We start from the raw sequence: 44846 nt of genomic DNA, 5'->3' as shown, positions 1-44846 counted from the left end.
ATCGCTTTTCGTCCATATCCCCCACGCTCGGCGAACCGAAGTGAACTCTGATCGAGACGCGACCGGGTCGCTAAGGCCTCACGAAGATGTCTAGCGCTACCAGAACCAGGAATACGGCCAGCACGTAGCCCTCGAACAATGCCCGCAGGGCGCGCGGGGCGGCCCGCACGTCCATGAAGTGAAGCCCGATCAGCCGCACCTTGAACAGTGCGATCCCGATGATGATCGCAGCGCCGACCGAAGCGAAGCCCGCGCCCTGCTCTACCCCGACCAGAAACGACCCGAAGGTCAACGCGAGTAGCAGCGCCCACACCAGGGTCACCCGACGCGTCGCCGTCATCGTCACCTCACCAGATAGAACAGCGCGAACAGGACCACCCACAGCAAATCGACCATGTGCCAGAAGATTCCGCCGGTCTCACACAGCCGCGCCTGCTTATCGGCGAACTCCGGTTGCCGGACGACCACGATCAGCCGGCTCAAGACGGCGAGACCGATCAGCACGTGCAGCAGGTGGATCCCGGTGAACATGAAGTAGTACGAGAAGAACTCGCCACTGCCGACCCCTTTGCGGGCGCCGAACAGCTGGGACCATTCGACGGCCTTGACGGCGACGAAGCCGAGTCCACAGCACAACGCGGCCGTTATTAGCCGCGGGGCGCCCGCGCGCCACCCACCGAGGACCCGCTGCACGGCCAGCACCACCAACAGCGAACTGGTCAACAGCAGAACGGTATTGACCGTACCCAGTGCGGCGTGCAGCTCGGCGTGGTCGCGCGCGAACACCGCGTGGTTCTTGCCGCGGGAGTACATGAACGTCGCGAAGAACAACGCGAACACCGTCATGTCGCCGAGTACGAAGACCCAGATGCCCTCTTCGCCGGGGACTTTCCGGCCTCGGTCGGCGGCCGCGTCCCGCGCGTCCGACTGCCGCACCAGGGTCATCGTTGCAACTGGCTGTGCCGCGGTTCGTCCTCAGACAGCGCAGAGTTTCCTTCCGGCGCCGCAATGCTGACCCACAGCTGCCACGCCATGATCAGGAACCAGAGTCCGAAGAACACGGCCACCAGCCAGAAGGCCAGCAGCCCGTTCCACGCGAACACGCCGTCCTTGAACAACACCACCAACCCGCCGGCGGCGAAGATGAACCCGCACCAGACGTTGAAGTAGCCCAGCCACCGCGGCCAAATCTCGTGTGCGGCACCGAAGATGGCAAACCCAACGGCCAAACACTGGATCGTGGCGGCCGGCCAGTTCATGACGAACGGCAGCCACCCGAGGTCGTTGAGGGCCTGGGTGATCTGCGGATCGCGCTCGGGACGGTACGACGCGGCCGCGAAGGCGAAGGTCGGCATGATGATCGCGACCACCGCCAGCGCCGTCCCAACGAGTTGCGTGTAGGCGAGCGCGGAGTACCGTCCGCCCTCCATCTGCCTGATCCGCACGGCGATAAGCGCACCGAACGGCGCCTGCAAGCCCGAAGCGGTCAGCAACAGGACTAGTCCCAGCCGCTTCAAGCCGGTGTTCGTCGACCAGAAGTGAGCTATCTCGTTGGCGTTGCGCATCGGCGATATCGGCGGAAGCAGGCCGGTCATGATGATCGCCGGGAACAACAGCAGCACGAACGCCGCGCCGCTGAACGCCATCGTCTTCTGAATACCTGGTGTCATCACAGAGTCCCCTTCGCCTCGTGGGTCGCCCGAATATCCGCTGAACGACCCACGACTGCAACGGCTTTAAACCGAAGCTTCGCGTCGACGCGTCGTCGCGCTTGCCCCGTCGGCGAAGACAACGGTGGGGCCGACCATCAGCGCCTGCGTCGGATCCTCGGGGTTGATGGCGATCCCGTCGCCGGGTTTCACACCGCCTTCCTCGCACATCTTCTGCCACATCGCCATTCGCGTCGAGCGCTTCGGCGTCAGCTTCCCGTATGCGAAGATCCGCCATAGTGTCCAGTTCGGCGCCGGCAGCGACTGTGGCCGCCCGACGAGCTTGTGCAGGACGAACATCCAGCCGACCATCATCGCCATCATGATCGTCGTGGCCACCCAGCGCGCCACGACCGGCAGCGTCGAGTTGTGTGCGAGGAGGTGAATCCAGCCGATCCCGAAGTAGTTCATCATCATGCCGGTCGGCGCGACGAGCAACAACCACAGTTTGTGCGCCCCCTTCAGGCGCGGCACCGCGAACGCCAACATCGCGCCGATGGTGACGAACGAGCCGCCGTTGATGAAGCCCCACCAGTAGGGGAAGTTGAGGAACTTGTACGGCTGCACGCCGTAGTACTCGTAGGTCCGCAGGTTAATGCCGATCGTCTCCATCACCGCGTCGGTGACGATGCCCAGTCCCAGCAGCATGACGAAGTGCCGGGCATGCGCCCCGTTGCGGATGACGAAGTAGCAGAAGTACGACTCGAGGCCGAGGAACGCGACGTAGCACAGGGGGATCAGCGCGGGCACGGTGATGCCGAAGTTGGTGAAGGCCGGCACCAGGTTCTTGGCCCAATGCAAGTGGCCCAACAGGTCGAGCATGGGTTCGCACTGGCTACAAATGAATCCGCTGGCGATGACCAGCAAAGGAATGTAGTTCTTGCTCCGCACGGCCGCCCTGATCGCCCAGGGCAGCGCGAAGATGACGGCGGCGGCGCCCGCCACGAAGAAAAAGGTGATTTGGGCCGGGGCGCTGGCGATGAAATCGCCGGGGCTCGGCTTGATGTTCGGGGGCCAGCCCTCCTCACCCACCAGCGGCCACCAACTGCTGCTCAGCGTCAAACTCATCGATATCCGACCTTTCTCCCCCGCGCTGAAGTGCGGTTTTTGTCGTGCCGGTGGTTGCGGCAACCCGCTCGGCTGGTGTGGACCAGCTCACACTAACATGATGTTCAGACAGCGTGTATACCTGTTTTGAAATTTGCTTAGATTCTTCTGGCGGAACACGGAGAGATGCGCGGACCGCAGGTAAGGTGTCGCCGATGACCGAGATGACGCGGCGAGCTGTCGGTCGACGACGGGTGGCCGACACCGAGGCGTCGGCCGCTGAGAGCATCTTCGCGGCCACCGCGCGCCTTTTGACAGGGCAAGCGTTCAACGACGTCAGCGTTGCGCAGATTCTCACCGAGGCAAAGGTTTCCCGGGCGACCTTCTACTTCTATTTCGCCTCCAAGTTTTCCGTGCTCAGCGGTCTGCTCGAGCGCGCGATGGACGACATCTTCGAGACCGTCCAACCGTTTCTGGCCCGCTCCCCCGAGGACTCGCCGACGGCCGCCCTGCAGCGCAGCATTCGGGCTGTCACTCACGCGTGGCATCGCCACCGTCCGGTGTTACAGGCGGCGAATCATCACTGGCACTCCGAGCCGGAGTTGCGCGATCTGTGGTTGGCAATCGCCGAACGCTTCATCGCCGCCGGCGCCGTCGAGATCGAACGCGAGCGCGAGGCGGGGATAATCACCTCGCAAGTGCCGAGTAGGACGCTCGCGGCAACGCTGTTCTGGGGCACCGAACGCGTGCTGTACATCGCCGGGCTGGGGGTTGAACCGAATCTCGCCGACGAGGAAGCCGCTGTCGACGTGTTGGTAACGATGTGGCGGGGCACCCTGTACGGACCGTAATCGCGGCTCGCGCGCGCTCAGAACACTCGGTGCAGGATGCCCTGTTCGAAAAACCCACCACCCGTGCCGCTTTCGCTGTCCAACGTCATAAAGTCGTCGTAGGTGGCGAACGACGGCCCCTCGGAGTCGGCGCCCATCGGCACAAAAAACCCGGCCACCCGCGACGAAAGCGTGACGAGCCGGGTGCCGCCCTCGGCGTCGCGCAGCCGGGCCAGCCGGAACTGCCCGGCGGCGTTGCGCCCAAACGTCACATCGGCGACCGTGAGCGATCGGTCCGCGTCGATCAGAAATCCGTCGGATCGCAGCGTGCCGTCGGCACCCAGAAACTTCATCACCGTGATGAAGGTGTCGCCGATGACCGCCACCAGACCCGCGTACTCGATCCACATCGTGGATTCGTCGCGGAAACCCCAGGTGCGGTCGCGCATTCCGCTCGCGCGCACCGGTGACTCGGCGCCGTCCAGTACCAACGTGCCGGTGACCTGACACGCCTGTTGAAAATGTTGCAGCGGCTTGCCCGGAACCAGTTCGGGGACCACGCCGCCCGCCGCGTAATCGGCCGCGACGAACAACGGGGTGTTCACCAAATCGGCCCGCAACCGTGGATGCCGGACCCTTATCGCGCCGTCGAGCCCGAAATGAATCGACGCGCTCGCGAAGCTGCCCGGTGCCAGATCCTCGATGATCTCCAGGACGTTGCCCCGGACCGAGACACTGCACCGGGCCCGTCGCGCGCCCGTGCCGTTTGGCGATGTCGAGACGTGGAAGCTGCAGAACACCGCGCTGGAGGTGTCCCAAAAGGACAGGTAGGCGTTGTCTTTCCAGACCGGATCGGCCGGCCCGGCCGCGTCGGGGTGGATGGGCTCGGCCAGCGGCCCCCAGGCGTCGGCGAGGTCGGTGACGGTCATCGGCGTGTTACTCCCCTTCGTTGCAGGACCTCGACGATGTCCGCGTCGGCGGGCCGTCCCTCCGGCAGCGTGGCCGTCCGCGTCAGCCCGATACGGCATTTTTCTTACTCAGATTAAAATCTTGCCAGCATTTCAGTCAAGCGCCGTGGGTCGCCGGGCGAATGTGAGTGATCGTTTACAGGCTGGTCCGACTCGCTTAGGATCCAGCTGATGTACGACGGACAGCAGCTGATGTACGACGGACACCAGATGCTCGCCCAAATTGACAACCACAAGGTCGCGATCCTCGCGTTGTGCGCGCTGGCAATGGCCTGCAATTACACGTGGTTTTTCGCCGCCTATGTGATCGCTTGGCGCGAGAAGGTGTACTCGATCCCGATCTTTTGCACCTTGTTCTGGTTCGCAGGCGACGCGACGTTCGTCGCCCACTACGGCACGTGGTTTCACACCTACCACCACTGGTACGTCGAACTATTCTGGGGCGCACTGCTGTTCACCGTCACATTCGAGATCGCCTACATCGTGCAGGCCATCCGGTACGCCAGAAAGGAGCTGCTGCCGTCGTCGACCCCGGGCCAGTTCGCCGCCCTGATCGTCGCCGGCGCCGCCGCGGCGGTCATCGTGTGGAATGTGTTCAACCGCTCGATGGGTGACCCTCTTGCGATCGCCTATTTCTCGGTTGCAAACACCGCCCTGCCGTTGATGTACGTCGGCATCCTGATGCGGCGCCGCTGCAGTGCCGGAACCGCCCCCGTGGTGTGGTGGGGATACCTCGGGATGATCACTTGCTGGTTCGCGGCCATCGCGGCGTTCTTCGGACCGCAATTCCGCTCGTTCTGGTATCTCGGATTGTGGGCAATCTGCACCATCGGTGGAATCGGCGTGCTTGTCGCAGTCAAACGGCTGCCGAAGACGCCCCCGCAACCCGTCACCGTACCGCCGGCCCACAGCGTGCCCGTTACGCGTTAAGCCTCGCCGGGATACGGCCTCAAATGCCTCCGCGGGCGACGAGCTGGCCGGCGATCACATTGCGCTGGATTTCGTTGGTGCCTTCGCCGACAATCATCAGCGGTGCGTCGCGGAAGTAGCGTTCGACGTCGAACTCCGTGGAATAGCCGTAGCCGCCATGGATTCGCACGGCGTTGAGTGCGACCTCCATCGCCACCTCGGACGCGAAGAGCTTGGCCATCCCGGCCTCCATGTCGGCGCGGTCGCCACGGTCATAACGCTCGGCGGCGTAAAGCGTGAGCTGCCGGGCGGCGGTGAGTTTCGTTGCCATGTCTGCCAGATAGTTCCCGACCGACTGGTGTTTCCAGATCGGCTTTCCGAAACTCTCCCGCTGCTGTGCGTAGGCAAGCGCGTCCTCGAGGGCGGCCGTTGCCACGCCGAGCGCGCGAGAGGCGACCTGAATGCGGCCGGTCTCCAGACCCTTCATCATCTGCGCGAACCCCTTACCGGGAACGTCGCCCAGGATCGCCGAGGCGGGCGCGCGGTATCCGTCGAAGGACAGCTCGCAGCTCTCCACGCCCTTGTAGCCCAGCTTGGGCAGATCCCGCGACACCGTCAGTCCTGGCCCGTGCTCCACCAGCACGATGGAGATCCCGGTGTGCCGCGGCGTCGCCTTCGGATCGGTCTTGCACAACAACGCGATGAGGTCCGACCGGCGCGCGTTGGATATCCAGGTTTTCGCGCCGGTGATCACCAGATCCTGACCGTCGGGAACCGCCGTCGTCGCCATGTTCTGCAGATCTGAGCCGCCGCCGGGCTCGGTGAGCGCCATCGTCGCGCGAACCTCGCCGGAGGCCATCCTCGGCAGGTACGTCTGTTTCTGCTCCTCGGTGCCGAAAAGCGTCAGCAACTTGGCCACCACCGTGTGGCCGCCCATCGCTCCGGCCAGGCTCATCCAGCCGCGCGCGAGTTCCTGGGTCACCAGCACATAGCAGGACGTCGATACCGGCGAGCCGCCATACTGTTCGGGGACCGCCAACCCGTAGATCCCGATCTGCTTCATCTGCTCGATCCACTTCTCGGGATACTCGTTGGCGTGTTCGACATCGCGGACCGTCGGTTTGACGTCACGGTCGATGAACGCTCGGACCGTCTCGACCAGCAGGCGTTCTTCATCGGTCAGCGCAGGACTCACAACATCACCTCGCGAGCAGATTTTTATTCCATATTAAACCGTGACTCACCCGGCCCGGTGCCGGGCCGGTCGCTCACGTTCAGGTGCGCCGGAGGTATCCCCCGCGGCTCGCCCTACGCACCACACATGTTGGCGACGGCCAACATGTCGGCCAGATCGACAAACTTCACCCGAGGCCGGGAGGCTTCGGTACCGCGTTGGCGCTCGGCGGCGTCGATCGCGCGCCACCCCTGCCAGTCCACCGGCTCGACACCTCGCTTTGCGAGCAGGGCACCCACCGCGGCCCGATCGCCCACATCGCGCTTCAGCACGCCCGCGTCGAAGTCTTCCCAGAGTTTGGTCAGCGTCTCGGCGGCGCAACTGCGGTTCGTTCCAATCACTCCGCGCGGACCCCGCTTGATCCAACCGGTGACGTAGGCGCCCGGGACAGGCCGGCCATCCTCGCCCACGACGCGACCATTCCCGTTGGGCACCAACCCGGTGGACGCGTCGAAGGGAACCCCGTCGATCGGCGAGCCGCGGTATCCGATGGAGCGCAGGATCAGCGGAGCCTCGATCAACTCGGTCTCTCCGCCCGGATGCACCACCCGTAAACCCTCCGCACGGCCTTCGCCCACCACTTCGGCCGGGGAGGCGTGGAAGCGGAAGACAATTCGCTTGTTGTCCGGTTGCCGCGCCCGTTGCGTGAACTCCCGAGCGATCTCGAGTTTCATGATCGTCTCGACGTCGTCACCGGGGTGCGGCTCCAGCTCGTCACTGTCGACGATGACGTCCACGCCAGGCAGGTGGCCCAGGGCCAGGAACTCGCCGACCGAAAACGCCGCGTCCCTCGGCCCCCGGCGCGCCAAGATCACCACTTCACGAACCATGCCGCCCGTCAGGCTGCGCAGCGCATGCGGGGCGATGTCGGTCTTCGCCAGCTCTTCAGGGCCTATCAGCAAGACGCGGGCGATGTCCAACGCCACATTGCCGTTGCCGACGATGACGGCCCGCTCAGCGGACAGGTCGAACGCGTGCCGCGCGTGCTCCGGATGCCCGTTGTACCAGCCGACGAAGTCCCCCGCCGCGTGGCTTCCGGGAAGCCGTTCGCCCGCGATGCCTAACTCCCGGCCCTGCGACGCCCCCACCGCGTAGATCACCGCGTGATAGTGCCCGAGCAGCTCCTCGTGGGTGATGTCGCGGCCGACCTCGACGTTGAGGTGGCAACCGAACCCGGGGCTGGTAAACGCGGGATCGAAGACATCCACGACCGACTTGGTGTGCTGATGGTCCGGCGCCACCCCGGCGCGGACGAGACCGAACGGTGTCGGGAGACGGTCGAACAGGTCCACCTCGACCCCGGCGACCCGGGCCAGCCCGGTCGCCGCGTAGCAGCCCGCCGGGCCCGCGCCGACGATCGCCACTCGTAGCGATCCGGCCTGCACGGCTGTGTGATCGTGGTCGCCCGCGCGAACGGCGGCCTCCAGAGGCTGATGCGCGAAGAAGGTCGCGTTGATGTCCAGGAACCGCGCCAATGGAGGCGGCAATTCGTCCTCGTGATAGATGGCGCCGACCGGGCACTCCTCGGCGCAGGCGCCGCAGTCGATGCACGCCTCGGGGTCTATGTAGAGCATCTCGGTTCCGGTGAACTCACCCGCCCCGGCAACGGGCCCGATGCAGTCCACCGGGCACACGGGGACACAACTGGCGTCCTTGCAGCAATTTTGGGTGATCACGAAAGCCATTGCGTCTAGTCCTCGAGGGATAAGGCGCCGGTCGGGCAGCTGTTTACGGCCTCTTCGACCGCCGCGCGTTGGTCGTCCGGGGGTTCGGGGTTGATCGCACGCGACTGGCCGTCATCGCCGATCTCGAACACCTTCGGCGCGGTTGCCTCGCACAACCCGATTCCCGAACACCTGGTGGTGTCGACCCTCACCCTCATCAGAACAACCTCCGCATGAGGGCCAGGGCCCGTCTGCTGTACGGCGGATAGACCAGCCGTGGATCGGGTTTGGCCGGTTTGGACAGCACCGCGCGCCGGTGGCTGAGCGTCTCGAACCCCCACTTGCCGTGGTAGGCGCCCATGCCGCTGGCGCCCACACCGCCGAATGGCAGTGACGGCACCAGACAATGCATGGCAACGTGATTGATCACCGCGCCGCCCGACGGGATGCGGTCGATCAGATCGATGCCGAGCGCTCCGGAAGCAAAGACATACAGAGCCAAGGGCTTCGGACGGCTGTTGACGAAATCAACTGCGTGATCGAGCGATTCGACCGTCAGGACCGGCAGTATCGGTCCAAAGATCTCATCGGCCATCACCGGATCGCTGGGTGACGGGTCGACGATGACTGTCGGTTCGATCCGAAGCGTGGAGGTCTCCGACCGCCCGCCGGTGACCACCTCGCCGTCGGTGGTTGCGATCAACGAAACCAAGCGGTCGAACTGGCGTTGATTGACGATCCGCAGTGCCGGATCCGGTTCGGCGGAACGGAATTCGCGCACGTTGGCGACGATCTTGCCGACCAATTCTTGGGCGATCCGGTGATCGGCGAGCACATAGTCCGGCGCGATGCAGGTCTGACCGGAATTCAACAGCTTGACCCAGGCGATGCGCCGCGCGGCGACGTCGATGTCGGCGTCGGCCGTGACGATCACGGGGCTCTTGCCGCCCAGTTCCAGCGTGACCGGGGTCAGGGTCGGCGCCGCCGCGGCCATTATCTTCTTGCCGACCTCGGTGCCGCCGGTGAACAAGACGTGGTCGAATCCCACCGCCAGCAGCTCCTGGGTGATCGCGGCATCGCCCTCGACGACCCGCACGGCCTCCGGATCGACATAGCGCGGCAGCAGCCGCGCCAAGAGCGCCGACGTGGCGGGTGCCAGCTCGGAGGGTTTGATCACCACACAGTTGCCGGCCGCGACCGCGGCGACCAGCGGCGCCAGGCTCAGATACAGCGGGTAATTCCACGGCCCGATCACCAGCACGACACCCAGCGGGTCGTATTGCACCCACCCACGGCCGGGCAGCTGCGCCAAGGGCAATGTCTCGCGGCGCTTCTGCATCCACTTCTTCAGATGCTTGCGCGCGTAAACGGCTTCGCCCTTGGTCGAAGCGATGTCACCCAGCCACGCCTCCGCAGCAGACCGACCCAGGTCGTCGGCCAGCGCCGCGGCGATCTCAGGCTCCCGCTCCTCGACGAACCGCTCGATCCCGCGCAGTTGCGCCAATCGCCACTCCACGGGACGGGTGCGCCCGGTGGCGAAGACCCGGCGCAGGTCGGCGAGCACGCCGGCGCTATCGGTCGCCTGGACCGCATGAATAGTCACGGATACTCCTTGGGCAGCTCAGATTTCGGGGGCCGGCACGACGCCACTCGCAACCGCCCCACTGATCCCGCCGTCGACCGCGAGCGCCTGGCCGTTGACCCACCGGGCGTCGTCGGAGGCCAGGAACAGCACCACGCCGGCGATGTCGTCCGGGTCGGCGTGCCTGCCCAGCAGATTCTTCAGTCCGTCGAGGGTGTCCTTGCCCATCGACTCCTCGAAGTCGACCAGGATCGGCGTCTCCACCGGACCGGGCAGCACCGCGTTGATGCGAAATCCCATCTCCGCCAACGCCAAACCCATCGACATGGCGTAGACGGTGGTGACTTCCTTGGAAAAGTTGTAGGCGTTGCCCTGCTGCGGGTTGGCCTTGAACCAGGCCGCGCCCTCCTCGTAGGTGTCGGTGGCCAGCAGGTCACGAATCGTGTCGAGCCGCTGCGGCCAGCCGAACCCGGCGGTCGAGGACACGATGGTGACCGAACCGCCCGGCCGTAGGCGTTCGAAGAACGACTCGGTGATGTGGCGCACGGCGAGGCTGTTGACGGCCAACACCAACTCGGCGGGCGCGGTGCCCGGAATGCCGGCGATGTTCATCAGGCCGTCGAAATCGCCGTCGAGTTGCTCGAGGGCGGTGTCGATGCTGTGCGGGTTGGCCAGGTCGACCTCGATGTGTTGGGTCACTTTGGCTTTCGGTTGGTTGCGGTCCAGGCAGTAGACCTCGGCGCCTCCGGCCAGCAATCGCTCGGCCACCGCGTGGCCGATGCCTGATGCGGCGCCGGTGACGACGTAGCGCTTGCCCCTGAAGTCGGCCATGATTCTCCTAATCGAGGGTGTAGGGCAGGGATTTGACTGCGGTGATGAAGTTTCCGGTCAGATATTCGGGCTCCCCGACCCGCAGGGTGGGCGCCCGGAAGATCAGCTCGCGGAAGATCGATTCCAGCTGCATCTTCGCCATGAAGGCACCCATGCAGAAGTGCGGGCCGCCGCCGCCGAACGCGACGTGGGGGTTGGGCGACCGGGTGATGTCGAAGTCGTAGGGGTTGGTGAACACCCGCTCGTCGCGGTTGGCCGAGGAGTAGACCATCGTTACCCAGTCACCCTCGCGGATGTGCTGGCCGTGCAGCTCGGTGTCCTGGGTGGCGGTGCGCCGAAACGTCATTACGGGGGTTGTCCAGCGCACGAATTCTTCGATGGCGACCTTGATGCGGCCGTCGAAGTCCTGCTCCAGCAGCGCCTTTTGCTCGGGGAATTGCTGCAACGCCAAGGTGGTGAAGGTGGTGGTGGTGCGGGTGGTGTCGTTACCGGCCACGGACAGCAGCACGAAGTACGGGCCGAGGTCGTCGTCGGTAAGTCTCCGGCCGTCCACTTCGGCCTGCACCAGCGATGTCATCAGGTCGTTCTGCGGGTGTTCCCGCCGTTTCTCGGCCAGGCCGATCCCGATGTTGAGCAGTCCGACGAGCGAATCGGTCAGCACTTCGGCGGGTTCGCGACCGGCCGCGACGTCCGGGTCGGCCCAGGCCACCATGCCGTCGGCCAGGTGCGCCGCCTCGTCGCGTTCGTCCTCGGGCAGGCCGAGCATCTCGTAGATGGTCCACATCGGCAGGCGTTTGGCCACCTGCTCGACGAAGTCACCCTCCCTCGTCTTCAGCAGATCGTCGACGATGGACTTCGCCTGGTGATCGATCTGGTCCTTGATCTTGGCGACCTGCCGTGGGGTGAACACCGAGCTGACCAGCCTGCGCAGGCTCGAGTGCTTGGCGCCGTCCATGCCCAGGAACGACTGGGCGGCCTCGAGCATCTCTTCGGGAACGGCCTCGAACGTGATGCCGTACCCGGAGCAGAAGAGCTCCGGGTTTTTGCTGACGTAGCAGACATCCTCGTTGCGCGTGACCACCCAGACGCCGTCGATTTCGGGCTCCATCATCGAGCCCTCGATCGGGCGGTGCCAGCTGACCGGACGTTCGTCGCGCAGGATCTTGAACGCCTTCTCGCGCTCGTCGAAGCTCTGCGCCCAGAATTCCAGCGACGAGATGCTCACCGGATCGAAGGGCGGGCGGTCGATCTTCGGAGCCGTGTCAATTGTCATGCGCTTGCCTCCACATAGCGGGCCTTGAGAGCTCTCTTCACGAGCTTCCCGGTGGCTGTTCGCGGTAGCTCGTCGACGAAGTCGACGGTCCGGGGCGCCTTGTAATGCGCGATGCGGTCCCGGACATAGGTAATGATCTCGTCGGCCAGTTCGGCCGATGGTGTTGTGCCGGGCCGCAATTGAACGACGGCCTTGACCTGTTCGCCCATCTCCGGGTCAGGAACCCCGATCACGGCGACATCGAAGACCTTCGGGTGCAGTGCCAGGGCGTTCTCGACTTCCTGCGGGTAGATGTTCACCCCGCCGGAGATGATCATGAATGCCTTGCGGTCGGTCAGGAACAGGTAGCCATCCTCGTCGACATAGCCGATGTCTCCGACGGTGGCCCAATTCTGGTGTGCCGGATGCCTTGAGGAAGCGGTCTTTTCGGGATCGTTGTGATACTCGAAGGGCACGACGTCGCGTTCGAAGTAGACGGTGCCAACCGCGCCCAGGGGCAGCTCGGTGCCGTCGTCGTCGCAGATGTGCAGGACACCGAGGGCGGCCTTGCCCACCGACCCGCGCTTTTTCTTCCACTCGGCGGCGGTGATGACGGTGGTGCCGTGCTGCTCCGTCGCGCCGTAATATTCGACGAGGATCGGGCCCCACCAGTCGATCATCGCGTCCTTGACGTCGGGTGGGCAGGGCGCAGCCGCGTGCACCGCCATGCGCAGCGAAGAGACATCGAACGCGTTGCGCACGGCTTCCGGCAGTTGGAGCATCCGGACGAACATCGTCGGGACCATCTGAGTGACGGTCACCTTGTACTTCTGAATGGCGGCCAACGCCTTCTCGGCGTCGAAGCGCTCCATGAGAACTACGGTGCCGCCCAGCGCCTGGACGCCGGCGCACCACTTCAGCGGGGCGGTGTGGTAGATCGGCGCCGGCGACAGGTAAACGTCGTCGCTGGAGATCTGGAAGGCATGCGCCAGCAGCCCGATCAGTGGGTCGCCCGGCTCGTCGACCTGGATCGGCAACAGGTGCGGCTTGATGCCCTTGGGCCGTCCCGTGGTGCCCGAGGAGTACAACATCTCCGAACCGCGCGGCTGATCGCTCAGCCGGGTGTCCGTCGTGGCCAAGAGCGCACCGTACGGCAGGTAGCCGGTGATCGCGCCACCGAAGGAGTACCAATGCCGCACCTCGGGAACCATTTCGGGCAGCCGCTCGGCGAGTTCGGCCACTCCGGCGGAAGCGATGACCACTTGCGCCCCGCTGTCGCGCACGATGTAGGCCGCTTCCTCGGCCGCCAAATGCCAGTTCACCGCTGTGATGTATAGGCCCGAACGCAATGCGGCCCAGTAAATCTCGAAGGCTTCGACGGAGTTGTCCGAGAGCATGGCCACGACGTCGCCCCGGCGCAACCCCAGCGCATGCAGCGCCGACGCCAGTCGAGCCGAATTGTCGTCGAGTTCTCGGTAGGTAAGCGCACGACCGGACTCGGCCACGATCACGGCCGGCCGTTCTGGCGCAGACGCCGCATGGGTACCCGGAAACATGCGATCAGACGAGGAGATCGTCGCGACCGTCGTTCTTGAGTCGCTCGATGTAGCCGGGGTAGAGCTTCTTGCCGAGTGGAGCCAGCTTGAGCAGGCTCGCCACGTTACCTTCGACCTTGATCTTCTTCTTGGCCATGGCAAGCGGCAGATTGACCTTGCCCTGCCAGTAGCCGTTGCCGGTGTCGGCCGTCATGGACATCGTCGCAGTCGGCGCCGGTCCGCCCTCCAGCCCCTCGCGTACCGACTTGTTCGCCATGTCGATGACGACGAGTGCTTCGGGCTCGGTGAAGGCGAACGCCACCACGAGCCCGGTGTCGACCAGTTTGGGACCGATCTCTAGATCGTCGAAGGCGGTCTCGAAAATGCCGCCGATGTACTTCGCGACCTCCGCCGAGTTCTTGAACCCCATTGTTCTTGTTCTCCCAAATCTATTTTTGATTAGATTCCGACCAGAGCCGTGGGTGTCACATGATCAACCCTTGTTGGCCACCCTATGACCCCCGTCACAGAGACAGTACCATAAGCCGACTTATGGTCAAGGCCCCCCGAGTCCATAACTTTCCGCCGCGCGCGCATCACCTTAACCGGGATTAAACCCCCACCACGCAGGCATACCGCTGCGATACGGGCTGCCAAGGCGGAGTTTTCTAGAGCATATTAAATTCCTTTGGTAGGTTGGCCCGCATCGGTTTCTACCAGGCCAGCAGGGGTGACATGTGACGACGAGGCCCTGTGAGGTCGACGACCCCACATCGGTGGAGGTCAAATTCGGGCTGCAGAACTGTGTGGGCTCCGGCAGCCAGCGGCAGTGCGATGTCGTGCTGGGGCCGTGGTCACGAAACACCCTGGGGCAGACGCAATCCGGTGTGATCGTCACGGCGCTGGATCATGTGATGGGTGAGAGCATCTTCGCTCAACGTCCCGCGGGCTGGTGGTTGGTGACGTCGCAAATTGCGGTTGACTTCCTGGCGCCCGTCCCGGTGCTCACCAGGCTGCGGGCGGCCGCCGACGCCGCGATGGTCGATGCCGGCGGCGGCTACGCGCGGGGCCAGCTCGACGATGAGCAGGGCAATCTCCTCGCGACCTACTGCGCCTGGCTCCATCGTCGGCCCGTGTCGCCCGGGGCCGTTGCGCCGCGCGCGGCGTCGCCGCCTACGCGCCGTCCGGCCGCGAACATCGACGACTACCTGGGTGTCGACCACGGCGCAGGTGACGGCGCCGTGCTACTCACGTTGTCCGAGCCGTCGCCATGGACCAACTTCATGGGCTTCGTGCACGGCGGCGTGTGGACCTGCCTGGTGGAAATGGCGGCGTCTCGCGCTGTCGCGCAACACAATCCGGCGTTGGTTCCAGCAGGGCTGCACACGATATTTCTTCGACCTGGACGTGGCGACGCAGCGATCACGGTGCGAGCCGACATACAGCGCGTCGGGTCCACCTCCGCCGTGGTCGACGTGCTTGGCCGGGCCGCGGATGGCGGCGTGTGCACCCGATCGACCGTTACCTATCGTGTACGACGACCAGACGCCCGCGCATAACCGATACCATTCGTGAATGTACGACGCGCACACGATTCTCGAAGCCATCGACAACCACACGGTTCCGATCCTGGTGGGCTTCGGGCTTTCCATGGTGCTACAGAACATCGCGATGATCACCGCGGTCATCATGACGCGGCGCGAAGGCTGGATCTCGATCCCGTTGCCCTGTACCTTCTTGTGGTTCGCCCACGACCTCGGCGTCGTGGCCCGCTTCAATACCTGGTTCAACGTGTACGACCACTGGTTCCTCAAGCTGTTCTGGTTGGGCCTGCTCAGCGCGCTGATCCTCGAGTTGATCTTCTTCGCGCAGGCCATCAAAGTCGGTCGGGCGGAGTACCTTCCGAACGGCACGCAGGCGCAATGGACCGCTCTGCTTGTCGGCGGCGCCGCGGCATTCGTGATCATCTGGGAATACATGAAGGTCGTCTGGGACGATCCGCTCTACCAGGCCGTGCCCGCGATCACGCTGTTCCTGCTTCCGGTCGCCACCACGGCTCTGCTCCTGCGCCGGCGATCCGCCGTGGCGCAATCTCCGCTCATCTATGGTTGTTTCGCCGCGATGGTCGTGCTCTGGTGGGCCGTGACGGCCGGCTATTACGGTGGCGGTTTTGCGAGCTGGCAATACCTCCTCACCGGCGTCGCCGCGTTCGCGATGTTGGTCGGCGTCACCGTCGCGGTCGCGCGGATGCGTGTGCGGACCAAGACGAACGACGGGAATGCCGGCGTCGGCATGACAGCTGACCGCGTCATTGCCCCGTCGACGTGAGCTGCTGCACGAGCTTGAATTTTTGAACCTTGCCCGTCGCCGTGGTGGGCAAATCCTGGGCACGGTAGAACACCACCCGCTTGGGCACCTTGAAGCGTGCCAGCTTCGCCCGGCAGACATCGAGCACATCGCTTTCGGTTAGGGCCACACCCGGCGCCGGAACAACGACGACACAACCGATCTCGCCCCAGCGGTCATCGGGCAAACCGACGGCGAAGACCTGGCTGATCTCGTCCCGCGCCGCCAAGAGGTCCTCGATCTCCTTGGGCATCACCAGCTCCCCGCCGCTCTTGTACAGTTCCCTGCTGCGGCCGGTCACTTGAAGGTAGCCGTCGGCGCGCACGCGACCGAGGTCTCCGGACAAGAGCCACCCGTCCCGCAGGGTCGCCGCGGTCTCCTCGGGCCGGTTCCAGTACCCCAACATCGCGGTCGGCCCCGATGACACCAATTGGCCTTCCTCGCCGACGGGCAGATCCTCGCCCGTTTCGGGATCCGCCGCTTTGTAGACAACGAGGGCATCGGTGCCCGGAACCGAGGCGGCCCCGGCCATTTTCGGTTTCCCGACGGTTTCGGATGTCAGGCGCAGCGAGTCTTCGGGCCGGGTCAGCGTCATCGCGCCCCCGCACTCCGTCATCCCGTAGCCGGTGACGATCTCGCTGACGCCGAAATCCGCCTCAATTCGCCGCCACAGCCAGGCCGGTGCCGGCGCGGAGCCGCACAGGATCGCCTTCAGCGAGCCGAGGTCGTAGCGCTCGCGGGCCGGGCTTTCGATCATGGCGACGGCCATCGTGGGAACACACAAGATGTCGTTGGCGCGGTGGCGCTCGATACCGGCGAAATAACCCTCGGCGCTGAAGGTGGTCTGCGGGATGATCGCGCCGCCGGCGAACGTTACCGACAGCAACCCTTCGACATAGCCGAACATGTGATAGCACGGCAGCGAAAACAATATGCGCCTGCCGTCCTCGTAGGCGCGGGTCAGCGCCGATGCGTACGCCGTCCGCAGCACGGCGTCGTGAGTGACCAGCACACCCTTGGGTGAACCGGTGGTGCCGGAGGTGTACAACATGTCGCCCGCATCGTGCGGATCGACGACCAAACCGGCGCCGGCGCCGAGGTTCTCGTCTCCGAGCGCGGCAAGGCTGGCCACCGTCAGGCGTCCCGGTCGCGCCCGCCCATCGGTGTCGAGCAGCACCGCGGTCCACGGCGTGGCGGGCGTCGGTGAGTCCCAGCCCGGCGCGATCCCGTCGAGCATCGACTGATAGTCGAGACCGCGGAATTCCGTCATGATGACCACTACCCGGCATCCCGAATCGTCAAGGACATAGCGCAATTCATCCTGCCGGTAAAGGAAGTTGAGCGGCACCGCGATCGCCCCAATCCGAGCGATCGCAAACTTCACGGTGACGAATTGTGGGTAATTCGCCATGACCATCGCCACGCGATCGCCGGGGCGAACGCTGAGGGCGGCGAGACCGTCGGCCAGCCGTCGGGACTCGGCGGCCACGTCGGCATAGCTGAGCCGGGTGTCGTCGGCCAGCACGAGGGGCCGGTCCCCATACCGCTCGGCGCATAGGTCAAGCCATCCCGTGAGCGTGCGCGGTAGCCACACCGGGAAGCGCTCGCGAAGCGACTGCCGTCGCGCCTCGATGCTCGTGGTCAACGGACCGCTCCAACCACGTTGGCCCCGTTGTTATCCCACCGGATTGGTGCCGAGCTTCGCGTTCGACATGTCGCTGATCTCCGCCCAGCGACTGGTGATCTCCTCCAGCGTTGGCGGTTCGCCGAAGGTGACACCGTCGTTCTGAAACTGTGCCACCCGCTGTACCAGCCCGCCGCCGACGACGAACACCGAGCCGGATTCCTGATTCTCTTCGGACAGCAGGTATCCGACCGCGGGTGCGACGTGGTCGGGGTCCAGCCTGTCCAGGACCTCCTGGGGCGCGATGTCGGCGGTCATCCGGGTGGCCGCCATCGGAGCGACCGCATTCGCGGTGATGCCGTACTTCGCGCCCTCGATCGCCAGGGTGTTGATCAGGCCGACCAACCCCAGCTTGGCGGCGCCATAGTTGGCCTGCCCGAAATTGCCGTAGATCCCGCTGGTCGAGGTCGCCATCACGATGCGCCCGAACTGCTGCTCGCGCAGGTGCGGCCACGCCGCTCGCGTCACGTGGTAGCCGCCGTAGAGGTGCACCGTGATCACGGCATCCCAGTTCTCGTCGGTCATCTTGTGGAACGCCCCGTCACGCAGGATTCCGGCGTTGTTGACCACACCGTGCACGGCGCCGAAGTGCTCGAGCGCGGTGGCGACGATCGCCTGGGCGCCCTCGTGGGTGGCCACGCTGGAGTAGTCCGCGACCGCCCGGCCACCGTCACCCCGGATTTCCTCGACGACAGCGTCGGCCATGCTGGTGCCCGATCCCGACCCGTCCCGGGCCCCACCGAGGTCGTTGACGACGACAAGTGCGCCGTTGGCGGCGAGGAACTTTGCGTAGGCCCGTCCCAGCCCTCCCCCGGCCCCGGTGACGATGACGACCTTGTCCTGAACTCCGGGCACTTCTGCTTCCTCCGCTCGTGTGACGCGCTGACGGCTCAGTTTAACGTAGATTAAAATATGAGTGAGCGTCAACCACGACAGGCGGGGTTGGAAGCGTTCCCGTGTTCCGAACCCGGAGCAGGAATTCCCCGCTCGACCTACCAGCTAGAGTCCCAAGCATGGTGAGCGGCGTGTCGCGGGTGGCCTACCTGGAAACGGGCCTCGACGTGCTCTCCGACCTCGGCTACGGCGGCCTCAAGCTGGCCGAAGTGTGCAACCGGCTCGGCGTCACCACCGGCTCGTTCTATCACTTCTTCGAGAACTGGCCGACATACACGAAAGAGCTGGTCGACTACTGGCGGCAGGCCAACACCGTCCGGTTGGTGGAGTGGATTCGAACGGAACCCGATCCACGACGGCGCATCGACCGCATGATCGACATCGGTTTGAACCTGCCGCACCACGCCGAAGCCGCGATCCGCGCATGGAGCAGCGCGGATCCGGATGTGCATGCGGTCCAAGTCGACGTCGACGCCGAGCGCCACCAGATCCTGCGCGAGTCCGCCGTGGAGATCCTGCACGACGAACGCCAGGCACAGCTGTTCGCCGATTGGGCGGTCTACCTGCTCGTCGGCTACGAGCAGGCGACCCTGCCTCCCGACAAGGCCGCCCTCGAGTGGATCGTCGGCCAGCTACTCGACGCGCTCGACGCGGGCCGGTTCGCCTCGGTCCCCCGCGATTGAGCTTGCCGCTCGATCTTCCTCGACAGCGCTTCGGCGATGGGGCCGCCCAAACAGGTCAACGAGTGCTCGCTGAAAGCGACATTTCGGCGATCAGTAATCCGGCACGCGCAGTCCGCGGACGGTCAGCTGCGTCATGGCATCGATCATGCGCTTGTATGAGACCTTCTTGCCCAGGCCCATCCAGTCACCGTGCAGGGCAGCCGAAAGCACCATGGCGAACATCGCGCGCACGGTGGGACGAAGGTCGAAGTCGGAAAAGTGGCGTTCTTTGGCCTCGGTCGCGACCACCTCTTCGAATAGGGCCAGCAACCGATCGAAGGCGGCGTTGATCTGTGCGGAGGATTCGGGGCTGAGCTGGTCATGTTGGTGTGCCGACATCACGGCGAGCAAGAGCTCGCGTTCGCCGTGCAACACGTCGAATAGCCCGGTGTAAAGCGCCGTTCCTTCCTCCCGGGGGCTCAGTTTCCCGTGCTCCCGCGATCGGTAGTCGCTGATGTAGTCGTCCATGAACTCGGTAAAGGGAGTGATTACGGCCTCTTGGAACAGATTGGCCTTGGTGCCGAAGTGGCGAAAGATCATCACCTCGGTGAGCTGCGCACGGTTGGCGATGTCTCTGGTTGAGGTGCCCTTGAATCCCTTTGCGGCGAAGACTTCTCGCGCAGCACGCAAAATCAGCGTCCGTCCCTGCCCATGGACGCTGCTGCGTTCGGTGGTGCTCACCGGTTCACGGTAATCCTCACTGACGCCTTGCGGCGGCGCCGACACGGGAACCGGCCGCCGGTCAGGGCGTGTGGGAGATGGACTCATACTGCATCCGGCGGTGCAACAACCAGGCGTTCATGAACATCCCGCCGACGAAAACGACGGTAGGGATCCAGAATCCGATCAGGCCGTTCCACGAAAAGGGACCTGTCTTGAAGAACACCGCCAGCACTCCGCCGGCACCGGTCACGGCGACCCACAGGTTGACATAGGCCGCCCACCGCGGCCAGGCCGGTTGATGGCGGTCGTCGATGAACGCCGCGATTGCCATGCACACGAATTGCATCGAGTAGGTCGGAATGAGGATGGTCCAAACCAGCCAGCCGTAATCGTTGAGCGCGCGGACAATCTCGGGGCTGATCTCGGGTCGGAAGCTGGCCAGAAGCCAAAACAGACAGATGATTTGGAAGAACGCCGTCAGTATCACCGCGGCGCCGTACTGGATGGGCGCCAATAACGCGTTGGGTCCTTCGATCTTCTTCATCTCAGCGGACACGACGGCGAAAAACGGGAGCAGCAACGCCGAAGCGAACATCGCGCCGATCAATCCGACGCGAATCGCGGCACGGTTTTGCGCGTAGAACTCCGCGATGTGTGCGGCGGTCCACGACTCACCGGGGGGCGGGATGAACCCGGCGACGACCGCGAAGAACGCACCGAAGGTGAGCACGCACACCGGCCACGCCCAGATGCACGCCAGCCAGATGCCTCGCCGGTGCACGCCGCGCTCAGGCGCGGCGACGCTGATTGTCGTGCTCATAGGGGTATCTCCTTTCGACGAAACGCTTTACTAGGCATTCCTTTCGGGTGCCTCATCGGCGACGCCGGGCCCGCAGCACGGCGCGGGCGGCTTGCTGGCCGGGTATCCCGCAGATGCCGGCGCTGGGGTGCGTGCCGCCGCCGGAGATGAACAGCCCCTCGACCGGGGTGCGATACCCGGCGAATCCGGGCGCGGGCCGCAGCGGCCCGAATCGCGTCGCGACGGGGTCGACGTGGTAGACGTTGCCGTCAGGGGAGCGAAATCGGGCCGCGATGTCGTCCGGGCTCTGCTGGCGGCGGTCGATTTGGAATTCGGCCAACCCGTCGACGTAGTTGGCGGTGTGTTTGAGGACCTTGTCGGCGGTGGGCCCGACGAGCTCCGCCCACGGCCGGGTCGGGTTCACCGGGGTGATGCCCGACCAGAACCAGAAGGTGTCCTGCCCGTCGGGAGCCTGCGACGGGTCCATACCGGTGGGCAAGATGGCGAAACCGGGCACCGGTTCGGGCACCTCGCCGCGGGCGCAGGCCTCCCAGGCCCGGACGTGGTCGTCGAAGCTGGTCAGGCACAGCGCGGGCTTGCGCAGGTCGACGCTGTCGCGGCGGCTGGCCTGATGGGTGGACAGAGCGGCCCGCGCCCCCAGCGCCACGTCGATCTTGAACGACGACGCGCCGGTCGAGGCGGTGGGAATGTGGCGTACCCGTTGGGCAACTTCGTCGCGGAGCACGCCGTCGGGCAGCCATTGCGACAGGGCCACCTTGACGTTGTTGGTGGTGATCACCTGGCCGGCCGTGATCGGCTCACCACTCGCCAGTCGCACGCCCGCGACCCGGCCCCCTCGCATCAACAGCCCGTCGACCGCCGCGCCCAACCGCAGTTGCCCGCCGGCGGCGGCGAAGCATCGCGCCAGGGCGTCGGTGATGGCCCCGGTGCCGCCCTGAAACCGACCCACACCGGAACGATGAATCAACCCGAAATAGATCAACACCCAGGCGGTGCCGTCGGCGAAGATGGGCGCGAAGCACGGCACGGCCGCGAGCAGTGCCCGGACCCGCCGGTCCCGGAATCGGGTCTCGATGAACTCCGCGTGGGAAGTGGTCAGGAACTGCGTCAGCGGCCCGATCCGGCTCGGGTGCCTGGTGGATTTCAGGGCGCCCCGGATGATCCCGTCCACACGGGGGCGCATCGGGTTGGAATTCATGTAGGGCACGACGACGTTCATCGCCGCGTCCAGCGCGTTGGCCAACGCCAGATATGCGGCCGCATCGGCCGGCGAGAATCGACGGATCTCCTCGGCGGTGCGCACCGGGTCGCGGTGTATGCACAACGAACTGCCATCGCCGTCCAGGTAGGCGTACGGGGTCTCGATTTCCAGCTCCCGCAATCCGAATCGGTGCAGCCGCAGGTCTTTGGCGATCGTGGTGGTGCGCCACAGTGACGAATCCATCGCGCCCTCGTTGACCATGTGGCCGGGTGCCCGCGCCAGCACCGGTCGCGTCGATGTCATGCCCCCGACCGCGTCGGCGGCCTCCACCACCAGGACCCGCAACCCCGCCCGGGCGAGATAACAGCCGGCGGTGAGCCCGTTGTGGCCGGCCCCGACGATCAACACATCCGGGGTGGCGGTATCGAGGGCCATCAGCTGGTCTTCCTTTACGGAGCTCCCGCAGAATCTTGCGGGTCTAGTCATATAGTGCTTACTATACTTTCGCACTATCCCCCAACGCATCGAGTGTGTCAACCACGAGGAGGTTGAGCGGTGAACCCACAGATGACGTTTCAACGCGCCTGCGCGATCGGCGGCATCGTCTGTCCGCTACTGTTTTTCCTTGCGCTGGCGGTGGGTGGGCTGCTGCCGCCGCTGATGCCGGGCGGGTCGGCCGCCGATATCGCGAGCCACTACCAGCAGCACGCGAACGGGATCCGCCTCGGCGCCGGGTTGATGCTGATCAGTTCGATGTTCTACGCGAGCTACACCGCGCTGATCTCCGCGCAGATGCAGCGAATCCCGAATGTGCACCAGACCGTCATCAACACCCAGCTCGCCGCCGGCGCGTTCGCCTGCCTGACATTCCTGGTCCCGGCAATGCTGTTCGCGGTCACGGCTTTTCGGCCCGATCGGGCGGTCGACTCCACCCTGCTGCTCAACGATATGACCTGGATTTTCCTGGTGATGCCGTGGCCGCCGTTCATGGTGCAGAACTTCGCGTTCGCGTTCGCGATCCTGACCGACGGCCGCCCCATCCCGCTGTTCCCGCGGTGGCTCGGGTACCTGAATATCTGGGCGCCGATAACCTTCACCCCGGGTGTCATACTCCCGTTCTTCAAGTCCGGACCGTTCGCCTGGAACGGGATCTTTGTGTTCTGGCTCCCCGCCATCGTCTTCGGGATTCAGTTTGTCGCCAACGTGATCTGGCTGTTCAAAGCGATCGATTCGGAATCACACGAAACCGCCTCGGCCCCAACCGAGTCTGGGGCAACCCGATGAGTCCACCGGCAGACGCCCCGATCGGCATGGTGGTCAACCCCACGTGGCAGTGGATCTTCGGACTGCTGCACTTCGGGGTCGCGGGATTGACGATCTATCTGGCGCTGCGCAATCCGATGCGCCACCGCGACTGGTGGGAAGTGCTGTTCCGCACCGTGATCCTGGGCAGCGGAGCGCTCGGAGCCGTCGTTTTTGAGGGCGCGGTCGATCGGGCCGGTAAGCTCTGGTACGCCGAGCACGGGGCGTGGCCACTGGTGCAGTTCTGGGGCACCCACGTCCCGCTGTGGGTCGCTCCCGTCTATCTGTGGTTCATCGGCGGCGGATCGCTGTTCATCATCCAGCGCGTGCGGAACGGCTGCCGGCCCCGAGATTTTCTCTACATCTTCGGCGGGATCGCGATTGCCGACCTGCTCCTCGAGATCCCGATCATCAAGATCGCCAAGCTGTACACCTACTACGGAGGCAACCAGCCGTTCTTCAACCAGCACTGGTTTCCGCTTCCCCTGTGGTTCATCAGCACCAACCGCCTGTTCGACCTGGTGCCCGCGTTGCTAATCCTGTTGCTGATGAGTTTCCGGACCAAGTGGGTGATTTCAGCGATCCCGTTCGTGATGTTCGGCTCGATGTATGTCTCCTACGCGTTCGTCAGCTGGCCAACGGTGTCCGCGCTTCACTCCGGCGTCAGCCCGCTCGTCGCCGGCCTCGCGGCCGCCTACACGATCGTTCTCGGCGTCGCGACGACATTCGCCGGCGCGCAGCTGGCCCCCCGGATGACGAACATCATGATCCACCACAACGGGCCGTCGGCCCGCTCAGGGCAGTCCCCGGAGCAAGCGGCCGAATCCCAGCTCGCGACGACAGCGCGGTGAGGCCAATGCGTCAGCGATCAGGCGCCGGTTGCTCGGATTTACGGATCACCGCCTGGCGCATGACCCAAAACATCACGACGAACCACGCGACGAAAACCGCCACCGGAATCCAGAAGGCGAGGATGCCGTCCCACGCCATCGGCCCGGTCTTGAAGAACGGTATGGCGCTGGCCGGTATCAGCAGTATCGCGACCCAGAAGTTGACGTACGCGACCCAGCGCGGGAACACGGGCACGGGGTTCCTGTCCTGCAATATCGCGAGGCCGATCGCGAAGTACTGAAACGTAAACGGGGCGACCGGCGAAAACGTCATGATGAAGCCCAGATCATGCAGCGGCTGGATGACCTGGACCGGTTGCTCGGGGCGGTAGGCAACCACCGCCAGCACCAAGAAATTCAGGGAGAAGAAAACCGTCCCGAACGTGCCGAGAGCGGTTTGCGCGGTGGATAGGACTCGGTCACCGGTCTCGCTGCGGCGCAACAGGATTCCGACCGCGACCGTGAATGGGACGTAAAGACAGCCACCCCATATGCACAGAACCATTCCCAGACGTTTGAGGTTGGTGTGATCCGACCAGACCTCGGCCACCCTGTCCGGGGGTAGCGCGGGCGACGGGGGTGGTAGAAACCCGGCGAACACCATCCAGCCCAACAAGACGAGGGCGATGCCGACCGGACCGGTCCAGACCAACAGCATCAGATTGCGCGAAGTCGTCGACATGTCGAGCCCTCCGAGTCTTATGGGCGGCTAGCTTAGCGACCGGGTTCGCGCGCGCTGGTGGCGAAGTACAGCGCGTGGGCGGTGCACGCGCCGGGTATGTCGGCGGCGGCCACCGCCATGGTGGTGCTGTCTTCGTCGAATCCGGCGACCACCCGGTCGCCGAGCCGCAGCCCGATATCCTCACCCGCCAACCGGTAGTGCGGCAGATAGGCGGCGTAGCCGACCAGAGCGGTCACGACGGGGCCCCCCGGAAGATCGCGGCGATGCCCTGGCCGCCGCCGATGCACATCGTCTCCAGCGCCAGGCCGCCGCCACGCCGGCGTAGCTCGTGCAGCATGGTGGCCAGGATCCGGACCCCGGTGGCACCGATCGGGTGTCCCAGCGAGATACCGGAGCCGTTCACGTTCAACCGGTCGTCGACGTCGTCGAGCTTGAGTCCCCACCCGGCCAGCACGGCCAGCACCTGCACGGCGAACGCCTCGTTGATCTCGATCAGCGCCAGGTCGTCAAAGAACAAACCGGTTCTCCGGAAGAGCTTTTCGACCGCGCCCACGGGTCCGATGCCCATCCGGGACGGCTCGCAGCCGACCGCCGCCCACCCTTCGAGGTAGCCGAGCGGCTCCAGGCCGAGGTCGTCGAGCCGATCCTCGGCGACCACCAGGCACGCCGCGGCGGCGTCGTTCTGCTGGCTGGAATTGCCCGCGGTCACGGTGCCGTCGCCCATCAGCGGGCGCAGCCGGCCCAGCGTCTTGGGCGTGGTGTCGGGCCGGATGCCCTCGTCGTCGGCGAATTCGATCGGCGCGCCCTTGCGCTGCGGCACCTGCACGGCAACGATCTCCTCGTCGAAGCGGCCCGCACGCCGGGCCGCGTCGGCGCGCTGGTGGCTGCGTGCAGCGAAGCTATCGGCGGCGTCACGGTCGATGCCGTAGTCGACCGCCAGGTTCTCGGCGGTCTCTATCATGCCGCTGATCGGACCGAATCGCCAGATGGGCTGCGACAATTCGCGGCCGCGATCGAGCCGGTCATACAGCGTCTGGTTGCCGGAGCGTGCGCCCCAGCGAGCGGTGGTGGTGTAGTGCTCGATGTTGCTCATCGATTCGACGCCACCGGCCAGCACGACATCGGCGGCGCCGGTCTGCACCATCATCGCCGCGGTGACGACAGCCTGTAGGCCGCCACCGCAGCGCCGGTCGATCTGCAGGCCGGGGACGCTGATCGGCAGGTTGGCGTGCAGCGCCGCCCATCGTCCGATGCACGGTGCCTCGGAATTGGCGTATGACTGCGCGAAGACGACGTCTTCGATGGCCGCCGGATCTACAGCGCTGCGCTCCACCACCGCCTCGATGACGCGGGCGGCGAGGTCCTCGGCGCGCAGGGGACGCAGGCTGCCGCCGAACGTGCCGACGGCGGTGCGAAGCGGGCTGACGATCGCGGCCCGCTTCACGCGTTGCCCCGCCAGCGTCCCGCCGACGGATCCATCAGCGCGGTCAGGCGTTCCTCGGGCAGCCAGATGATCGTTTCCAGCTCAAGCGCGTCCAGGTAACGCACCCGGCCGGAGCGAAGGTCCTCCAGCCTTAGCCGCGGCGAATTTCCCGCGGTGTCGAAAGTCACCGATACTTGGGCGAATTCGCTGCCGATCACCGGGCCGTCGCCCGGCACATTCACGGACTCGCTGTCGCCGAATTCAATGGTCATGGTGAGTCAGATCAGGAAGCCCAGCGTGGGGATTGGCCGATCGTTGTCCACCAGGACGACCTTCTTGTAGGCCAACCGCAACCCGCCGTCCTGGCGGCGCAGCCGGTAGGTCACCCGACCGCCCCACAGGTGGTTGCCGCGGGCGCGGGACTCCAACACGAGGAAGTTCGCACCGACTTCCAGGTCGTCGCCACCACCGGGATTGGCGCGGCCGCCCAGGAATTCGATGTTGGACAGCATCCGCCGCAGGTTGGACGGCGGCGCCTGCGCGTGGCGCTTTCCGGTGCGGACCTGCTTGAGCCGGGTCGCGATCCGACTGCGGTTGTCGTAGATCACCGACATCGTCCGCAGCGGATCTTCGGTGGAGGCTACGGGAACCCAGTAGAGCGCGTCATCGGTCCACAACGCTTCCCAGGCGTCGTAGTCACACTCGTCCGCGTACCGCGCTTCGCGGTAGAGGAACTGCTCCACGTCCCAGCGATCGAAGCCGTCGGGGACCGGCCCCAGCGCCGCGGCGTTGTCCAGCGCTGTGCTCGTCATGATTGCGCCTCCATCAACGTCTTGTACTGCGACCAAAACCCGCGCATTCCGGTCTCATCGGTGGCTCCACCGATGGTGAAGCCGTTCTCGTCGACGCTTTCCCGGCTGAGTCCGCGCCGCACGTCCAGCCACTCGGGTGTCAGGGCCTCGATGCCGAGCTGGTTGCGCTCGTACATTTCGGTGTCGTCGGCCAGCAGCATGCCGGCGGGTCCCACCGAGCCCATGCACTGCGACACCATCCGCTTGTTCAACTCGGGCGCACCGGCCAGCTGGACCGCCGTCGAGTACTGGATGCACTCGCCGACGGCGACCGGTTGGATGTTGAAGACCTGGATCTCGGCGATGAACAGGTTCGGGAAAATCATGACGTGAGGGCCGCCCTCGATGAGGATTTTTTCGGCGTCGGCGCCGTAGCGTTGTCGGATCGCGGCGACGTAGTCGGGCACCCGGTCCTCGGTGGTGCCGAACCAGCGCATCGGTTCGGCGAACTTGCGGAACTCGGGCCGCAGATCGTTTTCGCTGTGACCGTCGCCCAAATCCCGCGTCACCGCTGTCGAGGTGTCGCTGTACAACGCGGCGATCGGACTGCCGGTGACGCCGAAGATCGAGCCATGGACGAACTGCGGGTGATACCCATCGGTTTCGTTCTCCGCCAATAGCTTCCAGTTCGCCCGGGTCTGATGCTGCAGCCAGCCGGCGTTCAACTCGACTCGACCTTCCGGCGACAGCCTGGCCAGCCGGTCGATCTCGCCGGCCGCGGCGCCGAGATGTTCGACAAGGCTGGGGCCATCGGTGGCGAAACTGCCGAACACGAAACCGCGGTAGGTGTCCATTCGCGGCACCCGCCCCAGCGGCAGGTCCAGGTCGCGCCCGCCGTAGCCCTTGAAAAAAGGAAAGCCGACGAGTTCGCCGGTGTTGCGGAACGTCCACCCGTGGTAGGGACAGCGGAAGGTCGACGAATTACCTTTGGCGTCGGCGCAGACCTGGTTGCCGCGGTGCGAACAACGGTTGAGCAGCAAGTGCAGCTGGCCGTCCCGGTCTCGAGTCATGATGACGTCCTGCAGTCCGAGCCGCTTTCGCACATAGTCGCCGGATTGGGACACCTCGCTCTCGTGTCCGACGAACACCCAAGTGCGATACCAGATCTTGCGCAGCTCCTCGCCGAAGATGTCCTGGTCGGTGTAGAGCGAGCCGTGCACCTTGTCCGGTTTGATCAAGCGCTCGTAGCGACTGCCGGCGGCGGCGGCCGATTCAATCAGCGAGGTCACTTATGGCTCCTCTCGGGACAACTCATTGCCGTACCGCTCCGAACTCCGGCCGGCGCTTTTCGCGAAACGCCGCGACCCCCTCGGCGAAGTCATCGCTGCCGAACAACCGTGCCTGGTTCTCGGCCTCGCGATCCAGGATCTCCAGTGGGCTCAGGGATGCCGCCGCGGCGAGCAGCGATTTGATCGCCGCAAAGGCTTGTGCGGGACCGGCGGCCAGGCGCTCGGCATCGGTCAGCGCCACCTGCAACGCCGTTCCCGGTTCGGCGAGCGCGTCGACGAGGCCCATCGCCAGTGCGGCGGGCGCTTCGACGGGGGCCGGCATCATCAGCATCTGGCGAGCGCGGGCGATCCCGACCCGCCTGGGCAGCGAGGCGAATATGCCCATGTCGCCGGCCAGCCCGACATTGGTGAACGTCGTCGCGAAGCGCACATCAGTGGCGGCGACGACACGGTCGCAGGCCGCGGCGAGCGCGGCGCCTGCGCCGTAGGCGGAGCCTTCCACCGCGGCGATGACGGGCTTGGGCGTGTCCCAGATCGCGCGAATCACCTTCTGCGCCAGCTGCACCCGCTCCATGGCCGGCTCGGGTGGGAGCGGCTCCATCGAGGCGATGTCGCCGCCCGAGCAGAATGCAGGGCCCGCGCCGGTGAGCACGATGGCCCGGATCGAGCGGTCGGCGTCGGCATCCTCGAGCGCTTTGGCGAGCTCGAGGCGGACCGGGATGTCGATCGCGTTGCGCTTGTCGGGCCGGTTCAGCGTGATGACCCGCACCGCGGAGCGGTCTTCGACCAGGACACAGTCGGCGGTCATTGGCCGGTGAAATTCGGTTTGCGGCGTTCTATGACGGCCCGCAGGCCTTCCAGCGCGTCGGCGGTTCCGGACAGTTCCGAGACGGTGCGCGCCTCCTCGGCCAGACGTTCCTCGACCGATGAACCGAGTCCACTCCAAACCAGCCGTTTCGTAGCGGACAGCGCCTTGGCCGACATGGCTGCGAGCTCCGTCGCCAGTTGTTCGGCGCGGCTTGGTAGTTCGTCATCGTCGACCACCTCGGTGATCAGGCCGATCTCGAGCGCCTCGGTGGCTGTCAACGTCGGATTGGTCAGCAGGATTCGCAGCGCCTGGCGCAGGCCGACCAGCTGGGGCAGCGTGACCGACGAGCCGCCGTCGGGCGCCATGCCGACCCGGACCGCGCCCGAGAAGAACTTCGCCGAGCGTGCGGCGACGACGATGTCGGAAGCGCACACCAATCCCAGTCCGCCGCCGCCCGCGGCGAAACCCTGCACAGCGGTCACCACCGGCGCCTTGAGCTGAATCAATGCAGCCGTGGCCAGTTGCAGCCACGCCGTCGCCTCGCGCAGGTAGTCAGGGAGGCTCGAACCCTTGGACTCGAACGTGTGGATATCGCCGCCGGCACAGAAATTGCGCCCCTCGCCGGTGAGCAGAACCACTCGCACGGCGGGATCGGCGTGACACGCCAGCACCTGCTCGTGCAGCGCTTTGAGGAGTTCGACGTTCATCCCGTTGGATGCCTCGGGTCGATTCAGGCGCAGCCGGGCGACGCCGTCGGCGACGTCGAGCGCGACCGGCGCGGTGGTTCCTGCGGTGCTCATCGCTGCACTCCTCGCTGCCGAAAAGCGGCTACCCCGTTCGGACCGGCGTGCCCGCAGATGTGGTCGACCACGGAATCGATTTCGTCGTCCAATCCGGCGGACAGCGCGGCCTCGAGGCCGGCGTAGACCAGCCGCTTCACCGACGCGACGGCATCGCGCCGGCGGCCCGCCAGATCGGCCGCGAACCGTCGCACGCGGTCGTCGAATTCGGGCTGGGGGAAACTGCGATACGCCAGGCCCAGACGCACCGCGTCGGCGCCGGAGATCCGGTCCCCCGATAGCAGCAGGCCCAGCGCCTGCTGGCGGCCGACCAGCCGCGTCAGCCGCTGACTGCTGCCGCCGCCCGGGATCATCCCGAACTTGACGTGGTTGTCGGCAATCCGGGCGTCCTCGCTGACCAGCGCGATGTCGGAGGCCTGCATCAGCTCGAACCCGCCCGCCATCGCGACGCCTTCGACCGCCGCGACCACCGGGGCCTCGACGCGCGAGACGGCTTCGCAGGCGCCGCGGAATGCCGCGAACAGTTGGCGCAGCGCATCCGGTCCTTGGGACCGCAAGGACTCCACTTCATCGAAATCACCACCGGCGCAGAAGTTTCCCTCCGCACCCCGAATGACGACGACGCTGACGGCGGGGTCGTTGCCCAATTCGACGATCGCCTGCTCCAACTCACCGCTCAGGGCGAGGGTGATGGCGTTCATCCGCTCGGGTCGATTGAGCGTGATCCAGGCGATCCCGTCGGCTACGTCGCGTAGCACCAGCGTCATCGGCGCATCCCCTGCCCGCGCCCGTAACCGCCGCCGCCGGCGACGCGCTGGTCAAGGAGCGACACAGCCATGAACTACCTTTCCCTACCGAAACCATGGAACCATAGTTTCTAATCCACGTTAAACTAACATTACAGCGGTCACAACAGCCGCCCGGACGAGGAGCAGAGGATGGACCTTGGATTGGCAGGCGCCCGGGTGGTGGTGACTGGAGGCGCATCCAACATCGGGCGCGGCATCGTTCACGTGTTCGCCGCCGAGGGCTCCCGAATCGTGATCAGCGACATCGACAAACCGCAGGCGGAGCGCGTGCGGGGTGAGGCGCAAGCCAGGGGCGCCGCCGACGTCGAACTCGCGATCGACGATTTGACCGTTCCCGGTGGAGCCGAGTCCGCGATTGGTGCCGCCGTGGACAGCTGGGGCGGCATCGATGTCCTGGTGAACAACGCCGGGTGGAGCGTGCCCGGTTTCATCGCGACCGACACCGATCGTGACAAATGGCAGCGCACCATCGAAATCAACCTTTTCAGCGCTGTCGCCGCGACCCAGGCGGCGATCGGTCCGATGAAAGAGGCCGGCGGCGGCGCGATCGCGTTCATCGCCAGCGACGCCGCGTTCGGGCAGATCCGTCAGGGCATCTATGGCGCGTCGAAGGCCGCGGTGGTGGCCCTGGCCCGCACCGTCGCGCGCGAGCACGGCCGCCACGGGATCAGGTCCAACATCATCTGCCCCGGCCTGGTGATCCCCGAGGGCCCCGAGGCGGTCGGAGAGTCGAGCCTTTGGTCTGTCGGCCAGGACAACGTGTTCAACCCCGACCAGATCGACTACATGGTCAAGGGCACCCCGCTGCGCCGCCTGACCACCGCCGAGGACATCGGCCGGGCCGCGGCCTGGTTCTGTTCACCGACAGCGGCTCGGCAGGTGACCGGGCAGCTCATCTCGGTCAGCGGCGGCTACACGATTCCGTAGACAATGTCGTCCGGCTGCTCATTCGGCGCCGGGACTACCGAAATACTCCTGACCGGGCGGTGGGCGATACCCCTGCGCCGAGTTGCGCAGCTGCCAGATCTGGGCGGGGCACAAGATGTCGACGGCGTACGAGACCAGATAATTCGCCGCGAACTCGTCGTTGGGTGTCACGTCTTTTTTCACATCGCCCATGATTTGGGGGTAGCCCTCTCCCCCGGTGACCTTGCCGCAGATCCCGTAGCCATAGCCGATCGCGTCATTGTTCGGAAAGTTGTAGTGCCGCCGCACCGACACGTCGTACATGTATTCCACCTCGGGCGCGGGTTTGGCGTGTGCCCGAGGCGCCACAGCACCCGAGGCTGCGCCGACCGCAACGACACCGACGATTACGGTGGCCAGTGACATGCGACGCTTCATGGCTTACGTCCTTTGCAGTCATTCCGGCGGATCAGCCGCTCCCCCGGTGTACTTCCAAGGAGATCAACAAATTCCCGCAAGATTGTCAAGACCCGGCCGACCGGCCTTTTCTGCTCTCTGCTTTAACGCCCGTTTACAGCACGTCGCGCTACTGGCAGTCCACTCGGCCCGGCACGTGACAGTCGGGAATGACCCAATCACTCAGTGGATCGCTCGGATTGACGCGCTGCGAGCCTATTGGCAGCTCGGGCGCCTTGCCCGGTTCGAGAACGCGCGTATCCACGAATATGGTGGGCATGCTGTTGGCCAGCCGGGACAGGACCCCTCCCTGCCGCGAGCAGATTGTTCCGACGGGTTTGGCGGGGTCCGGCATCGCTTGGGAGCCCGGCCAAACCAAGTTGCAGAGATCTTGGGAACTCAGGACGTGGAAGGGAGGATCGTCGGCATACGCCGGCGTAGTGGCCGCGAACCCGGCGCCCACAACTCCGAACCCGACCACGATCACCACAATCCCCCTTAACATTTCCCCCTCCTAAGGTTGTCAAGCTGACCCGGTGTACTCACCAATCGTGCTGTAAGTGGTTACGCCGCAGCCATTTCGCCGTTTCACGACGCCCTCACCGACCGACGAAGTTGGCATCGCGGCCCTCTTTGAACGCGGCGATGCCCTCCAGCAGGTCGTCGCTGGTCAAGGTGTGCTCTTCGAGTTCGAAAGCCAGCTCGACCACTTCGTCGGCCCGCAGCGAAGTCACGTGGTTCAGTGCACGTTTCGTGCCCTGGACGGCCAGCGGCGCGAGAGCCGCGATGCGCTTGGCGATCTCGCGCGCGCATGGCAGCACCTTGTCCGGCGCGTCGACGATGTCAGTCACGATGCCGAGCTGGTAGGCGGTGGTCGCGTCGAGTGAATCACCGGTGAGCAGGTGACGCCGCGCCCGCAGCATGCCGGCCGCCTGAGGCCACACCAGGCAGCCGCCGTCGCCCGCGACTAGACCCACCTTCACGTGGGTGTCGGCCAGTTTCGCGCTCCTTGCCGCGACCACGACGTCGCACATCAGCGCCACCGTTGCGCCCAAGCCAATCGCCGGGCCCTGTACCGCGGCGATAATGGGCTGGGGCAGGTCGATGAAAGACCGCAGCAGCCTCGCACCTGCTTCGACGGTTTCGCGCCGCGAATCGGCGTCGTCGTGCGCGGCCCGCATCAAAGCGAAGTCCCCCCCGGCGGAGAACGCGTTTCCGGTGGAGCCCAGCACGATCGCGCGGACGTCATCGGTTTTGGCGAGCTCTTCGAGGGCCGTCGCCAGCTCGATCTGCAGCTGATTGTCGAAGCGATTCAATAGTTTTGGGCGAACCAGCGAGATCTCGCTGACGCCGTCGCCGAGGGCGGCTACGGATAATGTTTCGAGGCTGGTGCTCATGAGGCCTCCGCGGTTATTATTAAGACTCGTAAACTCATAAATCGTGTGTGAATCTACCTGATCGAGGGTGAGACCTGAAGTGGCATTTATCGAAGTCGACGCCGGCGTACGGATTCACGTGCAAGATCTCGGCGACGGGCCCGCCGTGGCACTGATTTCCGGTTTCGGCCTCGACCACGAGCTATGGGATCGCCAGGTGCGTGTGCTCACCGAGCGTGGGCTGCGGATCCTGTGCGTGGATCAACGTGGCCATGGGCTCTCCGATAACCCGCTTCATGGCTACGAGATCGAGCGCCTCGCGGCGGATCTCGTCAGCGCGCTCGGCCGGCTCGAAATTGGTAGCGCGACGGTGGTCGGCCACTCCTTCGGGGGGCAAGTGGCCTTTCGCGCCGCTGCGTCGGCGCCCGAATTGGTCACCGGGCTGGTGCTGGTCGGGTCGAACGGTGTCCGTGCCAGCCGCAGCGAAAGCTTCCCATTCGGTGGACCGCCCGGGCCGATGCTGGAGGCCATGGTGGCTGACGAGCACGCCAACCGGGTGGGGGCGCGGTACCGCACGATCGCGTCGGCGTTCGGTCACGAGCCGGATCCGCGAACGGTCGATTGGCTGGTCCGCTGCTCCCTTCGGATGCCGTCGTGGGCCGCGGTCGCGTGCTATCGGTCGCTGCTGACGACCGATCTGCTCGGCGAAATCCCCCGGGTAACCCAGCCGGTGCTGCAGATCATCGGCACCAACGACCCGGTGCACTCGGCCAAGGGCGCCCGTTGGTTGCAGCAGCAGCTGTCCGACGCCACCCTGGTTGAGGTGCCCGATTGCGGGCATTATCCGATGCTCGAAGCACCGGATGTGTTCGAGACCGAACTGCTCAAATTCGTCACCGCTTAGCGGCCGGCGCCGGCTCCAGGGCTTGAACCGATGCCAGTGCCATCTGGGCCAGCAGTTCCTCGGCTTGCTTGGCTCGTCGCCCACCCGGCGGGCGCAGCGCCTCGGACAGCAACAACAATTGGACACCCCGTGTGCCGGTGATGATCTCGTCGGTCGAACGGTCGGGGTAGCACCGCTTTAGGCAGTCGATCCACCGCTGGTTGATGCGGCGTTGCCGACGGTCGTGTTCGCGGCGATAGCGCTCGGCCAGCGACCGCTGCTCGCGCAGCCAGATCGACACCAACCGCTCGTGAGTGTTGGCCAGGCTTACAAACGCGCGCACCAGCTTATTGAGCTCGGCCTCGGGATCCTCGTCGGGTTCGCCAAGGCGTACCAAAATCGTGTCGAGGGTCTTGTCGAACAGGGCCGCAAGGATCGCGTCCTTGCTGGGAAAGTGGCGATAGATGGCCGACCCGGTGGTGCCGGCGACTTTGCCGATCTCGTCGACGCCCACTCCGTCGAAACTGCGCTCGAAGAACAGTTTCTCGGCAGCGGCCAGGATCTTTTCGTCGCGCGTCACCGTAGCAGCGTCTCACAGGCCGAGGCTCTGTCCGATGATTACCTTCATGATTTCGCTGGACCCGCCGTAGATCCGGCTCACCCTGCCATCGAGATAGGCGTTGCCCAACCGGGAGTCACCCCGCAGTGCGGTCGACGGGCGCGACAGCGCCAGGCAGCGGTCGACGACCCGGCCCTGCAGCTCGGTGCAGTACAGCTTGGCGATCGCCGCATCGCTGCCGCTGAGCCGCCCATCGACATGACGCGATAACGCCTGGTCAATGAGCGACTGACCGGCCGCCACCTCGGCCGCGCACTGCGCCAGGGTGAACTTGACCTCCTGCCCCACGCTGCCGGCGCGTTGATGATCCTCGACCGCCCAAGAAAGGGCTGCGGCGGCGGCAGCTTGCGAATTGACCGCGATCGACAAGCGCTCCTGGGCAAGATTCGACGTCAGGTAGGTGAACCCCTCGTTCTCCTCGCCAAGAAGGTTTTGGACGGGGACCCTCATGTCGGTGAATGAGATCTCGGCCAGGTCCTGCGCGCGAAGGCCCAGCTTGTCCAGCTTGCGGCCCCGCGCGAAGCCGGGCGTCGAAGTGTCCACCAGCAGCAGGCTGATGCCACGCCGGCCCGCCTCCGGGTCGGTCTTGACCGCCAGGATCACCAAATCGGCGGCGGCACCGTTGGAGATGAAGGTCTTCGCTCCGTCGACCACATAGTGATCCCCGCAGCGACGGGCCCGCGTCGACATGGCCTTGAGGTCCGAACCGGCGCCCGGCTCGGAGAGCCCGAGCGCGACGACGACATCACCGGAAGTCATTCGTGGCAGCCAGGTGGCGCACTGTTCGGGCGAGCCGTGGTGCAGCAGGTATGGCAGACAGATATCGGTCTGCACGCGCAAACCGCCGATGGCCAGGCCCAGCGCCTGGATCTCTTCGGTCACGATGGCACTGTGTCGGTAGTCCGAACCGGGCATGCCGCCGAACTGTTCGGGCACAGCGATTCCCAGAATGCCGACGCCCGCCGCCCCTCGCCAGAACCGCCGCGACGGCTTCCCGTCGGCCAGCCAGGCCGGATATTCAGGCACCACGTCGTCGTTGAGGAACTTGCGAACCGCGCCGCGGAACTGCTCTTGTTCCTCGGTGAAAACCGAGCGGGTCATAAGGCTCCTTCGTATACCTCAGAGGCATCGTCAACGATCGTTATCCCCGTTGGCGTGCTTGCTCGCCACCGACGGCTGGCGGTCCGTTCTCCGCAGCCGGCGGTGTTGACCAGGCTAAAGCCCCATGTCTACTATTGAGACTAGTTGACTCATAATCTTTGGAACAAACGCTGGCCTCTGATCTTCACACCGCGAGCGATCGTTCTGCTAAGGAGCTGAGATGGACGCGGTGGGACTTACTGACGAACAACGTGAGTTCGCCCGTGCCGTTCGGGAATTCTGCCGCAAGGAATGCGGCACCCGCGAACAGCGCGATGCGTTGACCGACAACGGCGCCGAGCAACACCACGCCGGCCTGTATCAGAAATTGGCCGACGTCGGCTACCTCGGAGTGTCCATTCCCGAGGAGTACGGCGGCAGCGGCGGCGGACTCACCGAGCAGGTCATCCTGTTCGAGCAGCTGTGGCACGGCCTCGCCCCGATCCACGGAGCAGGCAGCTCCCACACCGTCGCGGGCATCTACAAACGATTTGCCACCGAGGAGCAGAAGAAGGTCGCGCTTGGCTCGATCTGCTCGGGCAAGGTGATGTCGATCAGCATTTCCGAACCCGGCGCCGGCTCGGATGCGTCAGCGGTCAGCTGTAAAGCCGAGAAGGTCGACGGTGGCTGGCGCGTGCGGGGGCAGAAAACGTGGTGCTCCGACGCACAATTCGCGGCCGCGATCCTGGTGGTCGTGCGCACCTCGCGCGGGGTGCGGCCCCACGATGGTCTGACGCTGCTGGAGGTCCCCACCGACGCCGAAGGGCTGCAAATCCGCCCGATCTCGACGATGGGCGGCAGCGAGGTCAACGACCTGTTCTTTACCGATGTCTTCGTCCCGGAGTCGGCGGTGGTCGGCACGGAGGGCAATGCGTGGAAACAGATAATGGCCGGCCTGAACGGCGAGCGGCTGGTCTGCGCGGCGCAAGGCCTGGGCATGGCGCAGCGCGCCTTCGACGACCTGCTGGCCTACGTCACCGAGCGCGAGCAGTTCGGCGCGCCGATCGGATCGTTTCAGGCACTCCGGCACCGCATCGCCGACCTGGCCATTGAGATCGAGGCCGCACGGGCGCTCACGTATGCGACCGTGCACCACATCGAGCATCAGGTCGGCGCGCCCGAGGAGTGGGTGCGCGCGACGTCGATGTCCAAGGTCAAGGTAACCGAAACGGCGAAAAAGGTTGCGTTGGAAGGCGTCCAGATGATGGGCGGCTACGGCTACAGCACCGAGTTCGACATGGAGCGACACTTGCGACTCAGCATCGCTCCCACGATTTACGCCGGAACCAACGAGATCCAGCGCGACATCATTTCCGCTACCCTGGGCCTGCGCCCGGCCCGCTGAGGAAGATCTGGGTATGACGCTTGACACTTTGCGCACCGAAGAACCACAATTGAGACTGCTCAACTCATAATTCTTACGGGGGTGGTCCGGTCCGTGGGTCTCAAGCCCCTCCGTCGCCTCCCGGTTAGGAGCCAATAGATGACCACGGCCAAGCCCGACATTCGCGTTCTGGAAGCCGACACGTACGCCAACGGCGACCCGACGACATTCGGTCTGCCGTTGGAGCAGTACGCGTACCTGCGCGACGAGGCACCCTGCTACCTGCACGAGTTCAATGACCCGATGCTGATCGACCAGGCCTGGATCGTGAGCCGCAACGCCGACATCTGGACCGTGGACCGCAATTCCGAGCTCTACGCCGCCGATCGCGGGGGCGTGAACATGTGGAAGGTGACCCCGCTCGACCCGAAGGTGGGCGGCAAGCCGGCGATGCTGACGATGGACGGGGCCAAGCACCGCACCCAGCGGGGGGTGATGAGCAAGGCCTTCACCCCGGGCATGGTCAAGAAGCTCGAGGACAAGTTCCGCGAGTACGCCGTCAACATCGTCGACGCGGCGTTGGAGAAGGGCACCTTCAACTTCGTCACCGACATCGGCCACGCGATGCCGATGGAGGCCCTCGGGGATGTGCTGGGTGTCCCCAACGGTGACCGGGAGAAGTTCTTCGCCTGGGTGGACACCTTCGCCGCTCCGTTCGACACCCGCATCACGCCCTCGTTCGAATACGTCATGCAGGCCATCTTCGACCTGCTCGGCTACGCGGTGGAGCTGGGCGAGCTCAAGCGCCGCGAGCCCGGCGAGGACGTCATCACCCAGCTGGTCCAGGCCGGCGCGGACGTCATTTCGGAGGACGAACTGATGGGGAACGTGGCGTTGCTGGCCTCCGGCGCCGCCGAGAGCACCCGGACCTCGCTGTCCCACGGCATGCACGAGCTGATGCGCAACCCGGAGCAGATGGCCTGGCTGCGCGAGCACGCCCACGACATCCCCAACACGGCGATCCAGGAGATCGTGCGGATCGCCACGCCGTTTACGCATCTGGTGCGCACAGCGACCGCCGATCACGAGTTGCACGGGCAGCAGATCAAAGAGGGCGACGTCGTGCTGATGCTGTTCGCCGCGGGCAATTTCGACGAGCGCGCGATCGACAACCCCAACGCGTTCGACCTGTCCCGCGAGAAAAACCCGCATGTCAGCTTCGGCCGCGGCCCGCACCAGTGCCTCGGCAAGCACGTTGCGGGACTGGAGATGAAAATCCTGCTGGAAGAACTGCTGCAACGCACCAAGGACATCACCCCCGCCGGCGACATCGACTACGTGCGCGACGCCTATTCGCGGGGGGTATACCAGCTGCCCGTCACCATCACCCCCGCCTGACGCAACGGGATTGACGCGCAATGAAAGTCATCGTTGACACAGGCCGGTGCGAGCTCCATGGGGAATGCGTGATGGCCGCACCCGACGTGTTCGCGATCGAAGACGATCAAGACAGTGTCACCGTGCTGAACGACCAACCCGACGAGCGGCTGCGGTCGGCGGTGGAGGAAGCGGCAATGATGTGTCCGGTCAGCGCGATTCGCATTGAGGACTGAATTATGACCACCGCCGAAGAAACCACCGTGGGCAAGGACGAAGGCGGCGCCGGCGCTCCGGTCGTCGAGGTGCGCAATCCGGCCGACGGGTCGCTGGTCGGGGTGGTCCCGGACATGGCCGCCGACCAGGTGTCGCAGCTCGCCTCCGAGTTGCGGTCGGCCCAGCCGGCCTGGGAGGCACTGGGTCCGGAAGGCCGTGCGGTTTATCTGCGGCGGTGGTTGGACTGGATCGTCGACAACCAGGACCGCATCCTGGGCCTGGTGCATCGTGAGGCCGGCAAGTCCTGGGGGGACGCGCAGATCGAGCTCCTGGTCTGCATGGAAGTCATCAACTACTACACCAAACACGGCGCAGAGTTCCTGGCCGACGAGACCCGCCGCCCGCACGGGCCGGCGTCGGCAGCGAAGAACCTCAAAATCCGTTACCGCCCTTACGGACTCGTCGGCGTAATCACGCCGTGGAACTACCCGCTGGGAATGCCGATGCTCGACGTGCCCCAGGCGTTGATGGCCGGCGCGGCCGTGCTCACCAAGCCGTCCGAGGAAACGCCGCTGGGTTGGGCCGAAGTCGTGCGTGGCTGGAATGAGGAAATCGGCGCGCCACCCGTGCTGGGTTGCGTGACCGGCCGGGGTGAAACCGGCAAGGCCGTCGTGGACGTCGTCGACATGGTGCAGTTCACCGGCTCCACCAAGACCGGCCGCAAGATCGGCATCCAATGCGCGGAGCGGCTGATCCCGGTCAGTCTCGAACTGGGCGGCAAAGACGCGATGATCGTGCTGTCCGATGCGCCGCTGCAGCGGACCGTCCGCGGAGCCATCTGGGCCGGGCTGTTCAACTCCGGCCAGTCGTGCGTCGCCGTGGAACGGATCTACGTCGAGGATTCGGTCTACGACGAGTTCACGTCGCGCCTTGTCGACGAGGTCAACAAGCTCCGCCAGGGACATGACGCGGCGGGCAGCTTTTCCACCGACATCGGGGCGCTGGCAAACGAAGCCCAGATGGCGATCGTCGAGCGGCATGTCAGCGACGCGGTGGCCCGCGGCGCACGAGTCCTGACCGGCGGAAAGCGGGCCGAGCGTGGGCTGTTCTACCCGCCGACGGTGCTGGTGGATGTCGACCACACGATGGCGTGCATGCGCGAGGAAACGTTCGGGCCGTTGCTCCCGATCATGAAGGTTTCGAGCGAGGACGAAGCCATCGCTCTGGCCAACGACAGCGCCTACGGTCTGGGCGCCAGCGTCTGGACGGCGAGCAAGGAGCGCGGCGAGCGGGTCGGCAGGAGGATCGAGGCCGGCGGGGTCAACATCAACAACGCGATGATGCACGTGTTCCAGTTCCCGCTGCCGATGGGCGGCTGGAAGGAATCCGGCCTCGGCCACCGCATGGGCGGACCCGACGGCATCCGAAAGTACTGCCGCGCACAGGCGGTGGTCAGCGAGAAGCTCAACCTGCCCACCGAGACGCATTGGTACCCGTACTCACCACGCAAGGCGCGGATCTCCAGCGCGGTGCTTCGGCTGCTCGAAATGCACGACTGGCGGCGTCGGCTGGGCCTGGGCCCCAAGGCTCGCTGAGCAATATGGTGGATTCCCGGGGCCCGCTGGACGGGCTCAAGGTCATTGAACTCGCCGGCATCGGTCCGGGGCCGTACGCGGCCATGCTGCTCGCCGACCTGGGCGCCGACGTCGTTCGCGTCGAGCGCCCCGGGCCCGCCGCCAGCGGAGTGCCCCCGGAGAAAGATGTGCTGCGCCGCAACCGCCGATCGATCGTGGTGGATCTGCGCGATCCCGACGGCGTACGCACCGTGTTGTCGATGGCCGCGAAAGCCGACGTGCTGCTCGAGGGCTTCCGCCCGGGTGTGACAGAACGCCTCGGGTTGGGCCCAGCCGACTGCTGGAACGTCAACCCACGACTGGTCTACGGACGAATGACCGGCTGGGGGCAGTCGGGTCCGTTGGCGTCGACCGCCGGCCACGACATCGGCTACATCGCCCTGACCGGGGCGCTGGCATCGATCGGCCGGGCCGGCGAGGCACCCGTGCCGCCGGTGAATCTGCTCGGCGATTTTGGCGGTGGCTCAACGTTTCTCGTGATCGGCGTGCTTGCCGCGGTGTGGGAGGCCGGCCGATCGGGTCACGGCCAGGTCGTCGACGCGGCGATCGTGGACGGCGCCAGCTCGCTCACCGCGCTGCTGCACGGACTCATGGCGGCCGGGCAATGGGTCGATCGGCGCGGATCCAATTTTCTCGACGGCGGGGTGCCATGGTACGACACCTACGCGACGGCCGACGGCCAGTGGATGGCCGTCGGGGCCCTGGAGCCGAAGTTCTACGCCGAATTCGCGCGACTGCTAGGGCTTTCCGACGACGTCGCCGCGCTGCGCGATGATCCGTCGGAGTGGCCGCGACTGCGCGGCGCGATCTCCGATGCGTTTGCGGGCCGAACCCGCGCCGATTGGGCGGCGGTCTTCGAAGGCACCGATGCCTGCGTGGCGCCGGTGCTGTCACTCACCGAGGCGGCCACCCATCCGCACCTGGCCGCGCGCGACACGTTCATCGAAGTCGGCGGCGTGACTCAGCCGGCGCCCGCCCCCCGGTTCAGCAGAACCATTCCGCGGCGTCCGACTCCACCCCAGCCGGTGGGAGCAGATACGCTGGATGTGTTGCGCGACTGGGCGATTGACGACGGCGTGGCCGCGACCGACTCCGGCTCTCAGTAAGACCGCGGTAGCCCGAGGGAATGCTCGGCCACGAAATTCAGGATCATCTCCTTGGAGACCGGGCCCATGTTGAGCATTCGTACCAGCCAGAAGTACGGCGCAAGCTGGTACTCGTAGGTGACGCCGTTGCCACCGTGAACGGAAACGGCCGCGTCAAGCGCCTCCAATCCGGCTGCGGCCCCTAGATATTTCGCCATGTTGGCCAACTCCCCCACCTCGGCCCCGCGATCGTAGAGTTCGCAGGCCCGGTTCGCCACCAGCTGAGCGGCTTGCAGATGGATGTGCGCGGCGGCCAACGGATGCGCGATCGCCTGATGCGCGCCGATCGGCTGATCCCATACCCGCCTCTGGTTGGCGTAGGCAACCGCTTTCCGCAGGGCGTAGTGTCCGACGCCGGTGCAGATCGAACTGGTCAGGATTCGCTCGGTGTTGAGTCCGGTGAACGCCACCGCCAGCCCCTTGTGCTCCTGACCGATCATGTTCGCGGCGGGCACCTCGACATTGTCGAAGAAGACCTGATGGCTCTTGTCCGGCTGGTTCATCACCGTCCGGATCGGCGTCCACGACAGGCCGGGCGTATCGGTCTTGACCATGAAGACCGACAGGCGTCCGCGGCCGTTGCGTTCGTCGATGCCGGTGCGGGCCACGACCATCACCCACTGGGCGGACTCCATGCCGGTGATGAAGACCTTCTGGCCGTTGATGACGTAGCGCTCACCGTCCCGACGAGCGGACGTAGATATTCGGTGGGCGTTCGCTCCCGCATCGGGCTCGGTGATCGCGAACGACAATCTCGTTGCGCCGGCGGCCACGCCGGGCAGCCAGCGGGCCTTCTGCTCCTCGCTGGCGCTGCGACACAAGATGGTTCCGGTGACCCCCGCCGAGAACAACATGGCCTGCATCGGACATCCCGCGAGGGCGGTTTCCTGCACCACCATCGCCAGCTCCGCGAGCCCCAGTCCCCCACCTCCATATTTATCGGGCAGGTGCACACCGAGATAACCCTTGGCGCCCAGCGCTTCCCAAAGCTCCGCGCAATTGCCGCCGCTGTCGACCTGCTGTTGGTAGTAATCGGGCCCGAACGAGTTGGCGATTCCATTCACGGCATCGCGAATCGCCCGCTCCTCCGCGCCGGTCGTGCCCACGGTGTCAGTGGTCATCGAAGTAGCTAGGCGGTTAGCTCTGCCGCCTGCGACGATGCTGCCAACTCGTGATAGTCGCTCGGGTTGAAGTCATGAATCCGTTCCCAGTAGTCGATGTACTTCCACGGGCCGGTCACAACGATGCGCCCGGCGCCGTTGCGGTAATAGGTTGTCATTCCCTTGTGCGACCAGATACAGCGCGCCAATGCTTCGTCGAGCTCTTCGTTGTAGCGTTCGAAAGTGCCACGATCCACCTCGACAGCGGCGATTTCGTTGACGAGCAGATCGCGGATCGCCTGCATGATGTAGCGCACCTGAAACTCGGTGGGGTGGATCGCGCTTCCACCGTGACCGGCATTGGTATTCGGGCCGTTGACGATGAAGAAGTTCGGGAAGTCTGGAACCGTCACCCCAAGGTATGCCCGGGCGTCGTCGACGCCCCACTGCTCACGCAGGGTGCTGCCCGATCTTCCGACGATATCCATCGGCCACAGGAACTGCAGAACCTTGAACCCGGTGGCCAACACGATCACGTCGGAAGGCACCTCGACGCCCGAGCACGTCACGACGTTCTGGCCGCTGACGTGATCGACCGCCTCGGTGAACAGCGTGACATCGTCACGGCAGATCGTCTTGTACCAGTGGTTGTCGATCAACGGACGCTTACCGTAGGGCGGATAGTCCGGTAGGCAGGCGTCCAGCAAATCGGTCCGATCGCCGAGCTGCTCCTTGATGTACTTGGTGAGAAAGACCCGGTGGCGATCGTTGGCCTCGTTGACGGCGCGCTCCGGGTGGGGCCAGTTCGGATCGATCTGCAGCGCCGAATGCAGCCGGTCGCTGAAGTTCCAGAACGACCGCAGCCGATACCACTGAACGTAGAAGGGAACCTCTTTCATCAAGAACCGAACCGATTCCTTGACCGCGCGATGGTAGTTCGGATGCGGCAACGCCCATTGCTTCGATCGCTGAAAGACGTTCACGTGACTGGCGGTATCGACGATCGCCGGCACCACCTGCATCGCGCTGGCGCCAGTTCCGATCACTGCGACGCGTTTGCCGCTCAGGTCGACCGAGTTGTCCCATTCCGCGGTGTGCATGACCGGGCCGGGGAATTCGTCCAGCCCGGGGATGGGCGGAATCGAGGGCCGGTTCACCATGCCTACCGCGCTGATCAAGACATTGGCAGTTAGCGACTCCACGTCGCCGTTCGCGCCTCTCACATCGATCTGCCATGTCGCGTTGGCGGTTTCGTATCGCGCGCACACCACCTCGGTGCCGAATCGGATGTGTCGCTTGACGTCGAATTCGGTCGCGACCCGCTGGATGTAGTCCTCGACTTCGTTTCGCCTGGCGAAGTACCGGGTGATGTCGGGGTTGGGTGCAAACGAGAAGGTATAGAGATGACCCGGCGTATCCACGCCACAGCCCGGATACACGTTCTCCAGCCAGGTGCCACCCATGTCTGCATCTTTTTCCAGCACAACGAAGTTGATGCCGGCGGCAGCGAGTTTTATGGCCATGCAAAGCCCGGACAAGCCTGCTCCGATGATGGCGACACGAAAGCCCTCTGGGATTGACTCCGCGGGCACCTCGACGTCACGCGAGATGAAACCCATTTCCTCCGAGAGGAGTTCGCCGTACTCGGCCGGAACCTCTTCCACCATCGCGCAGCTGAGCATGCGTGTCACCTCGTCCGGCGACGGAGTGACCGGTTGGAGTCTGCCTTCGTAAAAATCGACGATCGCTTCTTGCGCCGCCGTCCGCACCTCAGCCTGGACTTCCGGCGGAAGTCCTCCGGAGTCGTTGTCGTCCAATGGCTTTCCGCGCGCCGGCCGGTATGGCGGATGGGTCCATTTGGCGTCGCCGGTGAGATGCTGCAGGACGAGTAGCAACGTCGGGATGTTGGCATCCTCGAGCGCTACCTGAAGGCTCTCAATCCAGTTGGGGATCCTCGTCCAGGGCGCCGACGCGGCAGTGGTCAT

General features: G+C 65.3%; 46 protein-coding genes and 1 pseudogene. 14 read left to right on the top strand and 33 right to left on the bottom strand.

What is annotated here, in order from left to right; translation table 11 throughout:
* Positions 1-70: 70 nt before the first annotated feature.
* From AC5Y7V_RS25350 to AC5Y7V_RS25335, 4 genes are all read right to left on the bottom strand, one after another.
* Positions 71-340: a cytochrome C oxidase subunit IV family protein gene (locus AC5Y7V_RS25350; protein ID WP_499882793.1), complete on the bottom strand. Its 270-nt coding sequence runs from the start codon at positions 338-340 to the stop codon at positions 71-73.
* Positions 341-342: 2 nt separating this feature from the next.
* Positions 343-945, bottom strand: a complete 603-nt coding sequence (locus tag AC5Y7V_RS25345) for a cytochrome c oxidase subunit 3 (protein WP_499882792.1) — start codon at positions 943-945, stop codon at positions 343-345.
* Positions 942-1670 (bottom strand): hypothetical protein, encoded by a 729-nt coding sequence (locus AC5Y7V_RS25340; protein ID WP_499882791.1) that lies wholly within the window; start codon positions 1668-1670, stop codon positions 942-944. Before AC5Y7V_RS25340 ends, AC5Y7V_RS25345 begins: the two co-directional genes overlap by 4 nt.
* Before the next feature lie 66 nt (positions 1671-1736).
* Positions 1737-2777: a hypothetical protein gene (locus tag AC5Y7V_RS25335; protein WP_499882790.1), complete on the bottom strand. Its 1041-nt coding sequence runs from the start codon at positions 2775-2777 to the stop codon at positions 1737-1739.
* Between the two features lie 194 nt (positions 2778-2971).
* Between AC5Y7V_RS25335 and AC5Y7V_RS25330 the strand changes: the two genes are divergently transcribed.
* Positions 2972-3607, top strand: a complete 636-nt coding sequence (locus tag AC5Y7V_RS25330; RefSeq protein ID WP_499882789.1) for a TetR/AcrR family transcriptional regulator — start codon at positions 2972-2974, stop codon at positions 3605-3607.
* A 17-nt stretch (positions 3608-3624) separates the two neighbouring features.
* Here AC5Y7V_RS25330 and AC5Y7V_RS25325 read toward each other — a convergent pair whose 3' ends face one another.
* The gene (locus AC5Y7V_RS25325; RefSeq protein WP_499882788.1) at positions 3625-4515 is read right to left on the bottom strand and encodes a DUF7064 domain-containing protein; all 891 of its coding nucleotides are present in this window, start codon (positions 4513-4515) and stop codon (positions 3625-3627) included.
* A gap of 210 nt (positions 4516-4725) precedes the next feature.
* Here AC5Y7V_RS25325 and AC5Y7V_RS25320 point away from each other — a divergent pair, with 210 nt between their 5' ends.
* A complete protein-coding gene (locus tag AC5Y7V_RS25320; protein ID WP_499882787.1) occupies positions 4726-5484 on the top strand; it encodes a hypothetical protein in 759 nt (252 codons plus the stop codon).
* A 19-nt stretch (positions 5485-5503) separates the two neighbouring features.
* Here the strand turns inward: AC5Y7V_RS25320 and AC5Y7V_RS25315 are convergent, their stop codons facing one another.
* From AC5Y7V_RS25315 to AC5Y7V_RS25280, 8 genes are all read right to left on the bottom strand, one after another.
* Positions 5504-6658: an acyl-CoA dehydrogenase family protein gene (locus tag AC5Y7V_RS25315; RefSeq protein WP_499882786.1), complete on the bottom strand. Its 1155-nt coding sequence runs from the start codon at positions 6656-6658 to the stop codon at positions 5504-5506.
* A gap of 113 nt (positions 6659-6771) precedes the next feature.
* Entirely contained in the window at positions 6772-8382 is a 1611-nt protein-coding gene (locus AC5Y7V_RS25310; protein ID WP_499882785.1) for an FAD-dependent oxidoreductase, read from the bottom strand.
* Positions 8383-8387: 5 nt separating this feature from the next.
* Positions 8388-8579 (bottom strand): ferredoxin, encoded by a 192-nt coding sequence (locus tag AC5Y7V_RS25305; RefSeq protein WP_499882784.1) that lies wholly within the window; start codon positions 8577-8579, stop codon positions 8388-8390.
* Positions 8579-9964, bottom strand: a complete 1386-nt coding sequence (locus tag AC5Y7V_RS25300) for an aldehyde dehydrogenase family protein (protein WP_499882783.1) — start codon at positions 9962-9964, stop codon at positions 8579-8581. Before AC5Y7V_RS25300 ends, AC5Y7V_RS25305 begins: the two co-directional genes overlap by 1 nt.
* 18 nt (positions 9965-9982) lie before the next feature.
* Positions 9983-10774 carry a coniferyl-alcohol dehydrogenase gene (locus AC5Y7V_RS25295; protein WP_499882782.1) on the bottom strand — a complete coding sequence of 264 codons (792 nt, stop codon included), beginning with the start codon at positions 10772-10774 and terminating at the stop codon, positions 9983-9985.
* Between the two features lie 7 nt (positions 10775-10781).
* A complete protein-coding gene (locus AC5Y7V_RS25290; protein WP_499882781.1) occupies positions 10782-12047 on the bottom strand; it encodes a cytochrome P450 in 1266 nt (421 codons plus the stop codon).
* On the bottom strand, positions 12044-13582 hold the full coding sequence (locus AC5Y7V_RS25285) for an acyl-CoA synthetase (RefSeq protein WP_499882780.1): 1539 nt from the start codon (positions 13580-13582) through the stop codon (positions 12044-12046). The genes AC5Y7V_RS25290 and AC5Y7V_RS25285 overlap by 4 nt, the downstream gene beginning before the upstream one ends.
* Before the next feature lie 4 nt (positions 13583-13586).
* Entirely contained in the window at positions 13587-13991 is a 405-nt protein-coding gene (locus tag AC5Y7V_RS25280; RefSeq protein ID WP_499882779.1) for an SCP2 sterol-binding domain-containing protein, read from the bottom strand.
* 346 nt (positions 13992-14337) lie between these two features.
* Here AC5Y7V_RS25280 and AC5Y7V_RS25275 point away from each other — a divergent pair, with 346 nt between their 5' ends.
* On the top strand, positions 14338-15120 hold the full coding sequence (locus AC5Y7V_RS25275; protein ID WP_499882778.1) for a PaaI family thioesterase: 783 nt from the start codon (positions 14338-14340) through the stop codon (positions 15118-15120).
* Positions 15121-15193: 73 nt separating this feature from the next.
* Entirely contained in the window at positions 15194-15889 is a 696-nt protein-coding gene (locus AC5Y7V_RS25270; RefSeq protein ID WP_499882777.1) for a hypothetical protein, read from the top strand.
* On the opposite strand, the gene AC5Y7V_RS25265 is transcribed toward AC5Y7V_RS25270, so the two are convergent.
* On the bottom strand, positions 15870-17552 hold the full coding sequence (locus AC5Y7V_RS25265; RefSeq protein WP_499882776.1) for a class I adenylate-forming enzyme family protein: 1683 nt from the start codon (positions 17550-17552) through the stop codon (positions 15870-15872). The two genes, AC5Y7V_RS25270 and AC5Y7V_RS25265, sit on opposite strands and share 20 nt — an antisense overlap.
* Positions 17553-17582: 30 nt before the next feature.
* Entirely contained in the window at positions 17583-18446 is an 864-nt protein-coding gene (locus tag AC5Y7V_RS25260) for an SDR family oxidoreductase (RefSeq protein ID WP_499882775.1), read from the bottom strand.
* Between the two features lie 158 nt (positions 18447-18604).
* Here AC5Y7V_RS25260 and AC5Y7V_RS25255 point away from each other — a divergent pair, with 158 nt between their 5' ends.
* Positions 18605-19168: a TetR/AcrR family transcriptional regulator gene (locus tag AC5Y7V_RS25255; protein ID WP_499882774.1), complete on the top strand. Its 564-nt coding sequence runs from the start codon at positions 18605-18607 to the stop codon at positions 19166-19168.
* A 90-nt stretch (positions 19169-19258) separates the two neighbouring features.
* On the opposite strand, the gene AC5Y7V_RS25250 is transcribed toward AC5Y7V_RS25255, so the two are convergent.
* The 3 genes from AC5Y7V_RS25250 to AC5Y7V_RS25240 form a co-directional block, all read right to left on the bottom strand.
* Positions 19259-19888, bottom strand: a complete 630-nt coding sequence (locus AC5Y7V_RS25250) for a TetR/AcrR family transcriptional regulator (RefSeq protein WP_499882773.1) — start codon at positions 19886-19888, stop codon at positions 19259-19261.
* Between the two features lie 61 nt (positions 19889-19949).
* On the bottom strand, positions 19950-20690 hold the full coding sequence (locus AC5Y7V_RS25245) for a hypothetical protein (protein WP_499882772.1): 741 nt from the start codon (positions 20688-20690) through the stop codon (positions 19950-19952).
* Positions 20691-20742: 52 nt separating this feature from the next.
* Positions 20743-22326, bottom strand: coding sequence for a phytoene desaturase family protein (locus AC5Y7V_RS25240; protein WP_499882771.1), 1584 nt, complete (start codon positions 22324-22326; stop codon positions 20743-20745).
* Between the two features lie 120 nt (positions 22327-22446).
* Here AC5Y7V_RS25240 and AC5Y7V_RS25235 point away from each other — a divergent pair, with 120 nt between their 5' ends.
* Both AC5Y7V_RS25235 and AC5Y7V_RS25230 read left to right on the top strand, forming a co-directional pair.
* Entirely contained in the window at positions 22447-23175 is a 729-nt protein-coding gene (locus tag AC5Y7V_RS25235; RefSeq protein WP_499882770.1) for a hypothetical protein, read from the top strand.
* The gene (locus AC5Y7V_RS25230) at positions 23172-24044 is read left to right on the top strand and encodes a hypothetical protein (protein WP_499882769.1); all 873 of its coding nucleotides are present in this window, start codon (positions 23172-23174) and stop codon (positions 24042-24044) included. Before AC5Y7V_RS25235 ends, AC5Y7V_RS25230 begins: the two co-directional genes overlap by 4 nt.
* A 10-nt stretch (positions 24045-24054) precedes the next feature.
* Here the strand turns inward: AC5Y7V_RS25230 and AC5Y7V_RS25225 are convergent, their stop codons facing one another.
* The 9 genes and pseudogenes from AC5Y7V_RS25225 to AC5Y7V_RS25185 all read right to left on the bottom strand — a co-directional run bounded on the left by AC5Y7V_RS25225 (position 24055) and on the right by AC5Y7V_RS25185 (position 30643).
* The gene (locus AC5Y7V_RS25225; protein ID WP_499882768.1) at positions 24055-24633 is read right to left on the bottom strand and encodes a hypothetical protein; all 579 of its coding nucleotides are present in this window, start codon (positions 24631-24633) and stop codon (positions 24055-24057) included.
* A gap of 185 nt (positions 24634-24818) precedes the next feature.
* A pseudogene (locus AC5Y7V_RS25220) lies at positions 24819-25001 on the bottom strand (hydroxymethylglutaryl-CoA synthase); the annotation flags it as partial.
* Positions 24998-26209, bottom strand: coding sequence for an acetyl-CoA C-acetyltransferase (locus AC5Y7V_RS25215; RefSeq protein ID WP_499882767.1), 1212 nt, complete (start codon positions 26207-26209; stop codon positions 24998-25000). The gene AC5Y7V_RS25215 and the pseudogene AC5Y7V_RS25220, both read right to left, overlap by 4 nt.
* On the bottom strand, positions 26206-26460 hold the full coding sequence (locus AC5Y7V_RS25210) for a hypothetical protein (protein ID WP_499882766.1): 255 nt from the start codon (positions 26458-26460) through the stop codon (positions 26206-26208). Before AC5Y7V_RS25210 ends, AC5Y7V_RS25215 begins: the two co-directional genes overlap by 4 nt.
* Before the next feature lie 6 nt (positions 26461-26466).
* Positions 26467-27000 (bottom strand): aromatic-ring-hydroxylating dioxygenase subunit beta, encoded by a 534-nt coding sequence (locus AC5Y7V_RS25205; RefSeq protein WP_499882765.1) that lies wholly within the window; start codon positions 26998-27000, stop codon positions 26467-26469.
* Complete coding sequence (locus tag AC5Y7V_RS25200) at positions 26997-28268, bottom strand: aromatic ring-hydroxylating oxygenase subunit alpha (RefSeq protein WP_499882764.1); 1272 nt, start codon at positions 28266-28268, stop codon at positions 26997-26999. The genes AC5Y7V_RS25205 and AC5Y7V_RS25200 overlap by 4 nt, the downstream gene beginning before the upstream one ends.
* Before the next feature lie 22 nt (positions 28269-28290).
* Positions 28291-29076, bottom strand: coding sequence for an enoyl-CoA hydratase/isomerase family protein (locus AC5Y7V_RS25195; RefSeq protein WP_499882763.1), 786 nt, complete (start codon positions 29074-29076; stop codon positions 28291-28293).
* Positions 29073-29876, bottom strand: a complete 804-nt coding sequence (locus tag AC5Y7V_RS25190) for an enoyl-CoA hydratase/isomerase family protein (protein WP_499882762.1) — start codon at positions 29874-29876, stop codon at positions 29073-29075. Before AC5Y7V_RS25190 ends, AC5Y7V_RS25195 begins: the two co-directional genes overlap by 4 nt.
* Positions 29873-30643 (bottom strand): enoyl-CoA hydratase/isomerase family protein, encoded by a 771-nt coding sequence (locus tag AC5Y7V_RS25185; RefSeq protein WP_499882761.1) that lies wholly within the window; start codon positions 30641-30643, stop codon positions 29873-29875. The genes AC5Y7V_RS25190 and AC5Y7V_RS25185 overlap by 4 nt, the downstream gene beginning before the upstream one ends.
* Positions 30644-30814: 171 nt before the next feature.
* Between AC5Y7V_RS25185 and AC5Y7V_RS25180 the strand changes: the two genes are divergently transcribed.
* On the top strand, positions 30815-31612 hold the full coding sequence (locus AC5Y7V_RS25180; protein WP_499882760.1) for an SDR family NAD(P)-dependent oxidoreductase: 798 nt from the start codon (positions 30815-30817) through the stop codon (positions 31610-31612).
* A gap of 18 nt (positions 31613-31630) precedes the next feature.
* On the opposite strand, the gene AC5Y7V_RS25175 is transcribed toward AC5Y7V_RS25180, so the two are convergent.
* A complete protein-coding gene (locus AC5Y7V_RS25175; RefSeq protein WP_499882759.1) occupies positions 31631-32029 on the bottom strand; it encodes a DUF732 domain-containing protein in 399 nt (132 codons plus the stop codon).
* Between the two features lie 617 nt (positions 32030-32646).
* Positions 32647-33444 (bottom strand): enoyl-CoA hydratase/isomerase family protein, encoded by a 798-nt coding sequence (locus AC5Y7V_RS25170; RefSeq protein ID WP_499882758.1) that lies wholly within the window; start codon positions 33442-33444, stop codon positions 32647-32649.
* Between the two features lie 79 nt (positions 33445-33523).
* Between AC5Y7V_RS25170 and AC5Y7V_RS25165 the strand changes: the two genes are divergently transcribed.
* Positions 33524-34327, top strand: a complete 804-nt coding sequence (locus AC5Y7V_RS25165) for an alpha/beta fold hydrolase (RefSeq protein ID WP_499882757.1) — start codon at positions 33524-33526, stop codon at positions 34325-34327.
* On the opposite strand, the gene AC5Y7V_RS25160 is transcribed toward AC5Y7V_RS25165, so the two are convergent.
* Both AC5Y7V_RS25160 and AC5Y7V_RS25155 read right to left on the bottom strand, forming a co-directional pair.
* Entirely contained in the window at positions 34317-34886 is a 570-nt protein-coding gene (locus AC5Y7V_RS25160) for a TetR/AcrR family transcriptional regulator (RefSeq protein ID WP_499882756.1), read from the bottom strand. The two genes, AC5Y7V_RS25165 and AC5Y7V_RS25160, sit on opposite strands and share 11 nt — an antisense overlap.
* Positions 34887-34898: 12 nt before the next feature.
* On the bottom strand, positions 34899-36026 hold the full coding sequence (locus tag AC5Y7V_RS25155) for an acyl-CoA dehydrogenase family protein (protein WP_499882755.1): 1128 nt from the start codon (positions 36024-36026) through the stop codon (positions 34899-34901).
* Between the two features lie 220 nt (positions 36027-36246).
* On the opposite strand from AC5Y7V_RS25155, the gene AC5Y7V_RS25150 reads away from it, so the two are divergent.
* From AC5Y7V_RS25150 to AC5Y7V_RS25130, 5 genes are all read left to right on the top strand, one after another.
* A complete protein-coding gene (locus AC5Y7V_RS25150) occupies positions 36247-37410 on the top strand; it encodes an acyl-CoA dehydrogenase family protein (protein WP_499882754.1) in 1164 nt (387 codons plus the stop codon).
* Positions 37411-37548: 138 nt separating this feature from the next.
* Complete coding sequence (locus AC5Y7V_RS25145) at positions 37549-38787, top strand: cytochrome P450 (protein WP_499882753.1); 1239 nt, start codon at positions 37549-37551, stop codon at positions 38785-38787.
* A 20-nt stretch (positions 38788-38807) separates the two neighbouring features.
* The gene (locus tag AC5Y7V_RS25140; RefSeq protein ID WP_499882752.1) at positions 38808-39002 is read left to right on the top strand and encodes a ferredoxin; all 195 of its coding nucleotides are present in this window, start codon (positions 38808-38810) and stop codon (positions 39000-39002) included.
* 3 nt (positions 39003-39005) lie between these two features.
* Complete coding sequence (locus AC5Y7V_RS25135; RefSeq protein WP_499882751.1) at positions 39006-40577, top strand: aldehyde dehydrogenase family protein; 1572 nt, start codon at positions 39006-39008, stop codon at positions 40575-40577.
* A gap of 5 nt (positions 40578-40582) precedes the next feature.
* Complete coding sequence (locus AC5Y7V_RS25130) at positions 40583-41722, top strand: CaiB/BaiF CoA transferase family protein (protein WP_499882750.1); 1140 nt, start codon at positions 40583-40585, stop codon at positions 41720-41722.
* On the opposite strand, the gene AC5Y7V_RS25125 is transcribed toward AC5Y7V_RS25130, so the two are convergent.
* Positions 41716-42882, bottom strand: a complete 1167-nt coding sequence (locus tag AC5Y7V_RS25125; RefSeq protein ID WP_499882749.1) for an acyl-CoA dehydrogenase family protein — start codon at positions 42880-42882, stop codon at positions 41716-41718. The genes AC5Y7V_RS25130 and AC5Y7V_RS25125 overlap by 7 nt on opposite strands.
* Before the next feature lie 8 nt (positions 42883-42890).
* Entirely contained in the window at positions 42891-44846 is a 1956-nt protein-coding gene (locus AC5Y7V_RS25120; protein ID WP_499882748.1) for a flavin-containing monooxygenase, read from the bottom strand.

Source organism: Mycobacterium sp. NGS34, from assembly GCF_059812845.1.
The sequence above is the reverse complement of the archived record's forward strand: the minus strand, read 5'-3'. Positions and strand labels throughout refer to the sequence as shown.

Excerpts from the sequence above, each read along its gene's own strand:
- AC5Y7V_RS25145 (WP_499882753.1), top strand. The coding sequence starts at position 37,549 with ATGACCACGGCCAAGCCCGACATTCGCGTTCTGGAAGCCGACACGTAC.
- AC5Y7V_RS25180 (WP_499882760.1), top strand. The coding sequence starts at position 30,815 with ATGGACCTTGGATTGGCAGGCGCCCGGGTGGTGGTGACTGGAGGCGCA.
- AC5Y7V_RS25125 (WP_499882749.1), bottom strand. The coding sequence starts at position 42,882 with ATGACCACTGACACCGTGGGCACGACCGGCGCGGAGGAGCGGGCGATT.
- AC5Y7V_RS25150 (WP_499882754.1), top strand. The coding sequence starts at position 36,247 with ATGGACGCGGTGGGACTTACTGACGAACAACGTGAGTTCGCCCGTGCC.
- AC5Y7V_RS25340 (WP_499882791.1), bottom strand. The coding sequence starts at position 1,670 with ATGACACCAGGTATTCAGAAGACGATGGCGTTCAGCGGCGCGGCGTTC.
- AC5Y7V_RS25135 (WP_499882751.1), top strand. The coding sequence starts at position 39,006 with ATGACCACCGCCGAAGAAACCACCGTGGGCAAGGACGAAGGCGGCGCC.
- AC5Y7V_RS25140 (WP_499882752.1), top strand. The coding sequence starts at position 38,808 with ATGAAAGTCATCGTTGACACAGGCCGGTGCGAGCTCCATGGGGAATGC.
- AC5Y7V_RS25310 (WP_499882785.1), bottom strand. The coding sequence starts at position 8,382 with ATGGCTTTCGTGATCACCCAAAATTGCTGCAAGGACGCCAGTTGTGTC.
- AC5Y7V_RS25280 (WP_499882779.1), bottom strand. The coding sequence starts at position 13,991 with ATGGGGTTCAAGAACTCGGCGGAGGTCGCGAAGTACATCGGCGGCATT.
- AC5Y7V_RS25285 (WP_499882780.1), bottom strand. The coding sequence starts at position 13,582 with ATGTTTCCGGGTACCCATGCGGCGTCTGCGCCAGAACGGCCGGCCGTG.
- AC5Y7V_RS25305 (WP_499882784.1), bottom strand. The coding sequence starts at position 8,579 with ATGAGGGTGAGGGTCGACACCACCAGGTGTTCGGGAATCGGGTTGTGC.
- AC5Y7V_RS25155 (WP_499882755.1), bottom strand. The coding sequence starts at position 36,026 with ATGACCCGCTCGGTTTTCACCGAGGAACAAGAGCAGTTCCGCGGCGCG.
- AC5Y7V_RS25240 (WP_499882771.1), bottom strand. The coding sequence starts at position 22,326 with ATGGCCCTCGATACCGCCACCCCGGATGTGTTGATCGTCGGGGCCGGC.
- AC5Y7V_RS25120 (WP_499882748.1), bottom strand. The coding sequence starts at position 44,846 with ATGACCACTGCCGCGTCGGCGCCCTGGACGAGGATCCCCAACTGGATT.
- AC5Y7V_RS25195 (WP_499882763.1), bottom strand. The coding sequence starts at position 29,076 with ATGACCGCCGACTGTGTCCTGGTCGAAGACCGCTCCGCGGTGCGGGTC.
- AC5Y7V_RS25335 (WP_499882790.1), bottom strand. The coding sequence starts at position 2,777 with ATGAGTTTGACGCTGAGCAGCAGTTGGTGGCCGCTGGTGGGTGAGGAG.
- AC5Y7V_RS25350 (WP_499882793.1), bottom strand. The coding sequence starts at position 340 with ATGACGGCGACGCGTCGGGTGACCCTGGTGTGGGCGCTGCTACTCGCG.
- AC5Y7V_RS25190 (WP_499882762.1), bottom strand. The coding sequence starts at position 29,876 with ATGAGCACCGCAGGAACCACCGCGCCGGTCGCGCTCGACGTCGCCGAC.
- AC5Y7V_RS25210 (WP_499882766.1), bottom strand. The coding sequence starts at position 26,460 with ATGACCATTGAATTCGGCGACAGCGAGTCCGTGAATGTGCCGGGCGAC.
- AC5Y7V_RS25320 (WP_499882787.1), top strand. The coding sequence starts at position 4,726 with ATGTACGACGGACAGCAGCTGATGTACGACGGACACCAGATGCTCGCC.
- AC5Y7V_RS25345 (WP_499882792.1), bottom strand. The coding sequence starts at position 945 with ATGACCCTGGTGCGGCAGTCGGACGCGCGGGACGCGGCCGCCGACCGA.
- AC5Y7V_RS25255 (WP_499882774.1), top strand. The coding sequence starts at position 18,605 with ATGGTGAGCGGCGTGTCGCGGGTGGCCTACCTGGAAACGGGCCTCGAC.
- AC5Y7V_RS25185 (WP_499882761.1), bottom strand. The coding sequence starts at position 30,643 with ATGACGCTGGTGCTACGCGACGTAGCCGACGGGATCGCCTGGATCACG.
- AC5Y7V_RS25170 (WP_499882758.1), bottom strand. The coding sequence starts at position 33,444 with ATGAGCACCAGCCTCGAAACATTATCCGTAGCCGCCCTCGGCGACGGC.
- AC5Y7V_RS25325 (WP_499882788.1), bottom strand. The coding sequence starts at position 4,515 with ATGACCGTCACCGACCTCGCCGACGCCTGGGGGCCGCTGGCCGAGCCC.
- AC5Y7V_RS25290 (WP_499882781.1), bottom strand. The coding sequence starts at position 12,047 with ATGACAATTGACACGGCTCCGAAGATCGACCGCCCGCCCTTCGATCCG.
- AC5Y7V_RS25205 (WP_499882765.1), bottom strand. The coding sequence starts at position 27,000 with ATGACGAGCACAGCGCTGGACAACGCCGCGGCGCTGGGGCCGGTCCCC.
- AC5Y7V_RS25330 (WP_499882789.1), top strand. The coding sequence starts at position 2,972 with ATGACCGAGATGACGCGGCGAGCTGTCGGTCGACGACGGGTGGCCGAC.
- AC5Y7V_RS25245 (WP_499882772.1), bottom strand. The coding sequence starts at position 20,690 with ATGAGCACGACAATCAGCGTCGCCGCGCCTGAGCGCGGCGTGCACCGG.
- AC5Y7V_RS25130 (WP_499882750.1), top strand. The coding sequence starts at position 40,583 with ATGGTGGATTCCCGGGGCCCGCTGGACGGGCTCAAGGTCATTGAACTC.
- AC5Y7V_RS25230 (WP_499882769.1), top strand. The coding sequence starts at position 23,172 with ATGAGTCCACCGGCAGACGCCCCGATCGGCATGGTGGTCAACCCCACG.
- AC5Y7V_RS25295 (WP_499882782.1), bottom strand. The coding sequence starts at position 10,774 with ATGGCCGACTTCAGGGGCAAGCGCTACGTCGTCACCGGCGCCGCATCA.
- AC5Y7V_RS25175 (WP_499882759.1), bottom strand. The coding sequence starts at position 32,029 with ATGAAGCGTCGCATGTCACTGGCCACCGTAATCGTCGGTGTCGTTGCG.